The 52,470-nt window shown below is 63.9% G+C and carries 50 protein-coding genes and 1 pseudogene; 37 read left to right on the top strand and 14 right to left on the bottom strand.

Going from position 1 to position 52,470, the window contains the following annotated elements:
• The coding region (locus G8O24_RS33330; protein ID WP_188106778.1) for a GMC family oxidoreductase at positions 1-1,191 on the top strand (1,191 nt) is incomplete at its 5' end.
• Between the two features lie 25 nt (positions 1,192-1,216).
• Positions 1,217-2,197, top strand: coding sequence for a hydroxymethylbilane synthase (gene hemC / locus G8O24_RS33325; RefSeq protein WP_188106777.1), 981 nt, complete (start codon positions 1,217-1,219; stop codon positions 2,195-2,197).
• A gap of 130 nt (positions 2,198-2,327) precedes the next feature.
• On the opposite strand, the gene G8O24_RS33320 is transcribed toward hemC, so the two are convergent.
• Positions 2,328-2,996, bottom strand: coding sequence for a tetratricopeptide repeat protein (locus G8O24_RS33320; protein ID WP_188106776.1), 669 nt, complete (start codon positions 2,994-2,996; stop codon positions 2,328-2,330).
• A gap of 463 nt (positions 2,997-3,459) precedes the next feature.
• A complete protein-coding gene (locus G8O24_RS33315; protein WP_188106775.1) occupies positions 3,460-4,371 on the bottom strand; it encodes a LysR family transcriptional regulator in 912 nt (303 codons plus the stop codon).
• Between the two features lie 267 nt (positions 4,372-4,638).
• On the opposite strand from G8O24_RS33315, the gene G8O24_RS33310 reads away from it, so the two are divergent.
• Complete coding sequence (locus tag G8O24_RS33310; protein ID WP_244646142.1) at positions 4,639-5,511, top strand: tripartite tricarboxylate transporter substrate binding protein; 873 nt, start codon at positions 4,639-4,641, stop codon at positions 5,509-5,511.
• 16 nt (positions 5,512-5,527) lie between these two features.
• Complete coding sequence (locus tag G8O24_RS33305; RefSeq protein WP_188106773.1) at positions 5,528-6,232, top strand: dienelactone hydrolase family protein; 705 nt, start codon at positions 5,528-5,530, stop codon at positions 6,230-6,232.
• 151 nt (positions 6,233-6,383) lie between these two features.
• Here the strand turns inward: G8O24_RS33305 and hemE are convergent, their stop codons facing one another.
• Positions 6,384-7,418 (bottom strand): uroporphyrinogen decarboxylase, encoded by a 1,035-nt coding sequence (gene hemE, locus G8O24_RS33300; RefSeq protein WP_188106772.1) that lies wholly within the window; start codon positions 7,416-7,418, stop codon positions 6,384-6,386.
• A 110-nt stretch (positions 7,419-7,528) separates the two neighbouring features.
• Here hemE and G8O24_RS33295 point away from each other — a divergent pair, with 110 nt between their 5' ends.
• On the top strand, positions 7,529-7,744 hold the full coding sequence (locus G8O24_RS33295) for a hypothetical protein (RefSeq protein ID WP_188106771.1): 216 nt from the start codon (positions 7,529-7,531) through the stop codon (positions 7,742-7,744).
• Positions 7,745-7,909: 165 nt separating this feature from the next.
• A complete protein-coding gene (locus tag G8O24_RS33290) occupies positions 7,910-9,811 on the top strand; it encodes a diguanylate cyclase (RefSeq protein ID WP_188106770.1) in 1,902 nt (633 codons plus the stop codon).
• Between the two features lie 6 nt (positions 9,812-9,817).
• Here G8O24_RS33290 and G8O24_RS33285 read toward each other — a convergent pair whose 3' ends face one another.
• Both G8O24_RS33285 and trhO read right to left on the bottom strand, forming a co-directional pair.
• On the bottom strand, positions 9,818-10,036 hold the full coding sequence (locus tag G8O24_RS33285; RefSeq protein ID WP_188106769.1) for a SlyX family protein: 219 nt from the start codon (positions 10,034-10,036) through the stop codon (positions 9,818-9,820).
• Positions 10,026-10,838, bottom strand: a complete 813-nt coding sequence (gene trhO, locus G8O24_RS33280) for an oxygen-dependent tRNA uridine(34) hydroxylase TrhO (protein ID WP_188106768.1) — start codon at positions 10,836-10,838, stop codon at positions 10,026-10,028. Before trhO ends, G8O24_RS33285 begins: the two co-directional genes overlap by 11 nt.
• A 184-nt stretch (positions 10,839-11,022) precedes the next feature.
• Between trhO and ggt the strand changes: the two genes are divergently transcribed.
• The 5 genes from ggt to G8O24_RS33255 all read left to right on the top strand — a co-directional run bounded on the left by ggt (position 11,023) and on the right by G8O24_RS33255 (position 17,228).
• Positions 11,023-12,609, top strand: coding sequence for a gamma-glutamyltransferase (gene ggt, locus G8O24_RS33275; RefSeq protein ID WP_188106767.1), 1,587 nt, complete (start codon positions 11,023-11,025; stop codon positions 12,607-12,609).
• 215 nt (positions 12,610-12,824) lie between these two features.
• Positions 12,825-13,388 carry a (2Fe-2S)-binding protein gene (locus tag G8O24_RS33270; protein ID WP_244646141.1) on the top strand — a complete coding sequence of 188 codons (564 nt, stop codon included), beginning with the start codon at positions 12,825-12,827 and terminating at the stop codon, positions 13,386-13,388.
• Positions 13,389-13,392: 4 nt separating this feature from the next.
• On the top strand, positions 13,393-14,409 hold the full coding sequence (locus G8O24_RS33265; RefSeq protein WP_188106765.1) for an FAD binding domain-containing protein: 1,017 nt from the start codon (positions 13,393-13,395) through the stop codon (positions 14,407-14,409).
• Positions 14,410-14,411: 2 nt separating this feature from the next.
• On the top strand, positions 14,412-16,703 hold the full coding sequence (locus tag G8O24_RS33260; RefSeq protein ID WP_188106764.1) for a xanthine dehydrogenase family protein molybdopterin-binding subunit: 2,292 nt from the start codon (positions 14,412-14,414) through the stop codon (positions 16,701-16,703).
• Between the two features lie 60 nt (positions 16,704-16,763).
• Positions 16,764-17,228, top strand: a complete 465-nt coding sequence (locus G8O24_RS33255; RefSeq protein WP_188106763.1) for an FKBP-type peptidyl-prolyl cis-trans isomerase — start codon at positions 16,764-16,766, stop codon at positions 17,226-17,228.
• 117 nt (positions 17,229-17,345) lie between these two features.
• On the opposite strand, the gene G8O24_RS33250 is transcribed toward G8O24_RS33255, so the two are convergent.
• Positions 17,346-17,564, bottom strand: a complete 219-nt coding sequence (locus G8O24_RS33250; RefSeq protein WP_188106762.1) for a CsbD family protein — start codon at positions 17,562-17,564, stop codon at positions 17,346-17,348.
• A gap of 128 nt (positions 17,565-17,692) precedes the next feature.
• On the opposite strand from G8O24_RS33250, the gene G8O24_RS33245 reads away from it, so the two are divergent.
• The 3 genes from G8O24_RS33245 to G8O24_RS33235 all read left to right on the top strand — a co-directional run bounded on the left by G8O24_RS33245 (position 17,693) and on the right by G8O24_RS33235 (position 19,305).
• Positions 17,693-18,205 carry a cupin domain-containing protein gene (locus G8O24_RS33245; protein ID WP_188106761.1) on the top strand — a complete coding sequence of 171 codons (513 nt, stop codon included), beginning with the start codon at positions 17,693-17,695 and terminating at the stop codon, positions 18,203-18,205.
• 141 nt (positions 18,206-18,346) lie between these two features.
• Entirely contained in the window at positions 18,347-18,775 is a 429-nt protein-coding gene (locus G8O24_RS33240) for a VOC family protein (RefSeq protein WP_188106760.1), read from the top strand.
• A gap of 41 nt (positions 18,776-18,816) precedes the next feature.
• Positions 18,817-19,305 (top strand): VOC family protein, encoded by a 489-nt coding sequence (locus tag G8O24_RS33235; RefSeq protein WP_188106759.1) that lies wholly within the window; start codon positions 18,817-18,819, stop codon positions 19,303-19,305.
• Between the two features lie 144 nt (positions 19,306-19,449).
• Here G8O24_RS33235 and G8O24_RS33230 read toward each other — a convergent pair whose 3' ends face one another.
• Together G8O24_RS33230 and G8O24_RS33225 are read right to left on the bottom strand one after the other, a co-directional pair.
• Complete coding sequence (locus tag G8O24_RS33230) at positions 19,450-20,562, bottom strand: hypothetical protein (RefSeq protein WP_188106758.1); 1,113 nt, start codon at positions 20,560-20,562, stop codon at positions 19,450-19,452.
• Positions 20,563-20,564: 2 nt separating this feature from the next.
• A complete protein-coding gene (locus tag G8O24_RS33225; RefSeq protein ID WP_188106757.1) occupies positions 20,565-21,266 on the bottom strand; it encodes a FecR family protein in 702 nt (233 codons plus the stop codon).
• A gap of 173 nt (positions 21,267-21,439) precedes the next feature.
• Between G8O24_RS33225 and G8O24_RS33220 the strand changes: the two genes are divergently transcribed.
• Both G8O24_RS33220 and G8O24_RS33215 read left to right on the top strand, forming a co-directional pair.
• On the top strand, positions 21,440-22,744 hold the full coding sequence (locus tag G8O24_RS33220) for a glycosyltransferase family 39 protein (protein ID WP_188106781.1): 1,305 nt from the start codon (positions 21,440-21,442) through the stop codon (positions 22,742-22,744).
• Between the two features lie 101 nt (positions 22,745-22,845).
• Positions 22,846-24,789: a hybrid sensor histidine kinase/response regulator gene (locus G8O24_RS33215; protein WP_188106780.1), complete on the top strand. Its 1,944-nt coding sequence runs from the start codon at positions 22,846-22,848 to the stop codon at positions 24,787-24,789.
• A gap of 72 nt (positions 24,790-24,861) precedes the next feature.
• Here the strand turns inward: G8O24_RS33215 and G8O24_RS33210 are convergent, their stop codons facing one another.
• A complete protein-coding gene (locus tag G8O24_RS33210) occupies positions 24,862-25,503 on the bottom strand; it encodes an OmpA family protein (RefSeq protein ID WP_188106756.1) in 642 nt (213 codons plus the stop codon).
• Positions 25,504-25,891: 388 nt separating this feature from the next.
• Between G8O24_RS33210 and G8O24_RS33205 the strand changes: the two genes are divergently transcribed.
• From G8O24_RS33205 to G8O24_RS33195, 3 genes are all read left to right on the top strand, one after another.
• Positions 25,892-26,149, top strand: coding sequence for a hypothetical protein (locus G8O24_RS33205; RefSeq protein WP_188106779.1), 258 nt, complete (start codon positions 25,892-25,894; stop codon positions 26,147-26,149).
• A gap of 121 nt (positions 26,150-26,270) precedes the next feature.
• Entirely contained in the window at positions 26,271-26,525 is a 255-nt protein-coding gene (locus tag G8O24_RS33200; RefSeq protein WP_188106755.1) for a hypothetical protein, read from the top strand.
• Between the two features lie 118 nt (positions 26,526-26,643).
• Positions 26,644-27,804, top strand: a complete 1,161-nt coding sequence (locus G8O24_RS33195) for a winged helix-turn-helix domain-containing protein (RefSeq protein ID WP_188106754.1) — start codon at positions 26,644-26,646, stop codon at positions 27,802-27,804.
• A 56-nt stretch (positions 27,805-27,860) separates the two neighbouring features.
• Here the strand turns inward: G8O24_RS33195 and G8O24_RS33190 are convergent, their stop codons facing one another.
• Together G8O24_RS33190 and G8O24_RS33185 are read right to left on the bottom strand one after the other, a co-directional pair.
• Positions 27,861-28,757: an NAD(P)-dependent oxidoreductase gene (locus G8O24_RS33190; RefSeq protein ID WP_188106753.1), complete on the bottom strand. Its 897-nt coding sequence runs from the start codon at positions 28,755-28,757 to the stop codon at positions 27,861-27,863.
• A 140-nt stretch (positions 28,758-28,897) separates the two neighbouring features.
• Positions 28,898-29,383: a ribosomal maturation YjgA family protein gene (locus G8O24_RS33185; protein WP_188106752.1), complete on the bottom strand. Its 486-nt coding sequence runs from the start codon at positions 29,381-29,383 to the stop codon at positions 28,898-28,900.
• An 81-nt stretch (positions 29,384-29,464) separates the two neighbouring features.
• Between G8O24_RS33185 and G8O24_RS33180 the strand changes: the two genes are divergently transcribed.
• The 10 genes from G8O24_RS33180 to G8O24_RS33135 all read left to right on the top strand — a co-directional run bounded on the left by G8O24_RS33180 (position 29,465) and on the right by G8O24_RS33135 (position 43,557).
• On the top strand, positions 29,465-30,796 hold the full coding sequence (locus G8O24_RS33180; RefSeq protein WP_188106751.1) for an MFS transporter: 1,332 nt from the start codon (positions 29,465-29,467) through the stop codon (positions 30,794-30,796).
• A 254-nt stretch (positions 30,797-31,050) separates the two neighbouring features.
• A complete protein-coding gene (locus G8O24_RS33175) occupies positions 31,051-32,157 on the top strand; it encodes an efflux RND transporter periplasmic adaptor subunit (RefSeq protein ID WP_188106749.1) in 1,107 nt (368 codons plus the stop codon).
• 179 nt (positions 32,158-32,336) lie between these two features.
• Positions 32,337-35,474: an efflux RND transporter permease subunit gene (locus G8O24_RS33170; protein WP_188106747.1), complete on the top strand. Its 3,138-nt coding sequence runs from the start codon at positions 32,337-32,339 to the stop codon at positions 35,472-35,474.
• Positions 35,475-35,508: 34 nt separating this feature from the next.
• On the top strand, positions 35,509-36,108 hold the full coding sequence (locus G8O24_RS33165) for a TetR/AcrR family transcriptional regulator (protein WP_188106744.1): 600 nt from the start codon (positions 35,509-35,511) through the stop codon (positions 36,106-36,108).
• Positions 36,109-36,287: 179 nt separating this feature from the next.
• Positions 36,288-36,911: a flavin reductase family protein gene (locus tag G8O24_RS33160; RefSeq protein WP_188106743.1), complete on the top strand. Its 624-nt coding sequence runs from the start codon at positions 36,288-36,290 to the stop codon at positions 36,909-36,911.
• 178 nt (positions 36,912-37,089) lie between these two features.
• On the top strand, positions 37,090-39,357 hold the full coding sequence (locus G8O24_RS33155; protein ID WP_188106741.1) for an acyl-CoA dehydrogenase: 2,268 nt from the start codon (positions 37,090-37,092) through the stop codon (positions 39,355-39,357).
• Complete coding sequence (locus tag G8O24_RS33150) at positions 39,357-40,640, top strand: acetyl-CoA C-acetyltransferase (RefSeq protein WP_188106739.1); 1,284 nt, start codon at positions 39,357-39,359, stop codon at positions 40,638-40,640. The genes G8O24_RS33155 and G8O24_RS33150 overlap by 1 nt, the downstream gene beginning before the upstream one ends.
• 2 nt (positions 40,641-40,642) lie before the next feature.
• Positions 40,643-42,739: a 3-hydroxyacyl-CoA dehydrogenase NAD-binding domain-containing protein gene (locus tag G8O24_RS33145; RefSeq protein WP_188106737.1), complete on the top strand. Its 2,097-nt coding sequence runs from the start codon at positions 40,643-40,645 to the stop codon at positions 42,737-42,739.
• A gap of 7 nt (positions 42,740-42,746) precedes the next feature.
• Positions 42,747-43,157, top strand: coding sequence for an acyl-CoA thioesterase (locus tag G8O24_RS33140; RefSeq protein ID WP_188106735.1), 411 nt, complete (start codon positions 42,747-42,749; stop codon positions 43,155-43,157).
• Positions 43,158-43,365: 208 nt separating this feature from the next.
• Positions 43,366-43,557, top strand: coding sequence for a hypothetical protein (locus tag G8O24_RS33135; protein ID WP_188106734.1), 192 nt, complete (start codon positions 43,366-43,368; stop codon positions 43,555-43,557).
• Positions 43,558-43,675: 118 nt separating this feature from the next.
• Here the strand turns inward: G8O24_RS33135 and G8O24_RS33130 are convergent, their stop codons facing one another.
• On the bottom strand, positions 43,676-44,128 hold the full coding sequence (locus G8O24_RS33130) for a nuclear transport factor 2 family protein (RefSeq protein WP_188106732.1): 453 nt from the start codon (positions 44,126-44,128) through the stop codon (positions 43,676-43,678).
• A 153-nt stretch (positions 44,129-44,281) separates the two neighbouring features.
• On the opposite strand from G8O24_RS33130, the gene G8O24_RS33125 reads away from it, so the two are divergent.
• Positions 44,282-44,956, top strand: a complete 675-nt coding sequence (locus G8O24_RS33125) for an HAD family hydrolase (RefSeq protein ID WP_188106731.1) — start codon at positions 44,282-44,284, stop codon at positions 44,954-44,956.
• Between the two features lie 88 nt (positions 44,957-45,044).
• The gene (locus G8O24_RS33120) at positions 45,045-45,890 is read left to right on the top strand and encodes a DeoR/GlpR family DNA-binding transcription regulator (RefSeq protein WP_188106729.1); all 846 of its coding nucleotides are present in this window, start codon (positions 45,045-45,047) and stop codon (positions 45,888-45,890) included.
• A gap of 4 nt (positions 45,891-45,894) precedes the next feature.
• Here G8O24_RS33120 and G8O24_RS33115 read toward each other — a convergent pair whose 3' ends face one another.
• Together G8O24_RS33115 and G8O24_RS33110 are read right to left on the bottom strand one after the other, a co-directional pair.
• Positions 45,895-46,320, bottom strand: coding sequence for a type II toxin-antitoxin system VapC family toxin (locus G8O24_RS33115; RefSeq protein ID WP_188106728.1), 426 nt, complete (start codon positions 46,318-46,320; stop codon positions 45,895-45,897).
• The gene (locus tag G8O24_RS33110) at positions 46,317-46,598 is read right to left on the bottom strand and encodes a type II toxin-antitoxin system Phd/YefM family antitoxin (RefSeq protein ID WP_188106726.1); all 282 of its coding nucleotides are present in this window, start codon (positions 46,596-46,598) and stop codon (positions 46,317-46,319) included. Before G8O24_RS33110 ends, G8O24_RS33115 begins: the two co-directional genes overlap by 4 nt.
• Before the next feature lie 229 nt (positions 46,599-46,827).
• On the opposite strand from G8O24_RS33110, the gene glpD reads away from it, so the two are divergent.
• The 6 genes and pseudogenes from glpD to G8O24_RS33080 form a co-directional block, all read left to right on the top strand.
• The gene (gene glpD / locus G8O24_RS33105; protein ID WP_188106724.1) at positions 46,828-48,378 is read left to right on the top strand and encodes a glycerol-3-phosphate dehydrogenase; all 1,551 of its coding nucleotides are present in this window, start codon (positions 46,828-46,830) and stop codon (positions 48,376-48,378) included.
• Entirely contained in the window at positions 48,375-49,451 is a 1,077-nt protein-coding gene (locus G8O24_RS33100; RefSeq protein WP_188106722.1) for an ABC transporter ATP-binding protein, read from the top strand. Before glpD ends, G8O24_RS33100 begins: the two co-directional genes overlap by 4 nt.
• A gap of 14 nt (positions 49,452-49,465) precedes the next feature.
• Positions 49,466-50,551, top strand: coding sequence for an ABC transporter ATP-binding protein (locus G8O24_RS33095; RefSeq protein WP_188106721.1), 1,086 nt, complete (start codon positions 49,466-49,468; stop codon positions 50,549-50,551).
• Positions 50,551-51,453 (top strand): carbohydrate ABC transporter permease, encoded by a 903-nt coding sequence (locus tag G8O24_RS33090; RefSeq protein ID WP_188106719.1) that lies wholly within the window; start codon positions 50,551-50,553, stop codon positions 51,451-51,453. The genes G8O24_RS33095 and G8O24_RS33090 overlap by 1 nt, the downstream gene beginning before the upstream one ends.
• A complete protein-coding gene (locus tag G8O24_RS33085) occupies positions 51,453-52,259 on the top strand; it encodes a carbohydrate ABC transporter permease (protein ID WP_188106717.1) in 807 nt (268 codons plus the stop codon). The genes G8O24_RS33090 and G8O24_RS33085 overlap by 1 nt, the downstream gene beginning before the upstream one ends.
• 10 nt (positions 52,260-52,269) lie before the next feature.
• A pseudogene (locus G8O24_RS33080) lies at positions 52,270-52,470 on the top strand (DUF2160 domain-containing protein); the annotation flags it as partial.

The following is a 52,470-nucleotide window of genomic DNA, read 5'->3' as shown; positions in this document are numbered from 1 at the left end:
TATCACGGTGCGGGAGGTCCGCTGCCGGTGTCCAACATGATCGTGACCGACCCGCTGTCGAAGGCGTTCATCGACGCCGCGGTCGAGACCGGCCTGCCCTATAATCCGGATTTCAACGGCGCCACGCAGGAAGGCGTCGGCCTGTTCCAGACCACGACGCGCAACGGCCGCCGTGCTTCCACCGCGGTGGCCTATCTCGGCCCGGCGAAGACACGCGCCAATCTCAAGATCGAGACCGAGGCGCTAGGCCAGCGCGTGCTGTTCGAAGGCCGCCGCGCCGTCGGTGTCGAGTACCGGCAAGGCGCGCAAGTGCGCCGCGCCCGCGCGCGCAAGGAGGTCGTGCTGTCGAGCGGCGCCTACAATTCGCCGCAGCTCTTGCAGCTCTCCGGCGTCGGCCCCGCCGATCTCCTGCGCCGGCACGGCATCGATGTCGTGCTCGATGCGCCGGGCGTCGGCCACGATCTCCAGGACCACATGCAGGTCCGCATCGTGATGAAATGCTCGCAAAAGATCACGCTGAACGACACCGTCAACCATCCGGTCCGCCGTACGCTCGCCGGCGCGCGCTATGCGCTGTTCCGGAAGGGCTGGTTGACCATCGCGGCCGGCACGGCGGGCGCGTTCTTCAAGACCAGCCCGCGTCTGGCCTCGCCCGATATCCAGGTGCACTTCCTGCCGTTCTCGACCGACAAGATGGGCGAGAGTCTGCATGACTTCTCCGGATTCACGGCGTCGGTGTGCCAGCTCCGCCCCGAAAGCCGCGGCAGCTTGCGCATTCGAAGCGCCGATCCGACCGTGCCGCCGGAAATCCGCATCAACTACATGTCGACCGAGACCGACCGCACCACCAATGTCGAAGGCATCAAGATCCTGCGCAAGATCCTGAATGCGCCGGCGCTGAAGCCGTTCGTGGCCGGAGAATACGATCCCGGCGCGAAGGTAACCACTGACGCCGAGATCCTGGATTATTGCCGCGACCGTGGCAGCACCATCTACCATCCGACCTCGACCTGTCGTATGGGCAATGACGCGCTCGCGGTGGTCGACCAGCGGCTGAAGGTGAGGGGGCTCGAAGGCCTTCGCGTCGTCGACGGTTCGGTCATGCCGGACCTCGTGTCGGGGAACACCAATGCGCCGATCATCATGATCGCGGAGAAGGCGTCCGATATGATATTGCAGGATGCGCGTTAAACACCCGCGTTGAGAGGATTTGGACTTGGCACCGCGATTCAAGATCGGCACCCGCAAGAGCGCGATGGCGCTGGCACAGACGGAAGAGATTGCGCGCCGCCTGACATCAGCCATATCAGGTCTCGACGTCGAGATCGTCAAGTTCGACACCACGGGAGACCTCGACCAGACCAGCAAGCTCTTGCCCCATGGTGGCAAGGGCGGCGCCTTCGTTGCTCAGATCCGCGCTGCCGTGCTGGCGGGCGAGCTCCAGGCGGCGATGCATTCGCTCAAGGACATGCCCGGCAACGAAGATACGCCCGGCCTCGTCATCGGCGCCACGCTGTCGCGCGATCCGCCCACCGACGCGCTGGTGCTGCGCGAGGGCGTGACGCTGGAAGCGCTGCGCAACTCGCGCGGCAAGGGCTTTAAAATCGGCACCAATGCCGTGCGCCGCGCGGCCTATGCGCGGCGGCTGTTTCCTGAGGTCGAGGTGATCCACTTCCGCGGCGCCGCCGACACCCGCGTGCGAAAGCTCGATCATGGCGAGAAGCAGAAGCTGCCGGATGGCGGCACGGTCGGACCTGCGGACGCGCTGATCATGGCGCGTTCGGGTCTCGACCGCGTCGGGCTCGCGAGCCGCATCGCCTACGAATTCACCGCCGATGAAATGCTGCCGGCGGCAGGGCAGGGCATCGTCGCGGTCGAATGCGCCGCGCAGGACTGGCAGACGCGGCAAATCCTGTCGTCGATCGACGACGCGGCCGCGCACGCTTGCGCCGATGCCGAGCGTGAGGTGCTGTGGATGCTCAACGGCCATTGCAATTCGCCGGTGGCGGGCTTCTCGACGATTTCAGGCGATCAGATGTCGCTCACGGCCTCCGTGCTCGATCTCTCCGGCAACACCATCATCGAAGCCGCGCGCACAGGGCCAGCCAACCGCCCGCGCGAGCTCGGCCGTAGCGTGGGACTCGATCTGCTGGGCAAGGGTGCCGCTGAGATCATCGAGCGCAGCCGGCCGCGGTAGGCTATGCACCCATAGGTCCGGTGGGGGCGGCAACGTCGGCTTTGCGGCGCGGTCCAGCTTCAGATGGGCCAGGTGCAGACCTTCACGGGTCTGAATTCGGGACGAGACGGATCAACGACCTGCAACGCGCCTAGCTCTTGAAGCCGAGCTTTCTGGCCTGTTCGAGGTCAGCCATCGCACGGGCAATGTCTCCCCTCTCCTTGTAGATATAGGATCGTGCCGCCCAGGCGGTGTTATCCGACGGGTCCAGCTTGATCACCATATCGTAGTCGGCAAACGCGCTATCGTACTCTTTTTTGGCGAAGAAGAGGTTGGCGCGCTTGCGATAAGACTGCGGATTGCCGGGGCTCAGCCGAAGGGCCGTCGCAAAATCCGCCAGGGCGGCGCGCTCCTCGCCGAGCTCGCGATAGGCGTCGCCCCTGGAATTGTAGTGTTCGAAGTCGTTCGGGCTCAGCTTGATCGCCTCGTCGTAATCGGCAAGGGCCTCTCGCCACGCGCCCCTCTCCTCGTTGCAGATGGCGCGATACTTGATCATGCGGGCGGATCTGGGCTCCAGCCTGATCGCCTGCTTCGCGTTCTCCATGCCGCGGTCGTACTCGCCCTTGGTGCAATAGGCCAAGGCCCGGCCGGCATAGGCGAAACTGTAGTTCGGATCCATGCTGATGACCGCGTCAAAGTCGGCGATCGCGCGATCGAATTGTCTGAGCTGCAGGTAGCCTACACCGCGATGGTGGTATGCGCCGGCGTGATCCGACGGATCGGATGTGCCGTTCAGCACGCTCGTGCAGGCCGCGACCACGTCGCGCGCGGCTGCTTTCCCGTCTGCGCAAGTGCGGCGATCGGCTTCGCTCGCCGTGGAAAATCGCGGTGCGGCGGCGACAAAGCTGACGAGGACGGCGGACACCGTAAGGACAACAGTCAGGGAAGAGCGGCTGATCATCTTGTTATGCCCTCGCGCGGAACATGTTGCGCGCGCCCGTCATTCGATATCGCCGACGAGGTAGTCCGGCGACCCATGCCCACGGGAATCTCCTGCTCTGCGTTTAGCAGTCGGTCGTTCAGGGGCGTTTAAGAATCTGCTTCAATATTGATTGAGTCTGTCGGGGCAGACTCTGAAGAACGCGTCCTCTGCCGTATCCGGTTTGTCCCGAGCAGCTGACCTCATCCGCGGCATCCCGATCGGTCGGAGCGGGCCAACACCGATCGAAGGCTGCCTTGCTGAGCAAAGTCAATTAAGGGCCCGCAACCACACATCCGGTTTGTCATCTTCGTTTCGCCATTGGCTTTGCGAGCTCACGGGCACCGTCGATGACGAGCTGCACAACCGGACTGACGGCGCGGTCCTTGATCGTGAGCATCCCGTTCGGTCGACGGTCCGCCGGCAGTTCAATGGACAAGACCTTGAGCGCCGCCTCCCTGGCGAGAAATTTCAGTGTGGAAGCCGGGAAAACCGTGATGAACCGCCCCGTCTCCAGCAAGCTGACCCGCATTTGGGGGGCATCGGTGACCACCGTCGCCTGGGGATACGCCAGCCCTCGGGTAAGAAAGGCTTGCGTCATGATGGAGCCGATCACGCTCTCCCGCGGCGGAAGCACCCAATGCTCCCCGGCGAGATCGGCGAGCTGGATATTGCGCCGGCGCGTCAATGGATTATTTGCGCCCGCTGCGATGACGTAGCGATCTTCAAAGAGAAACTCGAAATGCAGCCGCTCATCGGCGATCGGGCCGCGGCTCCGCACGAACGACAGATCGACTTTGCGTTCGCTCAAGTCGCGATGCAGCGCGTCGATGTAGCCGGTCACGAGCTCAAATCTGATCCGCGGATGACGCCGCGAGAGCCGGTCTATGAGCGCGGAAACGAAGCTCGCCGCCAGATCAGCCGTGCTTCCAATCCGCACCTCTCCGGCGCCGGGGTCGGCCAGAAATTCGATGTTCCTCACGCCCCGCCGTAGCTCGTCGAATGCGGCGGCGCCGCAATCGACCAGGGCGCGGCCGCATGCGGTCGGCTCGATTCCGCGCCGGTGGCGATCCAGCAGGCGGACGCCGAACGCCCGCTCGAGGTCCGCGATCGATCTCGAAATGTTGGGCTGGGTGGTGTTGAGCAGGACTGCCGCCTTGCCCATGCTGCCGGCCTGCACCACCGTCATCAGCACGTGCAGATCCTGCAGCTTCATTCGCTTTCCGATGCGATCGCTCATTTGCATGAGAGCACCCATGTCCGTTTTGAGATGGTCTCATCAGACAATAGCCTTATGCGCTTATGACAGCATCAACTATCCTCCACCGTTGAAGAGAGCCAGCGTGGGCGTAGGTTCGACGGAGCAAAGCCTTTGACTTCCTCCCGACGTCAATTTCTACACTTCGCGGCCGGAGCCGCCGCACCGGCGCTGCTGTCGGGCCTGGCTTGCGCCGACACCTATCCCTCTCGACCGGTCCGGATCATGGTCGGCTTCGCCGCCGGCGGCCCAAACGACATTCTCGCGCGTCTGGTCGCAGATTGGTGGTCGGAGCGGCTCGGCCAGCAATTCATCGTCGAGAACCGGCCCGGCGCAGGAAGCAATCTTGCCACTGACGCGGTCGTGCGCGCGCCTCCCGACGGCTACATGCTGCTGCTGGCCGGCTCTTCCAACGCGATCAATGCTACGCTTTATGAAAATCTCGATTTCAACTTCCTGCGGGATATCGCGCCGGTCGCCGGGCTGATCCGTGGCGCGCTGGTGATGGTGATCCACCCATCGGTTCCTGCCCATACGATTCCCGAGTTCATCGCCTATGCCAAAGCCAATCCCGGGAAACTCGCCTACGGTTCGGGCGGCGGCGTGGGCGGGATCACCCACATCGCCGCGGAATTGTTCAAGCAGGCCGCCGGGGGGCTGGATCTTCAGCATGTGCCCTATCGCGGCGTGGCGCCCGCCATCACGGATCTGCTCGGCGGGCAGGTGCAGGTCGTCTTTTCCAATGTGGCGGCCTCGATCGGTTACATCGAGAGCGGCAAGCTGCGCGCGCTCGGGCTGACGACGGCGATGCGATCCGAGGCATTACCGGATGTGCCTTCTATCGGCGAATTCGTGCCCGGCTACGAGGCGAGCTCGGTGTTCGGCATCGGCGCGCCGAAAAGCACCCCTGGCGCGATCATCGACAGACTCAACAAGGAGGCCAACGCCGCGCTGGCCGATGCGGGGTTCAGAATGCGCCTGCGCGGCCTCGACGCGACCGGACTGGGCGGCTCGCCCGCCGATTTCGGCAAGCTGATGGCCGACGAAACCGATAAGTGGGCCAAAGTGATCCGCCGCGCGAAGATCCGACCCGAGTAGCGGGGTAAAGTTTTACATGCAGGGGACATTCAGCAGGATTTACGCGAAGCAAGGCGGTGCGTTCGATTGCTATCTGGCCGCCCCCGAGACTGAAAAGCCGGTTGCTGCCGTCGTGCTCGCATCCGCCATTCACGGCGTGGATACCGACATGATCGCAATCGCCGACGAGCTGGCGGCATGCGGCTTCATCGTCGCAGTGCCGGATCTGTTCTGGCGCTCGATTGCAGGACCGCTTTCGCGGAACGACCCGCGCGCGGCTCAGCGCGCGCAGCCGCGCGTCGAGCAAATCAAGGGCGGCGAAGATGACATGATTGACACCTTGAGACACCTCGGCACAATCCCGCATTTCAACGGCCGGGCGGCGGTCATGGGATTTTGCTACGGGGGCCCTTATGCGATTCTCGGGCCCAAGCGACTTGGCTACGCCGCTGGTATCTGCTGCCACGGATCCCAGATGCTGGATTATGTTCGCGAGCTTGCCGGGGTCCGCGGGCAAGTCTGCTTCATTTGGGGCGACGAGGACAATCGCGCCCCGGCTGAGGTGCTGCAGGCGTATCGTGATGCGGCGGCGCGCATGGAAAACGTCGAGGTGCACATTTTGCCTGGGATCCGCCACGGCTTCATGATGCGGGGAAGTCCGTCCTTCGACCGGGCGGCATATGATTTTTCAATGAAGCGTGCCCGAGGGATTCTCGAAGGTCTGACGTCGGCCGGTCGCTGACGGCCTGCGAAACGACGATCGGCGGGATGTTGCCACTATACATCTGTTTTGCCCGACGGGTCAAACGATATTCGGAAAAAAGAAAATACGCGTGGCGCGAAATTCCTCAATGATTCGTACTGTGCATGGGGTTGTTTTCGAAGGTTTGTTTTCACCCCCGCACGCGCTTGATCATCTGCTCGACATGGGGAATAGGCGTCTCCGGCTGGATGCCGTGGCCGAGATTGAAAATGAAGCGCCCTTGCGCGAAATTCGCCAGCACGTCGTCGACCGCGCGGTCGAGGGCCGCGCCGCCTGATATCAGCGCCAGCGGATCGAGATTGCCCTGGATGGCGACCTTGCTCTGCACGCGCTCGCGGATGAAGGCGGGCTCGGCGGTCCAGTCGATGCTGACGGCATTGACCCCGGTCGCCTCGACGTAGGCAGGCAGTTGCGCCCCGGCGCCGCGCGGAAAGCCGATGATCTTCGCATCCGGCACTTTCGCGCGCACGCCTTCGACGATGCGGCGGGTCGGCTCGATCGACCAGCGCGCGAACTGGGCCGGCGGCAGCACGCCGGCCCAGGTGTCGAAGATCTGCAAGGCGTTGGCGCCGGCCTCGAGCTGCGCCAGCAGATAGGCGATCGAGTTCTGAACCAGCACGTCGATGATCTTCGAAAACGCCTCCGGATGGCGGTAGGCCATCATCCGCGCCGGCGCCTGGTCGGGCGTGCCCTGGCCCGCGACCATGTAGGTCGCAACCGTCCACGGCGCGCCGCAGAAGCCGATCAGCGCGGTCTTCGCATCGAGCGCGCCGCGCACGATCCTGAGCGCCTCGAACACCGGCTGGAGCTTGTCGAGGTCGGCGCGCGGGGCGAGCGTTGTGACCTTGGCCGGATCATCCAGCGGCTCGAGCCGCGGACCCTCGCCGACCTCGAAGCGAACCTCACGGCCGAGTGCGTAGGGGATCACCAGGATGTCGGAGAAGATGATCGCCGCATCGAAGCCGAACCGGCGGATCGGCTGCAGCGTGACCTCGGCGGCGAGCTCCGGGTTGAAGCAGAGATCGAGGAAGCCGCCGGCCTTGGCCCGGACCTCGCGATATTCGGGCAGATAGCGGCCGGCCTGCCGCATCATCCACATCGGCGGGATGGTTTGCCGTTGGCCGGAGAGGACGTCGATGAAGGGCTTTGTCGCAGACTGGGGCACGAGTGATCCTGATGCAGTTCAGGTTCCTGATACACCGTGAGAGGCCGGAGCGGAACAGGGGAACCAGCGCAAAAGCGCCGCGTTGCCCTTGCCACTGGAGGAGGAATTCCATGGCTCAGACATTCAATCCCGCGCCGCACGACAAACATGCCGACGACCTGCACGAAGCGCTTGCCGCAGACCGCCACGCCAAGCTGGACACCGGCTTGGAAGATACCTTTCCGGCCTCCGATCCCGTGAGTGCCGCGCAGCCGACGCCGTCGAAGGCTGACGCGGAGGCCGAGAGCCCCTCGCTCTGGAACAAGGTCAAGGCGATCTTCAGCTAGGGTCCCCGGTTTCCGATAGGCTTACTAAGACCTTGTTAGTGATCTGCGGAAGACCCGGTCCGTAGGAGTACGGGAAAACCCGTAGATGAATGCGAATCCCGGCGAACGCTTCAGGGTTCAATAAGAGAAGCGGCAGAGTTTCCCTTGATCGGAGATGTCTGCCGCATGAACCTCGCCTCACAGAGAGCCGGATGGAGCCGCTTGCCGTTGCGCGCGGCGGCTTTTGTCGTGCTCACTTGCGTTGCGATCCTCGGCGTCAGCGGCTGGCGTGAATGGGCGGCGCGCGATCAGGTGCTCAAGGGCGCCGAGACCGAGATGGCGAACGTCGCGCGCTCGTTGATCCAGCATGCCGAGGACAGCCTCGACCTCGTGGATTCCGGCGTCGTCGGCGTCGTCAGCCGGCTGGAGATGGATGGCGCCGATCCCGCCACGATCGCGAAGCTTCGCAATCTGCTGGAGGCGCGCAAGAAGGCGATGGACCGCGTCCACAGCCTCGCCATCATCGACGATCAGGGCAACTGGCTGACCTCACCCGGCACGATCGCCTCGACGCTCAGCGACGACTCGTTCTTTCGCTATCATCAGCTCTCGCCCAAGCGCGAGGCCTATGTTGGCCGCCCCGTGAAGAGCCTCGTGGACGGCGAATGGGTCATCACCCTGTCGCGGCGATTCAACAAGCCGGACGGCAGCTTTGGCGGCGTGGTGCTCGCGGCCATCGGATCCCGCTATCTGTCGCATTTCTACGAACAATTCGAGATTGGCCGCAACAGCTCCGTGACGCTGGTGTATGGCGACGGTATGATCATCGCGCGCAACCCGAACAACGACAAGTTCGTCGGCCGCAATGTCGGGGACACGCCGCTGTTTCGCGACGCGAGCCTGCAGCGGCCGAGCGGCGCCTATCATTTCAAGTCGCCGCTCGACGGCGCCGAGCGCGTCAGCTTCTTCAAGCGCTCTGGCCGTTACCCGCTGGTGCTGCTCGCGACCGTCGACAAGGACGAGCTCTTGGCGCCGTGGCGCGCTGCGGCCGTCTCCCGCATGCTCTATGTCGTCGCGCTGGTGATGCTGATTGCGGTCATCGGCGCGGTGCTGGTGCGGCAGCTGCAGCGTGGTCAGCGCATGGCGGCGGCACTGGTCGAAAAGGAGGCGCATTTCCGCCTGCTCGCGGAGGGCTCCAGCGACATGGTCACCCGCATCGGGCTTGACGAGCGGCTGCGCTACGTCTCGCCGTCGTCCAGTCGCGTCGTCGGCTGGCGTCCCAATCAGCTCATCGGCACGGACGCGCTCGCCGGCATCCATCCGGACGACCGGCCGCATGTGCAGGCGATCGTCGACGCCATGAAGCGCGGCGAGATGGATGAAGCGCGTCTCACCTATCGCAACGTGCACCGGCAGAAGTCGGAGGTCTGGCTGGAATCGACCATGCGGGTGACGCGCAAGGACAACGGCAATGTCGACGGCGTGGTCGCGATCTCGCGCGACATCACCGAACAGAAGCAACTGGAGAGCAGGCTCGAGACGCTGGCGATCGAGGACAGTCTCACCGGCCTTGCCAACCGCCGCCGTTTCGACGAGCGGCTGAAGGAGGAATGGGCGCGTGCCTACCGCGAACGTTCCAGCGTCGGCCTCTTGATGATCGACGTCGACCACTTCAAGTCCTACAACGACGAATACGGCCATCCAGCGGGCGATGCCTGTCTGCGTGTGGTGGCGAAGGTCATCGCGGCCGAGGTGCAGCGGGCAGGTGATCTCGCGGCCCGCTATGGCGGCGAGGAATTCGCCATGCTGCTGCCGAACACCGATGCCGCGGGCTGCGCCCGCGTCGGCGAACGGATCCGCAGCGCCGTTCACGATGCCGGGCTGGTTCATGCCTCCAGCCCGGCGTCATGCGTCACCGTCTCGGTCGGCGGCGCGGCCTGCCGACCGGCCTTCGAACGCACCGCGGGCATGGGCGCGCTGGTGGAGGCCGCAGACCGGGCGCTTTATGCTGCCAAGGATGGCGGCCGAGATCGGCTGATGATGTCCGGCGAGGTCGCGAACCTGCTGCCCAGGGCATCCGGTCAGTAATTCCGCTCAATAGTGCGGCGGACGCTCGTTGGCCGGCCCCGGTGCATTCGCCTCGGCGTCCTGCAGGCGTTCGCTGAGCTGCGCGAGTTGCCGCGTCAGCGTATTGATCTGCTTCCACTGCGCGGTGATGGTCTGGTTCAGCGTCTCGATGGTGTCATCCTGATAGGCGAGACGCGTCTCCAGCGTGTCGACGCGCTCGGCAAGCGTCTTGATGTCAATCGTCACCTGCGTGCCCCATGTCTTGTTCGCCCATGTCTTGTTCGCCCATGTCTTGTTCGCGCATGTCTTGTTCGCGCAAGCTGCGCTCGCGCAATCCGTGACCGAGTGCGACGCGCTCGTCGAACACGAAGCATTCGCCGCGCCAGCGGCTGTGTACCTCCGGCACCTCTTCCAGATATTTCAGAATTCCGCCCTTGAGGTGGTAGACCTCGGCAAAGCCGCGTGCCAACAGATGCGCACTCGCCTTCTCGCAGCGGATGCCGCCGGTGCAGAACATCGCGATACGCCTGTGCTTGGCGGGATCGAGCTTTTCGGCGGCAAATTCCTTGAATTGGCCGAAGCTCCTGATCTGCGGGTCGACCGCGCCCTCGAACGTCCCCATCGCGACCTCGAAGGCATTGCGGGTGTCGAGCACCAGCGTCTCGGGCGAGGCGATCAGCGCGTTCCATTCGGCGGCCTCGACATGGATGCCGACCTGCCGGGTCGGATCGGCAGCCGGATCGCCCAGCGTGACGATCTCCTTCTTCAGTCGGACCTTGAGCCGGCCGAACGGCATGGCTCCGGCGCTCGAGTACTTCAGTTCGAGATTGTCGAGCCTGCCGCTGAATAATTCCCCGCGCGCGAGTTCGTGGGCGAAGGCGTCGATTGCTTCCCCGCTACCCGCGACCGTGCCGTTGATCCCCTCCTGGGCCAGCAGCACGCTGCCCCTCAGGGACAGATCGGCACAAAATGCGCGCAGCGGCTCGCGCAACTCGCGGTAGTCGGGCAGGGCGGCGAATTGATAGAAGGCGCAAACCTTGTAAATCATGCGCCCGTTTAGCAGGCGGCTCGCGCCCAGAAAACCCGCAACCGGCAGCTCTATTCTCAGCAGATGGCAGCCATTTCCCTGGCATGCCAGCATTGCCCGGTCGGGCCCGAATGTGTCATGTAGGCCGGGTTTTCGGGGATGGCCTGCCATCCGCGCCCACGGTCTGAGAAAGAGCACGAATTCCATGAGAAACTTCCATTTCCCCGGTAGGTCCACGGTCCACGCCACCAACGCGATGGTGGCGACCTCGCATCCGCAGGCATCTCTTGCCGCGATCGAGGTGCTGCGCGAGGGCGGCACGGCGGTGGACGCGGCAGTGGCAGGCTCTGCCGTGCTCGGCGTGATCGAGCCGCAATCGACCGGCATCGGCGGCGACTGTTTTGCGCTGATCCAGCCGCGCGGTGAGGGCAAGATCGTCGCCTATAACGGCTCCGGTCGGGCGCCGAAGGCGGCGAACGCCGACTGGTATCTCGAGCGCAAGATCAGTTCGGTGCCGCTGACCTCCGCCCATGCGGTCTCGATCCCCGGCGTGATCGATGCGTTCGCAACCGTGCTGCGCGATCACGGCAAGTTCGGCTTCGACCGGCTGCTGCAGCCGGCGATCAAGGCGGCCGAGGAGGGCTACGTCGTCGCGCCTCGCATCGCTTTCGACTGGAAGAACCAGTTCGAGAAGCTAAAGAACGGCACCAACACCGTGCGTTACCTGCTACCGGGCGGCAAGCCGCCGGTTGCTGGTGACGTCATCCGCCAGGCCGAGCTTGGCAAGACGCTACGTGCGATCGCCAAGGATGGCCGCGACGCCTTTTACAAGGGGCCGATCGCGGAAGACATGGTGGAGACCTTGCGCGGCATCGGCGGCTTGCACACGCTCGACGATTTCGCCGCGCACACCACGGAAGTCACGACGCCGATCGGCACCATGTACAAGGGCTACGATGTCTGGCAGTGCCCGCCGAACGGCCCGGGCGTGACCGCGCTTCTGATGCTCAACATCCTCTCACGCTTCGAGCTGACCAAGTACGCGCCCGTCAGCGTCGAGCGCTTCCATCTCGAGGCGGAAGCTGCGCGCATCGCCTACATGAATCGGGAGATGCATGTCGCCTCTCCCGACCACATGAAGATCAACGTCGCCGAGATGCTCGAGAACGGCTTTGCGGACGAGTACATCGGCAAGATCCGCCTGGACGGCTTGCTCGACCTGCCCAATGTTGCGCCGCCGATGAATCCTTCGACCATCTACATCACCGTGGTGGACAAGGACCGCAACGTCTGCTCTTTCATCAACTCGGTCGCGCATTCCTTCGGCTCGGCCATCGTCTCCAACAAGTCCGGCGTGCTGTTCCAGAACCGCGCCGGTGGTTTCCGCATCCAGCCGGGCCATCCCAACTGCATCGAAGGCGGCAAGCGTCCGCTGCACACGATCATGCCGGGCCTGCTCACCAAGGGCGGTCGTTCCACGATGTCGTTCGCGGTGATGGGTGGCCAGTATCAGCCGACTGGCCAGACTCATCTTCTGACCAACATCCTCGACTACGGCTGCGACGTGCAGGAGGCGATCGACATGCCGCGCGGTCTGCACTACGAGGGCCAGTACCAGCTCGAGGACAGCGTTCCGGCTGATGTCGTGGAGGGCCTCAAGAAGCTTGGCCACAAGACCACCAGCGTGGTCGGTCCGCTCGGCGGCGCCCAGGCGATCTGGATCGACTGGGACAAGGGTACGCTGACCGGCGGTTCCGATCCGCGCAAGGATGGCTGCGCGCTGGGCTATTGATCGCGCGGTTCCTGGCGAAGCGCTCAGGAAAAGTTGACGAGGGGCGGCGCGGCATTTGCTGCGCCGCCCTTTCTCGTTCGGAACGGGACTCGTTGCTCCAAGTTAAGGGGCGATGAGCAGTGCAGGCGTGCGCTGCTTCGGTAGATCAGCGGCGGAGGCCGTCCATGTCAGACATGTCAAGTTCCCGATCATCCGGATTCGACCGGCGCGCTTTCATGGCAGGCGCCGCTGGCAGTGCACTCGCCCCAATGACTGCGCGTGCGGCTGCACAAGAGGCGCGAGCGCCAGTCGCGCAGGATCCCGCCCTTCCTGTCGACGTCACATTGCGCGTGAATGGTCAGGACAAGCGCCTCAGTCTCGACGCGCGCACCACGGTGCTGGATGCGCTACGCGAACATCTCAAGCTGACCGGCAGCAAGAAAGGTTGCGATCATGGCCAATGCGGCGCCTGCACGGTTTTGATCGGCGACCGCCGCGTCGTCTCCTGCCTGACGCTTGCGCTTGCGGCCGAAGGCCAGGAGATCACGACCATCGAGGGGCTTGCCACCAGCGACCGCCTGCACCCGATGCAGCAGGCCTTTATCGATAACGACGCGTTCCAATGCGGTTACTGCACGCCCGGCCAGATCATGTCGGCGATCGCCTGCGTGAAGGAAGGACATGCCGGCACCGATGCAGATATCCGCGAGTACATGAGCGGCAACATCTGCCGCTGCGCCGCCTATCCGAACATCGTCGCCGCCGTGAAGCAGGCCGCGCCCGAGATCATGAAAGGCTAGTTGCATGCGACCGTTTTCATTCCAGAGGGCGACAGATCCCGACATGGCCCTGCAGGCGCTCAGCGCCGCGGCGGCCGCCAACGATCCGTTGACGCAGGCCACGGCCCAGCCGCTCGCTGGCGGCACCACGCTGATCGATCTGATGAAGCTCGACGTGATGCGGCCGGCTGCAATCCTCGACATCAATCCACTCGCGCTGAGCTGGTCGGCGATTGAACCAGGCGCCGAGACGCTGCGGCTCGGTGCGCTCGCAAAAATGTCCGACGTTGCCGCGCACGACGAGATCCAGCGCAACTATCCGGTCATCGCCAATTCCCTGAAGCTCGCGGCCAGCGCCCAGCTGCGCAACATGGCAACGCTCGGCGGCAATGTGATGCAGCGGACGCGCTGCAGCTACTTTCGCGATGTCTCCTACGAGAATTGCAACAAGCGCAATCCGGGCTCCGGCTGTGCTGCGATGGACGGCGTCAACCGCATGCATGCCGTGCTCGGCACCTCCGACCAGTGCATCGCGACGTATCCCGGCGATTTCGCCCAGGCGCTGATCGCACTGGATGCGACGGTCGAGGTGACCGGCAAGTCCGGCACCCGCAGCATGCCGTTTGCAGAGCTCCACAAGGCTCCTGGCAACACGCCCGAGATCGAGACGACGCTTCAGCCAGGCGAGTTGATCTCGGCCTTTCTTATTTCCGGCCGGTGGCCGCGCTCGGTCTATCTGAAGGCGCGCGACCGACAGTCCTATGAGTTCGCGCTGTCCTCGGCAGCGGTTGCGCTGGATGTGCAGGACGGGACGATCCGGGACGCGCGCGTGGCGCTCGGCGGCGTCGCGACCGTGCCGTGGCGCGCCCGCGAAGCCGAGGCGCAGCTCAAGGGGCAAAAATTCGATGACGGTCTGGCGCAGCGCGCCGCGGATGCTGCATTCGCCGACGCCAGGGGACGCCGGCACAACAGCTTCAAGATCGCGCTCGGCAAGCGCGTGGTGGTCCGCGCGCTCCAGCAGGCTGTAACGATGGAGATCTGACCATGACTGCTGCCGCTCCCGAGCCGAAGGCGAATATGGGCCAGCCCGTGCCGCGTTATGATGCGGTCGCGAAAGTCACCGGGCGTGCGACCTACGGGGCCGACATGCCGCTGGATAATCCGGCCTATGCGTTCCTGGTCACTAGTGCGATCGCCAAGGGCCGCATCAACAGTTTTGATCTTGACGATGCGAAACGCGTTCGCGGCGTGATCGATATCGTCACGCATGAAAATGCGCCCAAGCTGAAGGAGTCAAAACTCTTCAGCAATGGCGGCTATGCCGGCACCACGATCCAGCCGCTGAAATCGGCCGAAATCGCTCATGACGGCCAGATCATCGCGGTCGTCATCGCCGAGAGCTACGAGGCCGCGCGCGAGGCCGCTAACCGCGTCAAGGTCAGTTACTCGGCGGCGACCCCGAGCGCGAGCTTCGACTCGCCGGGAACGACGAAAGCCGCGGCAAAAGGCCAGAACGCGCAATTCAAGGAAGACCCGAAGGTCGGCGACTTTGCCAAGGCGTTCGACGAGGCCGAGGTGAAAGTCGAGGCGTCCTACGAGACGCCGACGCAGCACCATAATCCCATGGAGCTGTTTTCGACGAGCTGTGCCTGGATGGGTGATACTCTCGTCATCTATGAGCCGAGCCAATACGTCTACGGCCTGAAGAACGGCGTGGCCGAGCAGCTCGGCATCGACGCCGACAAGGTGAGGGTGGTCAATCCCTATGTCGGCGGCGGCTTTGGCTCGCGCGGGTCGATGACGCCGAGAACTGCGATCATCGCCGGCATCGCGAAGCGGCTGAACAGGCCGATCAAGCTGGTTCCGACCCGCGACCAGGGGTTTACCATCGCGACCTATCGCGCCGAGACGCGTCATGAGATCAAGCTCGGCGCGAGCCGCGACGGCAAATTGGTCGCGCTCAGGCACGAGGGCGCCGAAATGTCGTCGCGCGCCGACCCCTACTGCGTCGGCGGTACCAAGACCACGACGCGGCTCTATGCCTGTTCCAATGTCGATAGTCTTGTGTCGATCGTGCGCGCGGACCGCAACACGCCGGGCTTCATGCGCTCGCCGCCGGAGGTGCCATATCTGTTCGCACTGGAGAGCGCGATGGACGAGCTGGCCGTCAAGCTCAACATGGATCCGGTCGAGCTCCGCCGCGTCAATGACACCACCAACGAGCCGATTGGCGGCAAGCCATATACGTCGCGATCGCTGATGGCGTGTTTCGATGAAGCCGCAAAGGCCTTCGGTTGGGCGCAGCGCTCGGTTGCCCCAAGATCGATGTCCGATGGCGATTGGCTGATCGGCTATGGCTGTGCGGCCACCTGCTACCCGACGCAAATGGCGCCTTCGGCCGCGCGCGTGCGCCTCCAGCGCGACGGACGTACCCGCGTCGAGATCGCCGGCCACGAGATCGGCACCGGAGCCTACACCGTCATCGCCCAGACCGCCTCCGAACGGCTCGGCGTCCCCTTGGAGAAGGTCTCCGTATTCATGGGAGACAGTGATTTGCCGCCCGCACCGGTCGCAGGCGGCTCCAATTCAACCGCCAGCACCTGTTCGGCGGTGATGATGGTGTGTGATCAGATCCGCCAGCGTCTGTTCAAGGCGGTGATGCCGAACGAAAGTCTGACTGACAAGGCCAAGGAAACGGTCGGCATCGGCCAGACGCCGGCGAACCAAGCGGCCAGGAGCGACCGTCCGCTCGATCTCGAGAAGGCGTTCGACGCGCTCGGCGTCGGCGTGGTCGAGGAATATGGCGAGTGGAAGCCGGAAGGCGCGCCGCTGGATTCCTTCAAAGCCATGCATAGCGGGCACGCGCGGCTGGTCGGCGGCTCGGCCATGAAGGACAAGATTGCCTACGCTTTCGGGGCCGAGTTCGTCGAGGTCCGTGTCAACCGCTTCACGCACGAGATCCGCTGCCCCCGGCTGGTCGGCGCCTTCGCCGCCGGCCGCATCATGAATCCGCGCACGGCGCGCAGCCAGCTCATGGGCGGCCTGATCTGGGGCATGTCCTCGGCGCTGCTGGAGGCCACCGAGATCGATCAGCGCACCGCGCGCTACGTCAACGACAATCTTGCCGACTATCTCGTGCCGGTGAATGCCGATGTGCCTGATGTCGAGGTGATTCTGCTCTCCGAGCAGGACGATCACATCAACCCGGTCGGTGCAAAGGGGCTCGGAGAGCTCGCCAATGTCGGCACCAATGCCGCGATCTGCAATGCGGTCTTCCACGCCACCGGCCAGCGTATCCGGAGGCTGCCGGTGCGGCTGGAAAATATCGAGGTCTAAGGGGTGGAAACCGCATGCTCGTTGCGCTAGACACCTTCCGCCTCGAACGGAAGGTGTTTTATGCAGCGTTTCCGGCGCATGCTCCTCGCCATCATGTCGGCTCTCGCGATCACATCGATCGGCGGTGCATCGACATTCGTTTTCACCTCGGCCTCGGCCCAGACCGCAGGAAAGACCATGACTACAGCTTCAGGATTGCAGATCACCGATAGCGTCGTTGGCACGGGCGGCTCGCCGAAGCCCGGGCAGATTTGCGTGATGCACTATACCGGCTGGCTCTACGAGAATGGCCAGAAGGGCAAGAAGTTCGACTCGTCCGTCGACCGCAACGAGCCGTTTGAATTCCCGATCGGCAAGGGCCGCGTCATCGCCGGCTGGGACGAGGGTGTCGCCTCGATGAAGGTCGGCGGCAAGCGCACGCTGATCATCCCGCCCCAGCTCGGCTACGGCGCGCGCGGTGCCGGCGGCGTGATACCGCCGAACGCGACGTTGATGTTCGACGTGGAATTGCTCGCGGTGAAATAAACGCTCATTCCACGTCGTCATGCTGGGACAAAGCCCGGCCGTGACGGAGAGCGATGAGCGCGCAAACAAAAAGACCGGCCTCTTGGCCGGTCTTTTCGTGTTCAATCCAATGTTTCGTTATTCCGCCGCGCGACGAGCCGCCGCAGCGGCGCGATCGATCGCTTCCTTCGCGCTGTCCTTGGCGTCGCCCATGGCCTTCTGGCCCTTGCCCTTCACTTCCTGGACGACGCCTTCGCCCTGCAAGCGCTCGGAACCGGTGGCCTCACCGATGCCCTGCTTGGCCTTGCCGATGGCCTCGTTGGCGTTGCCCTTGATCTTGTCGGTCGTGCTACCCATGAAACTCTCCTTCCAGGTTGCTCGCGATGACAACGTCTGGCGACTATGAGAGTTCCGATTTTGGTATGGCTTGGTGTCGCGCCTTTGGTTAGGTTCGCCCGCACGGAACCAACAGAAAGCAAGTCCTCATGACTGGCCATGACCATTCTCATTCGCACCATGACCACGATCACGACGGTCGCTGGAAACATGACGGCGTGCGCGTCATTCCCGGCAATCAGCTCGATACCAACGTGCCCTCGACGGCAGGCATGGATCGCGCGGCGGCGATCAATTTCGCCCGCGTTGGCGCGCAGAAATTGTGGGCCGGCACCGTCAGCATCAAGCCCGATGCCAAGACCGGCGCGCATCACCATGGCCATCTCGAAAGCGTCATTTACGTGGTGAAGGGCAAGGCGCGGATGCGCTGGGGCGAGAGCCTGCAATTCACCGCCGAAGCCGGCCCGGGCGACTTCATTTTCGTGCCGCCCTACGTGCCTCATCAGGAGATCAATGCCAGTCCGGACGAGGTACTGGAATGCGTGCTGGTGCGCAGCGACGGCGAGGCAGTCGCGATCAATCTCGATATCGAGCCGGTCGAGAAGCCCGAAACCGTGCTGTGGATCGACCCCGTCCATCGCGATCCGAACGAGAAGAAGTAAGGCGCGCCGAAGCCCCGTGCGGGGTTCGGGGTGACAGAACCCGGCGAGCAAACGCAAAAAAAATCGGAAAAAAATCGGAAGCGGTGTCGGATGGCGGCCCAGCCATCCGTCCTTGGGCGGAACCCCCTCAAGGAGCTTTCGATGCCCAGGATGATCTTCCTCAATCTGCCGGTGACCAACCTGAGGCGTGCGACCGCCTTCTACGAGGCGATCGGCGCGACCAGGAACCCGCAATTCAGCGACGACACGGCGAGCTGCATGGTCTTGTCCGAGACCATCTACGTGATGCTGACGACCCCCGATAAATTCCGTCAGTTCACGCCGAAGCCCATCTCTGATGCCAAGACCTCGAACCAGGCGCTGTTCTGCCTGTCCGCCGAGAGCCGGAACGAGGTCGACGAGATCGTCGGCAAGGCCGAGGCCGCCGGCGGGATGGCCGATCCCAGCCCGATCGACGAATACGACTTCATGTATGGCCGCAGTTTCGAGGACCCAGATGGCCACATGTGGGGTGTGAACTGGGTGGATATGGCAGCAGTGCCGCCAAAGCCCGTCATGGCGAACGCCTGATCGACATTCAAGAGGTCAAACCCCGAAGAGGAGAACGCCAAATGTCCAAGCTTGTGCCCTGCATGTGGTTCAACGGCGATGCCGAGGAAGCTGCGAAGTTCTACGTCTCGCTTGTCCCTAACTCGAACATCACGCACATCCAGCGCAACGTTGCGGATAACCCGTCCGGCAAGGAGGGCTCGGTTCTGGTCGTGGAGTTCACGGTGGCCGGCCAGCCGCTTGTCGCGCTCAACGGCGGAATGAAGGTTGAGTACACCCATGCGCTGTCGCTGATGATCCATTGCGACGATCAGGCCCAGGTCGATAGCGTGTGGAATGCGATCCTGGCCCACGGCGGCAAGGAGCAGCAATGCGGCTGGATCTATGACCGCTACGGCGTGTCATGGCAGGTGGTGCCGAAGGTGATGTTCGACTTCCTGTCGAGCTCCGACAAAGCCGCCGCCGCCCGGGCGATGCAGGCCATGATGAAAATGGTGAAGCTGGATGTTGAGGTGCTGCGGCGGGCGTTCGAGGGCAAGTCGGCGGCGTGACGTCAACATGGGTGCCGTAGGGTGGGCAAAGGTGCGGCAGCGCCGTGCCCACCATCTGTCCACGATAGAGGTGGTGGGCACGCTTGCGTTTTGCCCACCCTACAGGATTTTCGGAAAACCGCTTCACGCTTTTCGGATCCTGCTCTAATAATTGATCCTCAGCCCCACGCCGCCGTGGATGGTGTTGCCCACCGGCTGCGGGCCCAACGTGCCGTTGGCGAAGAGGTCCACGACCCAGCCCTTCTGCACGCGGAAGCCGAGGCGGCCGCCATATTCGAACCAGCCCTGGTTGCCCATGGTCGGCACCACCATGCCATCGCCGGTCACGGTGGCGACGATGCCGCTGTGGCTTGCGAACGACTGCACCCAGCCGCCATTGATGTTGGTCTCGATGTTGCCGGCGAAGAGATGGGTCCACTGGCCGCCGATCTTGACCAGGCTGGTGCGGTCGGTGCCGTCAGCAATCGAGGCGTCGAACGGATTGAACGCGACAATGTTGTCCTGATAGCCCGACACGCGCTGCCAGAGCTGCCAGATCTCGATCGAGGCCGCGACCTCGTCGCGCGGCGACAGACGGCTCATCCAGCCGGCGCGGCCGTAGACGGCGTAGTTCGCGGCGTTGGCCGAACTCGTCACGCTGACCGGGCCAAGGCTGGTGGTGTAGCTGCGGGTGTATCTCGCCTTCTCCCACGGCGTCAGGATCGTGCCGACGTCGAAGAACGGACGCGACGAGCCCCAATCGGTGAAGTCATAGCGCAGCGCGAAGGCGGCGATCGGGGCGCTGGTGACGTGGTAGCCGCCCTCGCTGTATTGCGTGTAGGCAAGACCGGCGAGCAGCGACAGATTGGACGTCAGCTCCTTGCGGCCGTGAATGCCGGTCGAGAACGAACCGGCCGAGCCGAACGCGCTGATGCAGTCGCTGCAATTGACCTGCTCGTTGACGCCAAGCAGCACCGTGCCGAGCACCCGGTTGGTGATCATCTGGTTGAAGCGCTGGCCCGCGAGGCCGCTGACCGAGCTGCCGCTGGAATCGGAGCCTGTCGGCGTGGGGCTCGGTGACGGGTTCGGGTTTGGGGTCGGTGACGGGCTCGGCGACGGATAGGGACTTGGTGAGGGATAGGGAGTCGGGTCGCCGCAGTCGGACTCGCAGAAGCTGGCGGCCACGGCCGAACCAGTGTTGAGCGTGAAGAGGGCAAACGCCGCGATCGCGGCCAATGCGCCGGCCAGAACGAGCCGTTTGAATCCGGGTTTCGTCATCGTCAGCGCCCGCACAGCATGCCGTCGTCATGGACGGCGGGCGTGACGGTCGGCGAGGCGTCGGCATATTGATTCACGGCGCAAAGCCCGGCGTTCGCAGCGCAGTTCGCGGCAAACGTCCAGGGTGGGGTGTTGGTCTTGGTGACGGAGACCCTGCCGCCGGTCGAGGTGATGACCGCGGTGTCGCCCGGCTGGGTCAGCTGAATGCACTGGGCGTTCAGCGTGCAGACGCTGGCCGCTCCCTCCTGCAGCACGACGACCGAGCGGCCGCGCTGCGACAGGATGTCGAGGATTGTGCCGCGGACGCCGATCGTCGCGAGCGGCGTCGTGATCTTGTAGGCGGTCTTCTCCGAATGACCGGTCACGAAGCGGAAGGCGCCGGTGGCCATGCGGATCGCAACGTCGCGATAGCTGCGCTCGTCGTTGAAGACGGTGCGGTCGAGCTTCAGCGTCGCGCTCGGCCCGAGCGACAAATTGGTGCTGTCGGCCATCACGAAGCGCGCCGCGCCGTCGGCCCCGGTGCGCACCGTCTCGTCGCGCAGCATGCTGTCGCCGACATTGATCGGCGTCGTGGTCGCGGCGACGCGCACCACCTCGTTCTGGACCAGGACGGCTTCGCCGACGCGCGTCTGTGCCTGCGCACAGGGCGCAGAGCACAATGCGGGCGACAGCAGGACGGGGAAAAGCAGAAAACGTAAATTCATTTCGTAGCCGATCGAGGTCCCTGATCGTACCGGATCGCGCAGGTTTGTGTTATGGCAGAAGAACCACAAGCGGCGCGGGACGAGCGTAAGCTTAGTGACAGTTGCGGCAGAATGCGTTCAATGGATCGGCTGAGTTGTTTTTTATTCGCGGTGACGCAGATTTGCCACGCAAAATAGTCTCACAGCAGTCGCACCAGGCACATGCGGTTCCGAAGCTGTCGCGAAGCGCAGTGACTGCTGTCGCGATCTTCCTGGCGGCGCATCTGGTGCTGCTGGTCGGGTTGGCGACGCCGGAAAAATTCGTCTTCGACGAGGTGCATTATGTGCCGGCGGCGCGGCAGATGCTGGGCCTCACCGCGGCGCAGCCGATGCTCAATCCGATGCATCCGCCGCTGGCAAAGGAGCTGATCGCAGCTTCGATCGCAGCGTTCGGCGACAATGCGTTTGGTTGGCGCTATCCGGCGACGCTGTTCGGTGCGCTCGCGATCGCCGCGATCTATCTCTGCGGCCTCGCGCTGTTCGGATCGCAGAGGTCTGCGATCGCGGCGGCGCTGATCGCGGGGGGCAACCAGATGCTCTATGTGCAGGCGCGCATCGCGATGCTCGACATCTTTGCGCTCGGCCTCGGTCTGCTTGCAATTGCCGCCTTCATGCACGGCTTTCGACGCGAGCGACCGCAGGCGCTGTTCGCGCTCGCCGGCAGCCTGTTCGGTCTCGCGGCCGCCTGCAAATGGAGCGGGCTGTTTCCGCTCGGTGTCTGCATCGTCATCGTTGCGGTGGTCCGCCTGATGCAGGGCTGGCGCGTCCTGTTTGCTGACGCCAAGCCCGGTGACTGGTACCGGCCCGATCTCTGGCCGACCTTCAGGGCGCAGCATGCCGGGCTCTGCTTCGCGCTGTTGCCGGCCGTGACCTATCTCGCCGCCTTCGTTCCGCTCTACGGTCTGTCGCTGACGGAGCTGATCGAGGCGCAGCGCCGGATCTTCGCCGACAACACCACCACGGCCATCGCGGGCCACACCTATATGAGCTCCTGGCCGTCCTGGCCGCTGCTGGCGCGGCCGGTGTGGTTCCTGTTCGAAAAGACCAGCGACGACAACATCGCCGCGGTCGTCTTTCTCGGCAATCCACTGGTGCTGTGGGCGGCGCTGCCGGCGCTCGTCGTGGTGCTGCGCGACTTCATTGTCGCCCGTCGCTGGGATGCATTCTTGATCGCGGCGTTCTATCTCGGCCCGTGGCTCGCCTGGGCGCTGCTGCCGCGCACGCTGGGCTTCATCTATTACTATTTGCCAGCCGCAACGGCGGCCTCGCTCGCGCTCGTCTATGTGCTGTGCAAAGAACGACTGCCGCGCTGGACATTGTGGGCCTATGTCAGTCTCGCCGCGATCGGCTTTGCGGTGATGCTGCCGATTTCGGCGGCCTTCGTCGGCACGTCGATGCAGACGTTCAACCGGCTGATGCTGTTTCAGAGCTGGATCTAGTGCACGCTTGCGTGCATAGGCTGGGTAGAATTCTCTTGCCGGAATCAATCGGTGCGTGTGGACTGACCGCCGTCGTCGGAATCGGAGATGCGGTCGTGAACATGGGGCAGCCGATTGTCAGGCCGGACCATTCGAATGCGGACTGGCTGCGAACCGTGGTGGACACGGCGGTCGACGGGGTGATCCTGATCGACGCACGCGGCGACGTTCTGATGTTCAACCCGGCCTGCGAGAAGCTGTTCGGCTATTCCGCCGACGAGGTGATCGGTCAAAACGTCAAGCTTTTGATGCCGTCGTCCTACCGCAACGCCCATGATGGATATCTCCACAATTACCACGTCAGCGGCGAGCGTAAGATCATCGGTATCGGCCGTGAGGTGGTGGGGCAGCGCAAGGACGGCTCGACCTTTCTGATGCATCTTTCGGTCGGAGAGACCAAGCAAGCCTCGGGCGAATCGATCTTCGTCGGCATCATCCACGATCTCACCGAGCGCGAGCGGGTCGAGCGCGAGCTGCGCGAGAGTGCTGCACGGCTGCGGGCGGTGGTCGACACCGCCGTCGACGGCGTGATCCTGATCGACTCCGACGGCATCATTCTGAAATTCAATCCGGCCTGCGAGAAGCTGTTCAGATACGAGGCGGACGAGGTGCTCGGACAAAATGTCCGGACGTTGATGCCCGAGCCCTACCGATCCGGGCATGACAGCTACATCCACAATTTCATCAAGACCGGCGACAGGAAGATCATCGGCATCGGCCGCGAGGTGCTGGGCCAGCGCAAGGACGGCACGACCTTTCCTATGGATCTTTCGGTCGGCGAGGCCAAGCAGGACGGTTCCTCCATCTTCGTCGGCATGATCCACGATCTGACCGACCGCAAGCGCACGGAAGCTCAGCTGATCCAGGCGCAAAAGATGGAGGCGGTCGGGCAGCTCTCCGGCGGTATCGCCCACGATTTCAACAATCTCCTCACTGTGATCGTCGGCAACGCCGAATATCTCAGCGAGCAGCTGATACCGCGGGGCGAGCTGAAACGCCTCGCCGACGAGATCTGCAGCGCGGGTGAGCGCGGCGCCGAACTTACCCAGCGCCTGCTCGCTTTCAGCCGCAAGCAGCTGCTGCGGCCGGTCGAGACCGAATGCGACAGGCTCGTCGAATCCATGCACAAGCTGCTGCGGCGAACGCTGCGCGAGGATATCGAGATCGCCACCCAGGCCGATCGCGCGCTCCGGCATGCGTTCGCAGACCCGGTGCAACTCGAAGCGGCGATCCTTAACCTCGCGCTGAACGCGCAGGATGCGATGGCCTCAGGCGGTCGCCTGACCATCTCGACGGCGAATGCGTCGGTCGATGCAGGCGATCATAATGTGCATCCCGAGGTCGGGCCGGGCGAGTATGTCGTGATCGCCGTCACCGACACTGGTTCCGGCATGCCGAAGCGGGTGCTGGAGCGAGCATTCGAGCCCTTCTTCACCACCAAGGAGGTCGGCAAGGGCAGTGGGCTCGGGCTCAGCATGGTCTATGGCTTCGCCAAGCAATCCAACGGCCATGTCACGATCTATAGCGAGCTGGGTCTCGGCACGACCGTGCGGATCTATCTTCCTGCCGTGCTCGGGACGATGCAGGATGTGCCGCTGGCGGTGGAGAAGGAGGTGCCACAGAGCGGCTCTGAAACCGTGCTGGTCGTCGAGGACGATCCGTTCGTTCGGTCTTATGCGGTCATGAGTCTGGAGAGCCTGGGTTATAGGGTGATCGCGGCCGTCGACGGCAAGGAGGCCTTGCAGGTGCTCGCCGCAACGCCGCACGTCGACCTGCTGTTCACGGACGTCGTCATGCCGGGAGGTGTCAACGGCTGGGAGCTCGCGGGCCTCGCGCGCAAGGAGAGGCCCGGGCTGCGCGTGCTGCTGACGTCGGGCTACGCCCTGGAAACACTGGCGGCGAACGGCCACGTTCGGCAGGGCGCGCTGATTCTGGAAAAGCCTTACCGCAAGGCCGAGCTTGCGCGACTGGTGCGCGATGCGCTCACTGCGCCCATGCCGGTTTGAGCGATCGCGATCAATGCCGCCTGCTGCACGGGCAGCAGGCGGCTTCTCCTCGTCATCGGATCACGTCTCCAGTCATTTGGACGCGGTCTTGGTTTCCATGTTCACGACCTGGACGCGGCGGTTGATCGGGTCGGCGCCGTTGGCGGTGTCCTTGAGCTTGGTCTTGCCATAGCCGACGGTGACGAGATCGTTGCTGCTCAGACCGTAATTCTGCACCAGGTACTTCTTGATCGTGTCGGCGCGACGCTCCGAAAGACCCTGATTGTACTCTTCCGTGCCGATCGCATCGGTGTGGCCGGCGACCACGAAGGTCGAGCCCTTCAGCGACGGATCGGACAACGCCTTGCCGAGCGCCTGCACAGACGCCACCGAGGTCTTGGCGATCTCAGCCGAGTTGTAATCGAACTGGATTTCCAGATCGATGTTCGGCTTGGTCGCCGCAAGCTCCGCGATCTGCTCGCGCTCGCCCATCGAGAGCGAGCGGGTCGACCGGTTGCGCACGGTATTCAGGAAAGTCGCCTCCTTGGCCTGCGCCGTCGGATCGGCCTGCGGACCGGCCGACAGGCCGCGGGTGACCGGCTTGGGTTTCAGCGCATCCAGGATCTGGCTGCTGGAGACATTGGTGTCGCCGGCGAAAGCCAGGCCGGCCGTCAGCGACAGCGCGGCGACAAGGGTGATCGCTTTCAATCCAAAAGACTTACTGAAATGGGTCATTGTCGTATCCTCGCTATGACGCCTGATGGCAATTTGATGCTGCGAGCATAGGGAAGGTTCAAAGGCTCGGATGTGATCCTGGTCACGTTCACGGCCGAGGCGTCCAGGTAGTGCTATCTCCCTCGGATCTCGCTTGGGGAACCGGGGCTGCGCGACCACTGGTGAGGGCGGGTCAGGTGGGCATTGTGAAGCCTGTACACATCGTTCGTCGCAAAGCAGTCGCGGCACGGTCCGCTCGCGGACAAGCTTTCGGCCAGATGCGCGCCTAGCAAGCAACGTCATCCGACAATCGCGGGCGAGAGGAGCCGAGTTCCATCCAGTGCCGAGGCCGAGTGACTATCAATTCTATCGCAACGGCCCGCCGGATCGGACTGTGTCTCTGAATGCAATGCCCATCTATATCGGTGCGGCCATGATCGCGGTGGCGATCCTGCTCTCGACGCTGATCACAGGCCTGACCAGCCGCTATGTCGGCCTCGAAGCTCCGACAGACGAGAACATGTGGCTGGTGGACCGCCTCACCGGCAGCGTCTATCGCTGCCAGGCGGAAGGACGCGGCAAGGCCATTTGCGAGCCCGACATCGCCACCGGAAGCCTCAGCGACAGACCCAACGACCGGGCTAGAGCGCCGAAGGATGGTCGCTGACGCCGGCCGGCTTTGCAGTGCAGCAAGAAAATTGTCTTCTCTGCGAAACGTTCCCGCCAGAGAATACGTATTGCGAATGCCGGCATGACGCCGGTTTCGTTTTGCTCAAGGAGACTTTTCGATGAAGACCTTGCTCACCGCCGCAGCCTTTGTCGCGTTCGGTCTTTCCGTTTCGCCCGCATCCGCCGCGATGATGGCGTGCACCGGCGATAATCTGATGAAGTCGACGGCCGCGATGACCGGCACCGCCGACACGCCCGCCAAGATGGCGGCGAACAAGGAAATGGCCATGGCCAATACCGACATGAGCAACGGCAAGATGAAGAGCGGCTGCATGCACTACATGAAGTCGCAGAAGGCGATGATGATGAAGTAGGCCGCGGACCGTCCGATCCGGCCGCGCTGTCAGTAGATGGCAGCGCGGCTTTTTTCTTTTGCTTGGTTTTTCGCTCATTCTTTTTATTGGCGCGAATCCCGCTACATTGCCTCTCGCAATGTCCCGCGCACCAAAACCCCTTCCACTCTCGACAACACAGGCACGGCAGATCTGGCTGCGAGCTCAGCGGCTCGACACGCGCGCGCCGTTCGGGGAGGGTGCGCAGGCCGTCGCGGAGGCGGTCGCCCATCTCGGTTATGTGCAGATCGACACCATCAACGTGATCGAGCGCTGCCATCATCACATTCTCTTCAGCCGCATCCCGTCCTACCGGCGCGCCGATCTGCGTCATGCCCAGAGCATCGACAAAAGTGTGTTCGAATACTGGACCCACGCGCTCTCCTACGTTGCGTCGGATGATTTCCGCTTCTTCCTGCCGGCAATGCGCGAGCACAGGCGGGAGGGGCACAAATGGTATGCCTCGGTGACGCCGGCCGATATGCGCAAGGTGATGCGATTATTGCGCGCCGGGCCGCTGACGATCCGCGACATCGAGGACGACGTGCTCACCGAGAAGGAGCATCTCTGGCAGAGCCGCAAGCCCTCGAAGCGGGCGCTTCAGCTGGCCTTCTACACCGGCGTTGCGACCATCGCCGCCCGGCAGGGCATGCTCAAGACCTATGATCTGATGACCAGGCATTTCGGCTGGGACAAGCTGCCGAAGCCGGCTTCCCCTAAGGAGATCACGGCCTATCTGCTCGAGCGTGCACTGCGCTCGCAGGGCATCGTCAGCCTCGATTCGGTCTGCCATCTCGATGCACCCAGCAAGAAGGCGGTCGCAGGCTTGATTGCCTCCCGCGTGCGGCGCGGCGAGCTCGTGCCTGTCGCCATCGATGGCGCCGGCAAGCAGGAGCATTGGGCTACGCCCGCGGCGCTTGAGTCCGCCGAGGTAAGGCCGGATCTCGTCCACATCCTCTCGCCGTTCGATCCGCTGATCATCCAGCGCAAGCGCACCAATCTGTTCTTCGGCTACAATCATCTGTTCGAGGCCTATGTGCCGAAGGCCAAGCGCAAGCTCGGCTATTTCGCGCTCCCCGTGCTGGTCGGCGACGAGATCGTCGCCGCGCTCGACCTCAAGACCGACCGGCAGGCCAGGAAGGTGTTGATGCAGAAGTGGACGTGGGTCGGGCAGGGCAAGAAGACGGTGGGGCGCAAAGAGCTGAAGCGCCTGATCGAGGACGAGCTCGATCGCTTCGAGCGGTTTCAATTGGCGGAATGAGTGTCGTCGTCTCGCTGCGGTCTTTGCGCGAGCGCGTGCGAGCCTCGTGGTTCGTCTTAGGAGGCCGACAGCTTATGCGCATATCGGTCGAGCACTTCGCCGGCGGAATAGCCTGAGCGTCGCGCAAATTCGTCCCGCAGCTCCAACCGCGCTGAGGCCCTCAGGCGCTCGGTCGTGGCAGTCGTCATCAGCGGATCGAAGCCCAATTCCCGCAGGCCCGCCGCCACGCCGTCCATTTCCACGGCGCGGCGCTCGGCATGCAGCACGTCGGAGCGAACGCACATATCCAGGAACTTGCTGAACGTGGTCGCATCCATCGACGTGCAGATCCCGCGCATTGTTTCATCGCGCACGCCGGCGAGCGTTGCGGCGGTCAGCGCCTCGACCAGCAGCGCCTCCATGCCTTTCGTCACCACGCTCCGCAGCATCTTCACGGCTGCTGCTGTTCCGGCTTCGGGGCCCGCCACCTCGATGCGGAAGCCGAGTGGATTGAAGATCTCCGCGAAGCGCTCGGCGCCGCTGCCGGAGCTGTAGAGAGTGACCGCAGCGCCGTAGAGGTCGACCGCCCCCATCAGGTTCGCGTCCGCGAACACGGCGCCGCGCGCCTCCACGGCTTCGGCTACTTTCTTTTTCGCTCGCGGCGTTGCGGCGTTGATGTCGACCACGAGGCAGCCGGGACGGACGATGCTGGATATGGCCTCGCCGGTCTCGGCTGCGACGGCAACGACAACGGCGGAAAAGATCACGTCCGCTTCCGACAGATCCTCAAGCCGGTCGACGAGCATGACACCGCAATCGGCCGCCACCGCACGAAAAGACTGGGAGTAGGGTGGCGCGTTCGTCTTGCCCTGACAGAATGCGACGATCTGCGGTCCGGCCTGGGACGCAAGATGCTTCGCGAAGCATTGTGCGGCCTCGCCGAATCCGACGAAGGCGAACTTGGGCTGCGGCATGGAAGAGGTCTCCTGGCGCGGGCTTTTGCCGCCGGCGATCATTGTGCCGAGTTCTGCAAAAGGAGTTAATGAATCGGTTCATTTAGGCCGTTGACGGAAGCTGGACAGGATATCAAAATATTTAGCGGCATGCGTCAAGATTACTGCTCTAGGCCAGTGAATCGGTTCATATTTGGCGGTCCTGCGCGAAGCCGGAGATACTTTGCCTGGTCTCTCGCGACGCGGCCGTCGAGCCAGATGCCGGCGACGATACCGACGAGATAGGCGATCAGATTCGACAGCGCGAAGATGCGCCCCAACAGCAGCGCTCCCGCCGTTGTCAGCCGGAACGCATCGAGCCACGGCACGTGCACCAGCCGCGAAAACTCGACCACTACGGCGATCACCATCGCGATCGTCGCAAGCTGCCCCCGCGTCAGCTGCGGCAGCACGATCCCGACCAGCAAAAACACCATCGTCGCCCATAGCAGCGAGCCACCATACTTCACGACGAAGGCGGGAAGGCCGAGCGGCAGGCCGTACCAGCGTAGGCCCAGCCCGCAGGCGACCACGACCAGCGCCAGGGCGGCGCGGATCAGCGATGTCTGGAGCGGTGCAACAGTGTCGGCCGGTTGCGTCCCGTGCATTGCCTGCTCCATTGACTCTTTGTTCGCGATGCTGAAAACCGCAATCAGCCCATAAAAAGCAACAACCCTGGGGAGGAGGCCATGAGCCAGACCACGACCTATGCCGGTTCGGCCGGCGCCGCCAAGAGCGAAATCGAGACCTCGACGATCCGCGCCATCTCCTGGCGGTTGATTCCGTTCCTGGTGCTGGCGTACTTCTTCTCCTATCTCGACCGCGTCAATCTCGGCTTCGCCGCGCTCACCATGAACGCCGAGTTGAAGTTCACCCCGTTGATCTTCTCCTGGGGCGCCGGCATCTTCTTCATCGGCTATTTCATCTTCGAGGTACCGAGCAATCTGGCGCTCGAGAGGTTCGGCGCCAGCCGCTGGATCGCCCGCATCATGGTGACCTGGGGTATCATCTCGGCGCTGATGGCGCTGGTGAGCGGCGTGACCAGCTTCTATGTCCTGCGTTTCCTGCTCGGCATCGCCGAAGCCGGTTTCTTCCCCGGCATCATCCTCTATTTGACCTATTGGTGCCCGGCCGAATATCGCGCGCGCTTCCTTGCGGCCTTCGCGGTCGCCGTGCCGGTCTCGACCGTGATCGGCGCGCCGATCTCGGGCCTTCTGCTGGGGCTTGACGGCGCGATGGGATTGAAGGGCTGGCAGTGGCTGTTCATACTCGAGGGCATCCCCTCGGTATTGCTCGGCATCGTCACCTGGTTCTATCTGACCGACAAGCCGGAGAAGGCAGACTGGCTCTCGGCCGAGCAAAAGGCCTGGCTCAAGGCGAAGCTTGACGCCGAGATCGCAGCCAAGCAGGCCGTGAAGCATCTGACGCTGGGCGAGGCGCTGTCCTCGCCGAAGGTCATCACGCTGAGCCTGATCTATTTCGGCTTCGTCGGCGCGCTTTATGGCATGCAGTTCTGGCTGCCGCAGATCGTCAAGGCATTCGGCCTGACGAACGCCCAGACCGGCTTCGTGACCGCGATCCCCTATCTGTTCGGCACGGTGGCCATGATCCTGTGGGCGCGGCACTCGGACGCCACCCGAGAGCGCGTCATGCATGTCGGCGCGCCGATGATCCTGATCGCCATTGCGCTCGCCATCTCCAGCTATCTCACGGATCCCACCATGACGATGGTGGCGCTGACCTTCGCCGCCATCGGCGTGTTCTGCGTCTTCGGCGTGTTCTGGACGCTGCCGACCGCGTGGCTCTCCGGCACCGCCGCGGCCGGCGCCATCGCGCTGATCAACTCGATCGGCAATCTCGCCGGCTTCGGCGGTCCCTATCTGATCGGCTGGGTCAAGGAAGCCACCGGTCAGACCTCGACCGGTCTCTTAGTGCTTGCCGTGCTGCCGTTGCTCGCCGGCATCTTGGTCTTCATTGGCGGACACGAGAGCAAGCACGAGTTCGTCGAAAAGGGGCGGTAATCCACGTCGCCCTAGCGAAAGTCCTGTCGGGTGGGCAAAGGCGCCCTTGCGCCGTGCCCACCACCATCTCTCTCGATCGCGCGGATGCGTGGGCACGCTTCGCTTTACCTACCCTACAATAGCACCTCTTGGGCGAACATCTTTCAATCCTTACCACCCCTTAACGATCACGCTTTCCTGATGACTGACGATTATTGACTTTTATCAGTGATTAGTCGACATTCCTCTCATTGCAGACGCAGGAGTGTCCTCCGATGTTCGTTCGGTCCGTTTTGTCTAGCTATTCCAGGCTCTTGGCTGGCGTGTCGCTGGCCCTGATGGCCGCCGCCCTGGCCGGATGCAACGATACCGTGGCGCAGAAAGCCGAGCCGCCACGGCCGGTTCTGGTCGCGACCGCGCATTATGATGCCGAGACCCCGGAGCGCAGCTTCGTCGGCACCATCAAGCCCCGAATCGAGAGTGACCTCGGCTTCCGCGTCGCCGGCAAGGTCGCAAAGCGTCTCGTGGAAGTTGGTCAGACGGTCGAGATCGGTCAGGCGCTCGCCACCCTCGACGAGGTCGACCTGAAGCTCCAGGCCGAGCAGGCCGTCGCCGAGCAGACCGCCGCCACTGGCGTGCTGGCCCAGGCCGCCGCCGCCGAGCAGCGCGCCAAGGATCTGAAGGCCAAGGGCTGGACCACGGACGCCGCGATGGATTCCAGCCGTGCTGCCGCTGACGAAGCGCGCGCGCGCCTCGACCGCGCTGTCCGTTCGGTCGAACTGACCAGGAACTCCCTTTCCTACGCGACGCTCAACGCCGACGCCCGTGGCGTCGTCACCGCAACGCTGATCGAGCCCGGCCAGGTGGTCGCCGCAGGCCAGGCTTCGATCCGCGTCGCCCGCTTTGCTGAAAAGGAAGCGGTCGTCGCGATCCCTGAGACGCTGGTTGGACGCGCCAAGTCGGGCGTCGCCAGCGTCACTCTTTGGTCGGAGCCGGACAAGAAATATGTCGCGAAGCTGCGCGAGATCGCGCCGGCCGCCGATCCCGCTACCCGCACCTATCTCGCAAAATTCTCGTTGCCCGAAGCCGGCGACAAGGTCTCGCTCGGCATGACCGCGACGCTGACATTGTCGGACGCCGCCACCGAGCGCGTGGCGCGGCTGCCGCTGTCGGCTTTGTTCAACGAAGGCGGCAAGCCGTCCTTTTACGTCGTCGATGACAACGGCGCAGTCACGCTCAAGCCGGTTGCGGTGAAGGCCTACGACAGCAACGACGTCATCATTACCGGTGGCGTCGACGAGGGTGCCAAGATCGTCGCCCTCGGGGTGCAGAAGCTCGATCCCAGCCAGAAGGTGCGGGTCGTGTCGTCACTGTCTTTCTGAGCGTCACTAGCAGTTACGTCGTGTGAGGTGAGTTTCGGCCTTTGCCCCTACGCAAAGGCTGAAGCGGCGAAGCGATCCAGAACCTGCCCAGCCCCCTGGATTGCTTCGCTGCCTCGCGACGACGCCTTGAACAGAGCGGCTGTCGTTTGGGCAATTGGATCGATTTTCCGGAGAGTGCGATGAAGCGCTTCAACCTTTCGGCCTGGGCCGTCAGCCATCCGACGCTGGTCCTGTTCCTGATGCTCGTGCTGGGCGTCGCCGGATTCTTCTCCTACCAGAAGCTCGGCCGGGCTGAGGATCCGTTCTTCACGGTGAAAGTGGTCAACGTCTCGGTACTATGGCCGGGCGCGACCGCGCAGGAGATGCAGGCGCAGGTCGCCGATCCGATCGAGAAGAAGATCCAGGAGCTGCCCTATTTCGAGAAAGTGCAGACCTATTCCAAGCCCGGCTTCGCCGCGCTTCAGGTCACTTTCCGCGATTCCACGCCGCCGAAGGACGTTCCTTATCTTTTCTACCTGCTGCGCAAGAAGCTGGTCGACGTGCAGGGCCAGCTGCCCGCAGGGATTCTCGGACCGGTCGTCAACGACGAGTTCTCCGACGTCGATTCCATTCTCTATATGATGACCGGCGACGGCGCCGATTACGCCCAGCTCAAGAAGGTCGCCGAAGGCTTTCGCCAGCGCCTCCTGAAGGTGCCTGGCGTGACCAAGGTCGACATGTATGGCAACCAGGATGAGCGCATTTTCGTCGAGTTCAGCCACGCCAAGCTGGCCACTCTCGGCATTACGCCGCAGGCGCTGTTCGATTCGCTCGCCAAGCAGAACAACGTGACGCCGGCCGGCACGGTCGAGACCTCCTCGCAGCGCGTGCCGCTGCGTGTCACCGGCGCGCTCGATGGCGCCAAGGCCGTGGCCGAGACCCCGGTCGAGAGCAACGGCCGCGTGTTCCGCCTCGGCGACATCGCGACCGTCACCCACGGTTATGTCGATCCGCCGAGCTTCGTCGTTCGCCAGGAAGGCAAGGCCGCGATCGGCATCGGCGTCGTCACCGCCAAGGGCGCCAACATCCTCGAGCTCGGCAAGGACGTCGAGAAGGCGACCGCTGACTTCATGAAGGCGGTGCCGCAGGGCGTCGATGTCAGTCTGATCGCCGACCAGCCCAAGGTGGTCGAGCACGCCGTCGGCGAGTTCGTGCATTCCTTCATGGAAGCGCTCGTCATCGTGCTGTTCGTCTCGTTCCTGGCACTCGGCTGGCGCACCGGCATCGTGGTCGCGCTGTCGGTGCCGCTGGTGCTCGGCATCGTCTTCATCATCATGAACACGATGTCGCTCGACCTGCATCGTATTACGCTCGGCGCGCTGATCATCGCGCTCGGCCTGCTCGTCGATGACGCCATTATCGCGGTTGAGATGATGGTGGTGAAGATGGAGCAGGGCTGGGATCGCGTGCGCGCGGCGTCCTTTGCCTGGGAATCAACTGCGTTTCCGATGCTGACGGGAACGCTGGTCACGGCCGCTGGCTTCCTCCCCATCGGCTTTGCCAATTCGGCGGTCGGCGAATATGCCGGCAGCATCTTCTGGATCGTGGCGATCGCGCTGGTCGCGTCCTGGTTCGTCGCGGTGATCTTCACGCCCTATATCGGCGTCAAGCTGCTGCCGAACATCAAGGTACACGCCAACCACGATCCACACGCGGTTTATGAGACCCGCATGTACCGCGGCTTGCGCGCCATCGTGCAATGGTGCGTCAATCATCGCATCACCGTGGTGGCCGCGACGGTCGGCGTCTTCATCGCCTCGATCGTCGGCTTCGGCCACGTCCAGCAGCAGTTCTTCCCGCTGTCGGAGCGGCCCGAACTGTTCCTCCAGCTGCGCCTGCCCGAGGGCACCGCCTTCAACGTCACCGAGAAGGCCGTGAAGAAGGCCGAGACGCTGCTCAAGGACGACAAGGACATCGAGACCTACACCTCGTACGTCGGCCAGGGCTCGCCGCGCTTCTGGCTCGGCCTCAACCCGCAGCTGCCGAACGAGGCGTTCGCGGAGATCGTCATCGTCGCCAAAGGCGTCGAGGCGCGCGAGCGGGTCAAGGCCAAGATCGAGGGCGCGGTCGCCGACGGCATGCTGACCGAGGCGCGCGTCCGCGTCGACCGCTTCAATTTCGGCCCCCCCGTCGGCTTCCCGGTGCAGTTCCGCGTGATCGGCCCCGACGCCAACAAGGTGCGCGAGATCGCCTACCAGGTTCGCGACGTCATGCGGCAGAACAGGAACGTCAAGGACGTCCAGCTCGACTGGAACGAGCAGTCGCCCTATCTCAAACTGGTCGTCGACCAGGACCGTGCCCGTGCCATGGGCCTCACGCCCCAGGACGTCTCCCAGGCGCTGTCCATGCTGATCTCCGGTGCGCAGGTGACAACCGTGCGTGACGGCATCGAGAAGGTTGCGGTGGTCGCTCGCGCGATTCCGTCCGAGCGCCTCGATCTCGGCGGCGTCGGTGATCTCACCATCACCTCGAAGAACGGCGTTGCCGTGCCGCTACAGCAGATCGCCAAGATCGAATATGCCCACGAGGAGCCGATCATGTGGCGGCGCAACCGCGACATGGCGATCACCGTGCGCTCCGACGTCATCGACGGCGTGCAGGCCCCTGATGTCACCAACCAGATCACGCCGAAGCTGCAGCAGATCAAGGACTATCTCGAGCCGGCCTATCGCATCGAGCCAGGTGGCGCGTTCGAGGAATCCGCCAAGGGCAATGCCTCGATCTTCATCCTCTTCCCGGTGATGGTCATGGTGATGCTGACTTTGCTGATGATCCAGCTGCAGAGCTTCTCGCGCCTGTTCCTGGTGTTCCTGACCGCCCCGCTCGGCATCGTCGGTGCCTCCTTCGGCCTCAACGTGGCCAATGCCCCGTTCGGCTTCGTCGCGCTGCTCGGCCTGATCGCGCTCGCCGGCATGATCATGCGCAACACGGTCATCCTGGTCGACCAGATCGAGACCGACGTCTCCCACGGCCTGACCCGGCGGGAGGCGATCGTGGAGGCAACCGTCCGCCGCGCCCGTCCCGTGGTGCTGACGGCGCTCGCCGCCATCCTTGCCATGATTCCGCTGTCGCGCTCGGCCTTCTGGGGCCCGATGGCAATCACGATCATGGGCGGCCTGTTTGTCGCGACCTTCCTGACGCTGCTGTACCTGCCAGGCCTCTATGCCCTGTGGTTCAGGAAGAGCCTGGACGAGGCGGGGACGCCCGAACAGCCTGCCGCGCCGCAGCATGGGAGCGATGACCAGCACGCAATTCCGCTTGCTCAGGCGGCTGAATAAGTGAGAAGAAGTGCAGATTGACGAGTCCTGACTGATGGCCCTGATTTCGGAACATATCGAAGGCGACACCCGGGATCGTATCCTCGAGGTGGCAGAGCGGCTGTTCCGTCAGATCGGCTACCAGAAGACCACGGTCGGGGACATCGCCAAGGAGCTCCGGATGAGCCCCGCCAACGTCTATCGCTTCTTCGAGTCGAAGAAGGCGATCCACCAGGCGGTGGCGCGGAGCTTGATGGGCGAGGTCGAGCTCGAGGCGCAGCGGATCGTGGCGCGGCCCGGTCCGGTGCTGCCGCGCTTCCGGGAGCTGCTCACCACCATCCATCGCATGAACACCGAGCGCTATGTCGGTGACAACAAGCTGCATGAGATGGTCGAGATCGCGATGCAGGAGGACTGGCAGGTCTGCGTCGCCCATATGGAGTGCATCGCCGGGATGATCGGCCAGATGATCGCCCAGGGCGTCGCCGCCGGCGAGTTCGAGGCGCCGGACCTGCAACTGGCCGCGTTGTGCGCCTGCACCGCGATGATGCGCTTCTTCCATCCCCAGATGATCGCCCAGTGCGCCACCAAGCCGGGTCCGACCATCGACCAGATGATCGATTTCGTCATCGCGGGTCTGTCGCCGCGCCACTGACAAGGCGGGACGTTTCTCCTTATAAGCAGGTCGACCGCCGCGGACCGGCCGTCTGACGGTGTGCGATGACGGATCAACAAATTCCGTCATTGCGAGCGTAGCGAAGCAACCCAGGCTGTCTTCGCGGAGGGATTCTGGATTGCTTCGCGGCGCTCACAATGACGAAAAGGAAGCAGCGCGTGACCGATAAAGACCTGTACTTCTACGAGCCATCCAAGGGCCACGGCCTCAAGCACGATCCGTTCAACGCCATCATTGCGCCGCGGCCGATCGGCTGGATCTCCTCGCGCGATGCCAAGGGCCACGTCAATCTCGCACCCTACAGCTTCTTCAACGCGTTCTGCTATGTGCCGCCGATCATCGGCTTCTCCTCCACCAACTGGAAGGATACGGTTGCGAACATGGAGCAGACCGGTGAATTCGTCTGGAATCTCGCCACCATGGATATTGCCAAGCAAATGAACGCGACCGCCGCGCATGTCGCGCCTGAGGTCGACGAGTTCGAGATCGCGGGGCTGACCGCGGTGCCAGGCAGGCTCGTCAATGTGCCGCGGGTCGGCGAGAGCCCCGTCGCCTTCGAGTGCAAGGTCTCGGATATCGTCCGCCTCAAGGGGGCGAACGGCAAGGAAGCCGACGCCTGGCTGACGCTCGGCGAGGTCGTCGCCGTCCACATCGACAAGGCCATGATCAAGGACGGCGTCTACCAGACCGCCGCCGCCCGCCCGATCGTCCGCGCCGGTCGCCGCGGCGATTATTTCGAGATCAAGCCGGAAAACATGTTCGAGATGGTGCGGCCGGATTAGGCCGGCCGAGCTCTCTGCACCGTCATTCCCTCCCGGAACTGCCCCTACGCCCCGGCCGTTATGGTCTGCGGCCGCCCGGCCGCGTCCATTCGGCATCATTTTGCCTGTGAAGTGTTAACTTCAGCCGGCCAGTTTCCGCTAAAATGCCCCGTCACCGCGCCGTTGCATGAGGTCCGCCATGAGCTTCCGCCGCGACACCATCACCAAGCCGATCTTCGCGCTCGCGCGCGGTGCGCTGCCGGCGATGTCCGACACCGAGCGCGAGGCGCTGGAGGCTGGTGACGTCTGGTGGGATGCCGATCTCTTCACAGGCAATCCCGATTGGTCGAAGCTCCTCAAGATCCCCAGGGCGAAATTGACCGACGAGGAACGGGCATTCCTCAACGGCCCGGTCAACGAGCTCTGCGCCATGCTCGACGAGTGGCGGATCTTTTGGGAATGGCGTGACCTGCCGCAGGACGTCTGGGCCTTCATCAAGCGCGAAAAATTCTTCGGCATGATCATCCCGAAGGAGTTTGGCGGCCTCGGCTTCTCGCCTTATGCGCATTCGGAAGTGGTCCGCAAGATCTCGACCCGCTCGATCGCGGCCGCCGTCACCGTGATGGTGCCGAACTCGCTCGGCCCCGGCGAGCTCCTGATGCGTTTCGGCACCAAAGAGCAGCAGCAGCGCTGGCTGCCGCGGCTTGCCGAAGGCCGCGATATTCCCTGCTTCGGTCTGACCAGCCCGGAAGCCGGCTCCGACGCCGCCTCGATGATCGACACCGGCATCATCTGCAAGGGCGTGTTCGAGGGTCGCGAAGTGACAGGCCTCAGGCTGAACTGGCACAAGCGCTACATCACGCTCGGCCCCGTCGCGACGCTGCTGGGTCTCGCCTTCAAGGCCTATGATCCTGATCATCTCGTCGGCGATCAGGAGGAGCTCGGCATCACCGTCGCACTAATCCCGACCAATCTGCCCGGCGTTGAGATCGGCCAGCGTCATCTCCCGTCGATGCAGGTGTTCCAGAACGGTCCGAACTGGGGCCGCGACGTCTTCATTCCGCTCGACTATGTCATCGGTGGCCAGGAACGACTGGGGCAGGGCTGGAAGATGCTGATGACCGCGCTTGCCGCCGGCCGCGGCATCTCGCTGCCGTCGCTGTCGGCGGCCGGGGCTGCCTACGCGGCGCGTACGACCGGCGCCTATGCTCGCATCCGCGAGCAGTTCGGCATCTCCATTTCCAAGTTCGAGGGCGTCGAGGAGCCGCTCGCGCGCATCGTCGCGACCGCCTATCAACTTGATGCGGCGCGCCGGCTCACTTGTGCTGCGTTGAACGCCGGCGTCCATCCCGCCGTGATATCAGGCATCATGAAGCTGCACGCGACCGAGCGGATGCGCATTGCGGTCGACGATGCCATGGACATTCATGGCGGCAAGGCCGTGATCGATGGTCCGCAAAACTATCTCGGCAATCTGCATCGCGCTGTGCCCGTCGGCATCACCGTCGAGGGTGCCAATATCCTGACCCGCAATCTCATCGTGTTCGGGCAGGGCGCGATCCGCGCGCATCCCTATCTGCTCGACGAGATCAATGCGCTCGCGGACACCGACCGCGAGCGCGGGCTGGCCGCGTTCGACAAGGCGTTCTGGAAGCATGTCGGCCACAGCTTCCGGACGCTGTTCCGGGCCTTCGGCCGCAGCTGGACCTTCGGTGCCTTTGCGCTGGCGCCCGACGCGGGCGATGCCACGCCGTTCTATCGCCAGCTCTCGCGCTACTCCGCCGCGTTTGCGCTCTGCGCCGACATGGCGCTGCTGACGCTCGGCGGCGCGCTCAAGCGCAAGGAGATGCTGTCGGCGCGCTTCGGCGACATCCTCTCGGAGCTTTATCTGCTCTCGGCCGCGCTCAAACGCTGGGAGGACGAGGGCCGCCCGAAGGAAGACTTTGCCGCACTGCAATGGTGCATGGCAACGGGCTTCAAGACGATCGAAAATCGGCTGGCCGAAATCCTCGCCAATCTGCCCAATCGCTTCGTCGCCGTGATTCTCAAGCTCGTGGTTCAGCCGTTTGGCGCCCGCGTGCTCGGCCCATCCGACCGCGTCGTGCACCAATGCGCGAGCCTCGTGCTGGAGCCCTCGGCCGCGCGCGAGCGCCTGACACCGGATCTGGCTTATGTCGACGACGATGGAGGTTTCGCCAGGCTGGAGCGCGCGTTCAAGCTGGTGACGGCCACGGACGCCATCGCCAAGCGTATGCGCGCCGCGCATATCCGCGACTGGAAGGACGCCGTCGCCAAGGGCGTGATCACGCAGGCCGAAGGCGAGCAGCTTTCGGCTGCTCATGAAGCCGTTGCGGAAGTCATCGAGGTCGACGATTTTGCCCCGGAGGTGTTGTCGCCGATTTACAAGAAAACCGGTGACGTGCATCAGTTCTTCCAGGAACTCGGTGAACAGAGGGCGGCGAGCTGATGGCGCGACCGGTTTTCATCGTCGACGGCAGCCGGACGCCGTTTCTGAAGGCGCGCTCCGGACCGGGGCCGTTCACGCCGGTCGATCTCGCCGTGCAATGCGGCCGGCCGCTGCTGGCGCGCCAGCCCTTCTCTCCAACCGACTTCGACCAGGTCATTCTCGGCTGCGTCAACGTCATCGCCGACGAGATGAACCCGGCGCGCGTCGCTGCGCTCCGGCTCGGCATGGGCGAGGACATGGTCGCCTTCACCGTGCAGATCAATTGCGGCTCCGGCATGCAGTCGATCGACACCGCCTACCGCTACATCCGTGAAGGTCATGCCGACATGATCCTGGCTGGCGGCACGGAGGCCCTGAGCCACGCGCCGCTGGTCTGGTCGAATTCGGGCGTGCGCTGGTTCGCCGGCCTTGCCACAGCCAAGGGCCTCGCTGCGAGGCTGGCGGCGGCCTTCAAATTCCGGCCAAGCTATCTCAAGCCGATCATTGGCCTGGAGCGTGGCCTGACTGACCCGGTTACCGAATTGAACATGGGCCAGACCGCCGAGGTCGTCGGCCATCTCTTCGGCATCACCCGCGCCCAGTCGGATGCCTATGCGGCCGAGAGCCATCGCCGGCTCGCGCATGCGCAGGCCGAAGGCTATCTGAAAGGCGAGGTCGAGACCGCCTTCTCCCGTGACGGACAATTCTTCGACCATGACGACGGCGTGCGGCCGGACTCGACGGCCGAGTCACTTGCAAAGCTGAGGCCGGTGTTCGAGCGTCCCTGGGGCCAGGTCACTGCCGGCAATTCCTCGCAGATCACGGACGGCGCCTCCTGGGTCATCCTCGCCTCCGACGCGGCTGTCGCGAAGCATAGACTGACGCCGAAGGCCGCGATCGTTGACAGCCATTGGGCTGCGCTCGATCCCAGCATCATGGGGCTCGGACCCGTGATGTCCGCGACGCCGCTGCTGACGCGCAATGGCCTTTCTATCAGCGACGTCGAGACCTGGGAGCTGAACGAAGCCTTTGCGACGCAGGTGCTCGGCTGCCTTGCGGCCTGGAACGACGACAAATTCTGCCGCGAGATCCTTGGGCTCGACGCTGCCGCCGGTGAGATCGACCGTGCAAAGCTCAACGTCGATGGCGGCGCCATCTCGCTCGGCCATCCCGTCGGCACCTCGGGCAACCGCATCGTGCTGCATCTCGTCAACGCGATGAAGCGACTCGGTACGCGGCGCGGGATTGCCACCGAATGCATCGGCGGTGGGCTCGGCGGCGCCATGCTGATCGAGGCGGTGTGACCATGGATTCCAGGATCATGACCGCGCTCGGCGACCGCGTGCTCTCGCTCGGGCCGCAACCCGCGGCCGATGGCCTCTACAAGCATTTCAAGCTGACCCGTGATGCCGATGGCGTTGCCTGGCTGCTGTTTGACCGCGCTGATTCCAGCGCCAACACGCTGTCCTCCGACGTGATGGAGGAATTCGATGCCGTGCTGGCGGCGATCGAGACCGAGCGTCCGGCGGGCCTCGTGATCCGCTCGGCGAAGCCGTCCGGCTTCATCGCCGGCGCCGACGTCAATGAATTCCGCGGTGCCAGCGACCCTGAGATTGTAGAGACGCGGATCCGTGCCGCGCATGCGGTGGTGGACCATCTCGAGGCGCTCAAGCTGCCGACGGTCGCGGTCATCCACGGTTTCTGCCTCGGTGGCGGACTCGAGGTAGCTCTCGCCTGCCAGTCGCGCATCGCCATCGACGGCGCGCGCTTCGGCTTCCCGGAGGTGATGCTGGGCCTGCACCCCGGCCTCGGCGGCACTGCGCGTTTCACCGCGCTGGTCAATCCGACGCAGTCGATGGCGCTGATGCTGACGGCACGCACCATTGACGCGCGCCGCGCCAAGGCCCTCGGCCTCGTCGATACCGTGACGCAGGAGCGCCACGTCAGGGGCGCGGTGAAGGACGTGCTGTTCGGCCGCCTGAAGCGGGCCAAGCCCGGTCTGCTCACGCGCGCGGCCAATCTCGGCCCGGTGCGCACGCTGCTTGCCAAGCGGATGCGAAGCGAGGCGGAGAAGGCCGCATCCCGCGAGCACTATCCCGCGCCTTACGCGCTGATCGACCTCTGGGAGACGCATGGCGGCAACAAGGCCGCCATGCTGAGGGCGGAGCAGGCGTCGTTTGCCAAACTGATGGTGACGCCGACCGCGCAGAATTTGATCCGCGTGTTCTTCCTGCGCGAGCAGATGAAGAAGGCGGCCGGCAGCGGCAACACCATCAAGCACGTCCACGTCATCGGGGCCGGCGCCATGGGCGGCGACATCGCGGCCTGGTGTGCGGGGCAGGGGCTGCGCGTCTCGCTCGCCGACATGAAGGCCGAGCCGATTGCCGGCGCGGTGAAGCGCGCTGCCGAGCTCTATGGCAAAATCATCCGAAAAGCCACCGAGGTGCGCGACGCGCTCGACCGCCTGATCCCCGATATGGACGGAGAGGGCGTTCGCAACGCCGACCTGGTCATCGAGGCGGTTCCGGAAAAGCTCGAACTAAAGCAGAAGGTCTATGCCGGCCTCGAGCCCCGGATGAAGCCGGGCGCGATCCTCGCCACCAACACCTCGAGCATCCCGCTTCAGGATTTGCGCACCACGCTGGCGCGGCCGGAGCGCCTCGTTGGTCTGCACTTCTTCAACCCGGTGTCGCGATTGCAGCTGGTCGAGGTGGTCAGCCATGACGGCAACGATGCGCAAGTTATGAAGCAGGCGCTCGCTTTCGTCGGTGCGATCGATCGCCTGCCGCTCTCCGTGAAGAGCTCGCCCGGCTTCCTCGTCAACCGCGCGCTGACGCCCTACATGCTGGAAGCCATGGTGATGCTGGACGAGAAAACCGACCAGCGCCTGATCGACGCTGCCGCCGAACAGTTCGGCATGCCAATGGGACCGATCGAGCTCGCCGACCAGGTCGGACTCGACATCTGCCTCGACGTCGGCGACATGCTGCGCGCCAAGTTCGGTGACCTGCTGCCCCCGACGCCGGCCTGGCTGCGCGACAAGGTCGCCAGGGGCGAGCTCGGCCGCAAGACCGGCAAGGGCTTTTACACCTGGAAAGATGGCAAGGCGGAAAAGGCGCCATTGCCGGAGACCGGCCCTGGTGTCACCGATCAGATGATCGACCGTCTGGTGCTGCCGATGTCCAATGTCTGTGTCGCGGCCTTGCGCGAAGGCATCGTCGACGACCCCGATGCGGTCGACGGCGCCATGATCTTCGGCACCGGCTACGCGCCGTTCCGTGGCGGTCCCTTGAACTATGCGCGCATGCGCGGGGTGGAAAATATTGTATCCACCTTGCGCGCGCTGTCCGAACGATTCGGCGGACGCTTCGCGCCCGATCCGGGCTGGGACAATTTCAAGTGAGATCTGCATGACCGAAAAGTCCGACACTGAGCCGAGCGGTGATCTCTGCATCCGCACGCTGGCGATGCCCGCCGACACCAATGCCAATGGCGACATCTTCGGCGGCTGGCTGCTCAGTCAGATGGACGTCGGCGGCGGCGTGTTCGCATCCAAAACGGCAAAGTCGCGTACCGTGACGGTCGCAATCGAGGCAATGAACTTTCGAAAAGCTGTCTATGTCGGCGATCTCGTCTCCGTCTACGCCAATCTCGTTCGGGTGGGCCGCACCTCGATGACCGTGCATCTCGAAGCCTGGGCGCTACGGCGCGGGGAAGCGTATCCGTTCCTCGTCACCGACGGCAATTTTACCTACGTCTCGATCGACGAGCACGGCCGGCCGCAAGAGGTGCGTTCGACCGGCTCGCCGATCGCGACGTAATCGCGCGCGGCGCTCTGTCTCAACTCATCAAGATGCGCGGCGAGCGTGAGTCCACGCGTCGCTTCTTTGCCAAGAACGGGTCATAAAACGGATGCGGTCCCGGCGTACCCAATCGTGCGTCGATTCGGGGTGGAAACCGGTTGATTTGCCCTCAGGAACCTTTGGGCAGACTGACCGTTATTTGCCCGCACTGAGGAATCCACGGACCATGCCGGACAGCTACATCATCGAGGTCAATTCGCAGACCGCAGGTATCGTCGTTCGTTCTCAAGGAGGCTACTGCTTCTTCGCCTCGTCCCACCAATTCAAGCGTCTCGAAGGCCAGCTCTTTCGCAACGCCCGCGAAGCCGAGCGTGCTGCCCGCAAGCTGGTGAATGGCGACGTGAAGGAAGCGGCGTAAGCTCCACGCGGTCATTCCGGAGCGCGTAGCGCGAACCCGGAATCCATCTTGCTGCAGAAATTGCCGATCGATGGATTCCGGATTCGCGCCTTCCGGCGCGCCCGGAATGATGGCTTCTTCACAATTTCGTCGCGGCGCGCGACAACAGCTTCCATTCGTCGCCTTGCTTCAGCCAGTTCATCAGGATGTGAAGATTGGTCGGCACTTTCTTCCCATCGGCCGCCATCTCCTGTTCCGCGACCCAGTGGAAGCGCACGATCGCGGCGGGGCCGACCACCTTGATGGTCGGGTCCTTGTACTCGATCGAGAGGAATTTGGATTTGCCGTCGGTGGCGTTGGCGATGAAGGTCGCCTTGTCCTCGACCTTGCCGCTGGAATGGCTGTAGCTGAGATCGTCCCAGCACAGCGCGCCGAGCGCCTTGGGGTCGGCTGCGATCTGGGCGAGGCGGAAGGCCTCGACCTTCTTTGCCACGGCGTCTTCCTCGGCGGACGCCGCCAGTGCCGGTGTGGTGAGCGCAAGGGCAGAGACCGCCAGCGTCGAGAGCGCCAGATCGCGTCGGTTGATCGTCATCGTTTCCTCCTTTTTGGTCTTGTATGGAGTGTTGCAGCCATGCGCGGCTTTGTCGAGTGTCGCGTGGTTGTCATGCGCGTCGTCATTGCGCGCGCGAAGCTCTATTGATACGTGTTGCGCATCGATGCGTGGTGCATTCGGGAAAGTACTGATATGATCGAGACTCTCGGCCGGGCACTGCTGTTCGATATCGACGGCACGCTCGCCAACACCGACCCGCTGCACCTGAAGGCGTTCAACCAGGTGCTCGGTCCCCGCGGCCATGTCTTCGATCACGCGCGCTTCTCGAAGGAGCTGCAAGGCTTCGCCAACGTCTCCATCGGTGAGCGCTTTCTGCCGGGCGAGGCATTGGAGCGCCGCGCCGAGATTCTCGGTGAAAAGGAAGAGGTGTTTCGCGACCTGGTCGCCGGGCAGATCGAACCCTTGCCCGGTCTGATGGCGCTGCTCGACCGCGCGGATGACGCGGGCATTCCCATGGTCGCCGTCACCAACGCGCCGCGTCTCAACGCCGAGCTGCTGTTGTCCGGTCTCGACATCACGCATCGCTTCAAGGCGCTCGTGATCGGCGACGAACTGCCGCACGGCAAGCCGCATCCACTGCCCTATCAGGAGGGGTTGCGCTTCGTCGGGGCCAGCGCGGCCGCCTCGATCGCGTTCGAGGATTCCCGCTCCGGCGTGCAGTCGGCCACCGCCGCCGGGATTCCGACCATCGGTATCCGGACCAGTCTCAGCGATGCTGACCTTGTTGGCGCGGGCGCGATCGCTTCCGCCAGCGCCTTCGACGACCCTGAGTTGCTCGCGCGACTGGCGCGCGCGATGGCCTGGTGAAGCTTTTATCCACTAACCGTGATCGGCGCGCATTGACCACGCGCGCGGGAAGCCGCACCATGCAGCATTCTGACTTGAGGCCGTTGCCGTGACCGGATTGACCCATCGCCAGGCTGAAATCCTCAATATTGCCCGCGCCTCGGGCCGCGTCATGGTCGAGGAGCTGGCGCGCCGTTTCGAAGTCTCGGCGCAGACCATCCGCAAGGATCTCAACGATCTCTGCGAGCGCCGTTCGCTCACCCGCATCCACGGCGGCGCGATCATCGCCTCCGGTGTCGAAAACCTTGCCTACGAGGCACGCCGCTTCGTCGCCGCCGACGAGAAGAAGGCGATTGGCGCCGCCGCCGCCTCGCTGATCCCGAACGGCTGCTCGCTCTTCATCAACATCGGCACCACGACGGAAGAGGTCGCGAGCGCACTGACCTCGCATGAGGACCTGCTCGTCATCACCAACAATCTCAACGTCGCCATGCTGCTCTACCGCCATCCCCGCATCGAGGTGGTGGTCGCCGGCGGCACGGTGCGGCGCGCCGACGGCGCCGTGGTCGGCTCGACCGCGACGCAGCTGATCGGCCAGTTCAAGGTGGATTACGCCATCATCGGCGCGTCCGCGATCGACGAGGAGGGCGCGCTGCTCGATTTCGACTATCGCGAGGTGCAGGTGGCGCAGGCCATCATCGCCAATGCCCGCAGCGTCATGCTGGTCGCCGATTCCACAAAACTTCGCCGCAGCGCGCCGGTCCGTATCGCGCACATGACCCAGATCCAGACCTTCGTCACCGACCAGGAGCTGCCCGAACGCCTCGCCACCATCTGCCACAGCAAGGGCATCGAGGTGGTTGAGGCGATGCCGAAGGGCGCTGACATCGACGAGACCCAGGCCGAGGTGCAGGACGCCGCGCCTGAAGCGGCGCCGGTGGTGCGGTTGCGCTAGGGGCTCAGGCTGCGTCCCACGGGTTGAGCAGCGGAACTCCGAAGGTCGCGAAATCCTTCACATTGCGTGTGACGAGCGTGAGGTTGTGAGCCAGCGCCGTTGCTGCGAAGAATCCATCCATCACCGACAAGGCGACCCCGCTGCGGCGGCTCTGTGCCATCAGGTCGCCCCAGCGCTCGGCCGCCGCGTGATCGATTGGCAGGATGCGCTCTGCAAATCGGGCCGGTAGATCGTGGGCGAGCCAGATGCTCAGTGCCGCGCGCCGACGGCCGTCATCGAGCAACGCAATGCCGCGGCGAAGCTCGGCGATGGTAGCAACGCTGATGAAGGCGCGATCCTCATCGATCGTGTCGAGCCACGCCAGAACTTTTGGAGAAGGTGCCGGCCGCCGAACCTCCGACAGCACATTGGTGTCAAGGAGCAGGTTCACGGCATCTCGTCGCGGGGGTCGTCCCGTACGCGTTCAAGTTCGAGCTCAGCGTCGTGGAGCGGCGAAGCCAGCAGAAATTCAGCGAGCGTGCCTTTGCGCACTGTCTTTCGCGCCCACTCTTCAGCGGAGACAACCACGGCATTTGGCTTGCCATGACGAGTGATGATCTGGGGACCGCTTTGGGCGCGATCGACGACCTCGGACAGGCGCGCCTTGGCATTGGCAAGCGTCCATGTGTCGGTGCGCGGTAAATTTGGAGCCTTGCTGTGATCTGTCATATCCGAAGGAACCAAAATGACTATAGTGACTATAATGATCTGACTTGCGTATTCAAGCGGCGTGGCCCGCCTGAATCAGCACTTTGGGTGCCCAATTCGTTGGCTAAATGCCTCACAGAAAGTTCCATTTTCGCTTCCTTTCGTCTCTCTTTCGTCTTGCTTTCGTTTTTGGGTGTGATCTAATCCAAAACGAAAGTAGCCGCCCGACTGAACGAGCGGTTTCCGGGGGATGCGTCTGTTGGAGCGTATTTTCGACCTCGCCATCATTGGAGGCGGTGTTAACGGTTGCGGCATCGCGCGTGACGCGGTGGGCCGCGGCAACACTGTTTTCCTGTGTGAAATGAACGATCTGGCGAGCGGGACATCGTCTTGGTCGACCAAGCTGGTGCATGGCGGCCTGCGCTATCTCGAATATTACGAGTTCCGCCTGGTCCGCGAGGCGCTGATCGAGCGCGAGATTCTCTGGGGCATCGCGCCCCACATCATCCGTCCCCTGCGTTTCGTGCTGCCGCATCATGCGGGCCTCCGTCCGGCCTGGCTGCTGCGCCTCGGCCTGTTCCTCTACGATCACATCGGAGGCCGTCACCTGCTGCCGGCGACCCGTTCGCTCGATCTCCGGCGCGACGAGGTCGGCAAGCCGCTGATCCCGAATCGCTACGCCCGTGCCTTCGAATATTCCGACTGCTTCGTCGATGACGCCCGCCTGGTCGTGCTCAATGCGCGGGACGCCGCCGACAAGGGCGCAGAGATCCGCACACGGACCCGCGCGACTGACATCAAGCAGTCCAATGGCGTCTGGACTGTCGGCCTGGTCGACACGTTGACCGGTGCCCGCTCTCAGATCCAGGCCCGCGCGCTGGTCAATGCCGGCGGCCCCTGGGTCGAGGACGTGCTCGGGCGCGGTGCCGGCGTCAACGCCAAGGCAAAGGTGCGGCTGGTGCAGGGCTCGCACATTGTGGTCAAGAAGCTCTACGACCACGATCGCGCCTACATGTTCCAGAACGCCGACGGCCGCATCATCTTCGTCATCCCCTACCAGGACGATTTCACGCTGATCGGCACCACCGACCGCGACTATGACGGCGATCCCGCCAAGGTGAAGGCGACGGGCGAGGAGATCGAGTATCTCTGCAAGGCCGCCAGCGAATATCTCGCCAAGCCCGTCACATCAGAGGACGTGGTCTGGACCTATTCCGGCGTGAGACCGCTTTATGACGACGGCGCCAGCGAAGCCAAGGCCGCGACCCGCGACTATGTGTTCGAGCTCGACACGCCCGGCGGGGTGCCGCTGCTGTCGATCTATGGCGGCAAGATCACGACCTACCGTCGTCTTGCCGAAGAGGCGCTGGAGCGGCTCGCGCCCTATCTCCGCAGTGCAAAAGCGCGTGAAGGCTGGACCGGCAAATGGCCGCTGCCCGGAGGCGACATGGACGTGTCGGCCGTCGACGGCCTGATCGCCGAGATCCAGCGCGGCTATCCCTTCCTCAGCCACGAGCATGCGCGACGTCTCGCGCGCGCCTATGGCACCCGGGCCATCAAGCTGCTCGGCGATGCCAAATCGGCCGCCGATCTCGGCCAGGCCTTTGGCGCAACCCTGACCGAACGCGAGGTTCGCTACCTGATGACCAACGAATGGGCGGTGACCGCCGAAGATATCGTCTGGCGCCGCTCCAAGCTCGGTCTGCGACTATCTGCCGACGAAATTGCCGCCCTGGACGACTGGATCAGGGCCCACGCCGTGTCGCAAAGTCCGCTGCTGGAAGCAGGAGGACGCCCATGAGCGTGACGCTCGATCACGTGACCCGGACCGTCGACGGTATGGAACACATCCGCGACGTCTCGCTGACGCTCGAGAGCGGCACGCTCAACGTGCTGCTCGGGCCGACGCTGTCGGGCAAGACCTCGATCATGCGGCTGCTCGCAGGCCTGGACAAGCCGACCACGGGCAAGTTGCTGGTGGGCGGCAAGGACGTCACCGGGGCCGACGTGCGTCAGCGTTCGGTCGCGATGGTCTATCAGCAGTTCATCAACTATCCCTCGCTCACGGTCTATGAGAACATTGCCTCGCCGCTGCGCGTGCAGGGCAAGCCTCGCGAGGAGATCGAGACGCGCGTGGCGCAAGCCGCAAAATTGCTGCGGCTCGAGCCGTTCCTGAAGCGCACGCCGCTCCAGCTTTCCGGCGGCCAGCAGCAGCGTACCGCGATCGCGCGCGCCCTGGTCAAGGACGCCGATCTCGTGCTGCTCGACGAGCCGCTCGCCAATCTCGACTACAAGCTGCGCGAGGAGCTGCGCGCCGAGCTGCCGCGCATCTTCGAGGCATCAGGCGCGATTTTCGTCTATGCCACCACCGAGCCGACCGAGGCGCTGCTGCTCGGCGGCAACACGGTCTGCATGTGGGAAGGCCAGGCGCTGCAGATGGGCGAGACAGCCAACGTCTATCGTCGGCCGCAGACCTTGCGCGTCGCCCAGGTTTTCTCCGACCCGCCGCTCAATCTGGTCGGCATCGAGAAGAAGAACGGCTCCGTGCAATATGCGGGCGGCACAGCGTCGCCGGCCTCGGGCCTTTATTCCTCCCTCGCCGATGGCGCCTATCGCGTCGGCTTTCGTGCGCATCAGCTCGGTCTTGCCAACGGCCAGACCGATCGTCATGCCTTCCACGCCACTGTGACGGTGACCGAGATCACCGGTTCGGAGAGTTTCGTGCATTTGACCCGCGACGGATCGAATTGGGTTGCGGTGCTGCACGGCGTGCACGAGTTCGAGCCCGGCCAGACGCTGGATGCCGTGCTCGATCCCAATGATGTCTTCGTCTTTGATGCGGCCGACCGGTTGGTCGCCGCTCCGGGCTCGTAAGGGGGAGATGCGCGATGGCCCGCATTGACCTCGTCGATCTCGCCCACTCCTACGGCGGCAATGACGCGCCGCAGGAAACTTTTGCGCTGAAGCCGGTGACCATGACCTGGCGGCAGGGCGGCGCCTATGCGTTGCTTGGCCCGTCCGGCTGCGGCAAGACCACGCTGCTCAACGTCATCTCCGGCATCATCACGCCGTCGCGGGGGAAGATCCTGTTCGACGGGGTGGACATCACACCGCTGTCAACCCAGAAGCGCAACATCGCCCAGGTGTTCCAGTTTCCGGTGATCTACGACACCATGACGGTGGGGCAGAATCTTGCGTTTCCGTTGAAGAATCGCGGCATGCCGAAGGCCGAGATCGACAAGCGCGTCGCCGAGATCGGCCGCCTGCTCGACCTCGAGCCCCATCTGAACCGCAAGGCGACGCGGCTCACCGCCGATGCCAAGCAGAAGATCTCGCTCGGCCGCGGCCTCGTCCGCTCCGACGTCGCCGCCGTGCTGTTCGACGAGCCGCTGACGGTGATCGATCCCGAATTGAAGTGGCAGCTTCGCTCCAAGCTGAAGGCGCTGCATCGCGAGCTCGACCTCACGATGATCTACGTCACCCACGACCAGACCGAGGCGCTGACCTTCGCCGACACGGTCGTCGTCATGCATGACGGTCGCGTGGTGCAGAGCGGCACGCCGGCCGAGTTGTTCGACAAGCCCGCCCACACCTTCGTCGGCTATTTCATCGGCTCGCCCGGCATGAACATCCTGGCGGCGGAGGTGAAGGGGCGTGAGGCGAAGGTCGGCGGTCACGTCATTGCGCTCAACCGCGCTTACGACAATCTGCCCTCGGGCGCCAAGATCGAGATCGGCGTGCGTCCGGAATTCGTCGAGGTCGTTGCGCCCGGACCCGGCCTGCTCACCGCGAAGATCGATCGTATCGACGATCTCGGCCGTATCCGCTTTGCCCGCGTGCGCGTGGGCGACGCCAAGCTCGCGGCGCGCGCGCCCGCAGGCTTTACCAGTTCCGACGGCAATGCCGGCCTGAAATTCGATCCGGCGCATATCCACGTCTATGCCGACAGCCTTCTGGTGGAGGGAGCCGCCTGATGGACAAGACCGTCAACCAAAAAGCCTGGTTCCTGGTGCTGCCGGTGTTCCTGGTCGTCGCCTTCTCCGCGGTGCTGCCGCTGATGACGGTGGTGAACTATTCGATGCAGGACACCTTCGGCAACAACCAGTTCTTCTGGAACGGTGTCGGCTGGTTCAAGGAATTGCTCGATCCCTCCACCGATCTCGGCGGCCGCTTCCTGGCCTCGCTCGGCCGCAATCTGTTCTTCTCGCTGGTGATCCTCGCGATCGAGGTGCCGCTCGGCATCGTCGTCGCACTGTCGATGCCGCGTCAGGGCTGGACGGTGGCGGCCTGCCTCGTCATCCTTGCGCTGCCGCTCTTGATTCCGTGGAACGTGGTCGGCACGATCTGGCAGATCTTCGGCCGGCCCGACATCGGCTTGCTTGGCTATGTGCTGAATGCGGTCGGCATCGACTACAACTATGTCTCCAACGACATCGATGCCTGGGTCACGGTCATCGTGATGGACGTCTGGCATTGGACCAGCCTCGTCGCGCTGCTCTGCTATGCCGGCCTGAAGTCGATCCCCGAAGCCTATTATCAGGCCGCCCAGATCGACGGCGCCTCGCGCTGGGCCGTGTTCAAGGCGATCCAATTGCCGAAGATGAACCGCGTGCTGTTGATCGCGGTGCTGCTCCGCTTCATGGACTCGTTCATGATCTACACCGAGCCGTTTGTCGTCACTGGCGGCGGGCCCGGCAACTCGACCACCTTCGTGTCGATCGAGCTGGTCAAGATCGCGCTCGGCCAGTTCGACCTCGGCAAAGCTGCCGCACTCTCGCTGGTCTACAATCTGATCATCCTGATCGTCTGCTGGATCTTCTACACCGTCATGACCAACGCCGGCAACGAACGCAAACCCCAGGAAGGAGCGGCGTGATGCACTCGATTCCCGGCCGCCGCTTCATCATGGGGCTGTTCCTGATCTTCCTGCTGCTGCCGATCTACTGGCTCGTCAACATGAGCTTCAAGACCAACAGCGAGATCGTCTCGACGATGACGCTGTGGCCGCATACGCCGACGCTGCAGCATTACAAGCGCATCTTCACCGACGAGAGCTGGTACTCCGGCTACATCAATTCGCTGGAATACGTCGTCCTCAACACCATCATCTCGATTTCGGTGGCGCTGCCCGCGGCCTACGCCTTTTCGCGCTACCGTTTCCTCGGCGACAAGCATCTGTTCTTCTGGCTGCTGTCGAACCGCATGGCGCCGGCCGCGGTCTATGCGCTGCCGTTCTTCAACCTCTATTCGGCGATCGGCCTGTTCGATACGCCTTGGGCGGTCGCGCTGGCGCACTGCATCTTCAACGTGCCCCTGGCGGTGTGGATCCTCGAAGGCTTCGTCTCCGGCGTGCCGCGGGAGATCGACGAGACCGCCTTCCTCGACGGCTACTCCTTCCCGCGCTTCTTCATCAAGATCCTGGTGCCGCTGATCGCGAGCGGCATCGGCGTCGCCGCCTTCTTCTGCTTCATGTTTTCCTGGGTCGAGCTGCTGCTGGCGCGGACCTTGACCTCGGTGCAGACCAAGCCGATCGCGGCGATCATGACGCGCACGGTGTCGGCGGCCGGCATGGATTGGGGCCTGCTGGCCGCTGCCGGCGTGCTCACCATCATTCCGGGTGCGCTGGTGATCTGGTTCGTCCGCAACTACATCGCGCGCGGCTTCGCGCTCGGCAGAGTCTAGGGAGGCGCTTATGGAATCCATCGCATGGATGGCCTGGACGCTGCCGACGGCGATCTTCTTCGTCGCGCTCGCAGGACCGTGGGAGGTGAGGACGCGGCTCGCCGACGTCGACTCCACCGCGAGCCGCGACGGTGGCGTCTGGCTTCGCGACACGCTGTCGGTCGGCACGCCGCTAATGCCCATCCTCGTGCCAACACACGCCCCTGTGTGT

It is taken from the genome of Bradyrhizobium campsiandrae, assembly GCF_014529705.1.
Classification (GTDB): domain Bacteria; phylum Pseudomonadota; class Alphaproteobacteria; order Rhizobiales; family Xanthobacteraceae; genus Bradyrhizobium; species Bradyrhizobium campsiandrae.
The sequence above is the reverse complement of the archived record's forward strand: the minus strand, read 5'-3'. Positions and strand labels throughout refer to the sequence as shown.

Bases quoted from the DNA above. Each gene is read 5' to 3' on its own strand.
- G8O24_RS33310 (WP_244646142.1), top strand. From the start codon at position 4,639: ATGGTCGGCTTCGCCGCCGGCGGCCCAAACGACATTCTCGCGCGTCTG.
- G8O24_RS33265 (WP_188106765.1), top strand. From the start codon at position 13,393: ATGCGACCGTTTTCATTCCAGAGGGCGACAGATCCCGACATGGCCCTG.
- ggt (WP_188106767.1), top strand. From the start codon at position 11,023: ATGAGAAACTTCCATTTCCCCGGTAGGTCCACGGTCCACGCCACCAAC.
- G8O24_RS33315 (WP_188106775.1), bottom strand. From the start codon at position 4,371: ATGAAGCTGCAGGATCTGCACGTGCTGATGACGGTGGTGCAGGCCGGC.
- G8O24_RS33140 (WP_188106735.1), top strand. From the start codon at position 42,747: ATGACCGAAAAGTCCGACACTGAGCCGAGCGGTGATCTCTGCATCCGC.
- G8O24_RS33210 (WP_188106756.1), bottom strand. From the start codon at position 25,503: ATGACCCATTTCAGTAAGTCTTTTGGATTGAAAGCGATCACCCTTGTC.
- G8O24_RS33235 (WP_188106759.1), top strand. From the start codon at position 18,817: ATGTCCAAGCTTGTGCCCTGCATGTGGTTCAACGGCGATGCCGAGGAA.
- G8O24_RS33085 (WP_188106717.1), top strand. From the start codon at position 51,453: ATGCACTCGATTCCCGGCCGCCGCTTCATCATGGGGCTGTTCCTGATC.
- G8O24_RS33130 (WP_188106732.1), bottom strand. From the start codon at position 44,128: ATGACGATCAACCGACGCGATCTGGCGCTCTCGACGCTGGCGGTCTCT.
- G8O24_RS33170 (WP_188106747.1), top strand. From the start codon at position 32,337: ATGAAGCGCTTCAACCTTTCGGCCTGGGCCGTCAGCCATCCGACGCTG.
- G8O24_RS33185 (WP_188106752.1), bottom strand. From the start codon at position 29,383: ATGCACGGGACGCAACCGGCCGACACTGTTGCACCGCTCCAGACATCG.
- G8O24_RS33260 (WP_188106764.1), top strand. From the start codon at position 14,412: ATGACTGCTGCCGCTCCCGAGCCGAAGGCGAATATGGGCCAGCCCGTG.
- G8O24_RS33190 (WP_188106753.1), bottom strand. From the start codon at position 28,757: ATGCCGCAGCCCAAGTTCGCCTTCGTCGGATTCGGCGAGGCCGCACAA.
- G8O24_RS33135 (WP_188106734.1), top strand. From the start codon at position 43,366: ATGCCGGACAGCTACATCATCGAGGTCAATTCGCAGACCGCAGGTATC.
- G8O24_RS33230 (WP_188106758.1), bottom strand. From the start codon at position 20,562: ATGACGAAACCCGGATTCAAACGGCTCGTTCTGGCCGGCGCATTGGCC.
- G8O24_RS33175 (WP_188106749.1), top strand. From the start codon at position 31,051: ATGTTCGTTCGGTCCGTTTTGTCTAGCTATTCCAGGCTCTTGGCTGGC.
- G8O24_RS33205 (WP_188106779.1), top strand. From the start codon at position 25,892: ATGCCCATCTATATCGGTGCGGCCATGATCGCGGTGGCGATCCTGCTC.
- G8O24_RS33240 (WP_188106760.1), top strand. From the start codon at position 18,347: ATGCCCAGGATGATCTTCCTCAATCTGCCGGTGACCAACCTGAGGCGT.
- G8O24_RS33195 (WP_188106754.1), top strand. From the start codon at position 26,644: ATGTCCCGCGCACCAAAACCCCTTCCACTCTCGACAACACAGGCACGG.
- G8O24_RS33110 (WP_188106726.1), bottom strand. From the start codon at position 46,598: ATGACAGATCACAGCAAGGCTCCAAATTTACCGCGCACCGACACATGG.
- G8O24_RS33180 (WP_188106751.1), top strand. From the start codon at position 29,465: ATGAGCCAGACCACGACCTATGCCGGTTCGGCCGGCGCCGCCAAGAGC.
- glpD (WP_188106724.1), top strand. From the start codon at position 46,828: ATGCGTCTGTTGGAGCGTATTTTCGACCTCGCCATCATTGGAGGCGGT.
- G8O24_RS33215 (WP_188106780.1), top strand. From the start codon at position 22,846: ATGGGGCAGCCGATTGTCAGGCCGGACCATTCGAATGCGGACTGGCTG.
- G8O24_RS33150 (WP_188106739.1), top strand. From the start codon at position 39,357: ATGGCGCGACCGGTTTTCATCGTCGACGGCAGCCGGACGCCGTTTCTG.
- G8O24_RS33245 (WP_188106761.1), top strand. From the start codon at position 17,693: ATGACTGGCCATGACCATTCTCATTCGCACCATGACCACGATCACGAC.
- G8O24_RS33155 (WP_188106741.1), top strand. From the start codon at position 37,090: ATGAGCTTCCGCCGCGACACCATCACCAAGCCGATCTTCGCGCTCGCG.
- G8O24_RS33090 (WP_188106719.1), top strand. From the start codon at position 50,551: ATGGACAAGACCGTCAACCAAAAAGCCTGGTTCCTGGTGCTGCCGGTG.
- G8O24_RS33100 (WP_188106722.1), top strand. From the start codon at position 48,375: ATGAGCGTGACGCTCGATCACGTGACCCGGACCGTCGACGGTATGGAA.
- G8O24_RS33295 (WP_188106771.1), top strand. From the start codon at position 7,529: ATGGCTCAGACATTCAATCCCGCGCCGCACGACAAACATGCCGACGAC.
- G8O24_RS33145 (WP_188106737.1), top strand. From the start codon at position 40,643: ATGGATTCCAGGATCATGACCGCGCTCGGCGACCGCGTGCTCTCGCTC.
- G8O24_RS33095 (WP_188106721.1), top strand. From the start codon at position 49,466: ATGGCCCGCATTGACCTCGTCGATCTCGCCCACTCCTACGGCGGCAAT.
- G8O24_RS33305 (WP_188106773.1), top strand. From the start codon at position 5,528: ATGCAGGGGACATTCAGCAGGATTTACGCGAAGCAAGGCGGTGCGTTC.
- G8O24_RS33125 (WP_188106731.1), top strand. From the start codon at position 44,282: ATGATCGAGACTCTCGGCCGGGCACTGCTGTTCGATATCGACGGCACG.
- G8O24_RS33225 (WP_188106757.1), bottom strand. From the start codon at position 21,266: ATGAATTTACGTTTTCTGCTTTTCCCCGTCCTGCTGTCGCCCGCATTG.
- G8O24_RS33250 (WP_188106762.1), bottom strand. From the start codon at position 17,564: ATGGGTAGCACGACCGACAAGATCAAGGGCAACGCCAACGAGGCCATC.
- trhO (WP_188106768.1), bottom strand. From the start codon at position 10,838: ATGATTTACAAGGTTTGCGCCTTCTATCAATTCGCCGCCCTGCCCGAC.
- G8O24_RS33270 (WP_244646141.1), top strand. From the start codon at position 12,825: ATGGCAGGCGCCGCTGGCAGTGCACTCGCCCCAATGACTGCGCGTGCG.
- G8O24_RS33165 (WP_188106744.1), top strand. From the start codon at position 35,509: ATGGCCCTGATTTCGGAACATATCGAAGGCGACACCCGGGATCGTATC.
- G8O24_RS33255 (WP_188106763.1), top strand. From the start codon at position 16,764: ATGCAGCGTTTCCGGCGCATGCTCCTCGCCATCATGTCGGCTCTCGCG.
- G8O24_RS33200 (WP_188106755.1), top strand. From the start codon at position 26,271: ATGAAGACCTTGCTCACCGCCGCAGCCTTTGTCGCGTTCGGTCTTTCC.
- G8O24_RS33290 (WP_188106770.1), top strand. From the start codon at position 7,910: ATGAACCTCGCCTCACAGAGAGCCGGATGGAGCCGCTTGCCGTTGCGC.